The 57,671-nt window shown below is 69.7% G+C and carries 40 protein-coding genes and 2 pseudogenes (2 of these 42 running past the window's edge); 21 read left to right on the top strand and 21 right to left on the bottom strand.

Going from position 1 to position 57,671, the window contains the following annotated elements:
• The 4 genes and pseudogenes from V8Z80_RS02315 to V8Z80_RS20885 form a co-directional block, all read left to right on the top strand.
• Positions 1–681: the 3' end of a PqiB family protein gene (locus V8Z80_RS02315; protein WP_336060863.1), read on the top strand. Its footprint begins 990 nt before the window's first position; only the last 681 of its 1,671 coding nucleotides appear in the window; its start codon lies beyond the left edge, outside the window; its stop codon occupies positions 679–681.
• Complete coding sequence (locus V8Z80_RS02320; protein ID WP_336060864.1) at positions 678–1,292, top strand: PqiC family protein; 615 nt, start codon at positions 678–680, stop codon at positions 1,290–1,292. The genes V8Z80_RS02315 and V8Z80_RS02320 overlap by 4 nt, the downstream gene beginning before the upstream one ends.
• A gap of 202 nt (positions 1,293–1,494) precedes the next feature.
• A pseudogene (putA, locus tag V8Z80_RS02325) lies at positions 1,495–5,005 on the top strand (trifunctional transcriptional regulator/proline dehydrogenase/L-glutamate gamma-semialdehyde dehydrogenase); the annotation flags it as partial.
• An 83-nt stretch (positions 5,006–5,088) separates the two neighbouring features.
• Positions 5,089–5,307: pseudogene (locus V8Z80_RS20885) on the top strand (hypothetical protein); the annotation flags it as partial.
• Here V8Z80_RS20885 and V8Z80_RS02330 read toward each other — a convergent pair.
• From V8Z80_RS02330 to V8Z80_RS02340, 3 genes are read right to left on the bottom strand one after another with little or no spacing between them, the layout of a single operon-like run.
• Positions 5,304–6,446, bottom strand: coding sequence for a CaiB/BaiF CoA transferase family protein (locus V8Z80_RS02330; RefSeq protein WP_155196499.1), 1,143 nt, complete (start codon positions 6,444–6,446; stop codon positions 5,304–5,306). The pseudogene V8Z80_RS20885 and the gene V8Z80_RS02330 sit on opposite strands and share 4 nt — an antisense overlap.
• A gap of 17 nt (positions 6,447–6,463) precedes the next feature.
• A complete protein-coding gene (locus V8Z80_RS02335; protein WP_155196500.1) occupies positions 6,464–7,438 on the bottom strand; it encodes a Bug family tripartite tricarboxylate transporter substrate binding protein in 975 nt (324 codons plus the stop codon).
• Between the two features lie 30 nt (positions 7,439–7,468).
• Positions 7,469–8,422 carry a hydroxymethylglutaryl-CoA lyase gene (locus V8Z80_RS02340; protein ID WP_155196501.1) on the bottom strand — a complete coding sequence of 318 codons (954 nt, stop codon included), beginning with the start codon at positions 8,420–8,422 and terminating at the stop codon, positions 7,469–7,471.
• Between the two features lie 132 nt (positions 8,423–8,554).
• Between V8Z80_RS02340 and V8Z80_RS02345 the strand changes: the two genes are divergently transcribed.
• Entirely contained in the window at positions 8,555–9,298 is a 744-nt protein-coding gene (locus tag V8Z80_RS02345) for a GntR family transcriptional regulator (RefSeq protein ID WP_336060866.1), read from the top strand.
• Between the two features lie 65 nt (positions 9,299–9,363).
• Here V8Z80_RS02345 and V8Z80_RS02350 read toward each other — a convergent pair whose 3' ends face one another.
• Positions 9,364–9,789: an OsmC family protein gene (locus V8Z80_RS02350; RefSeq protein WP_336060867.1), complete on the bottom strand. Its 426-nt coding sequence runs from the start codon at positions 9,787–9,789 to the stop codon at positions 9,364–9,366.
• A 222-nt stretch (positions 9,790–10,011) separates the two neighbouring features.
• Here V8Z80_RS02350 and V8Z80_RS02355 point away from each other — a divergent pair, with 222 nt between their 5' ends.
• From V8Z80_RS02355 to ehuA, 5 genes are all read left to right on the top strand, one after another.
• Positions 10,012–11,172: an ABC transporter substrate-binding protein gene (locus V8Z80_RS02355; protein ID WP_336060868.1), complete on the top strand. Its 1,161-nt coding sequence runs from the start codon at positions 10,012–10,014 to the stop codon at positions 11,170–11,172.
• 262 nt (positions 11,173–11,434) lie between these two features.
• Positions 11,435–12,349 carry an ectoine/hydroxyectoine ABC transporter substrate-binding protein EhuB gene (gene ehuB, locus V8Z80_RS02360; RefSeq protein WP_336060869.1) on the top strand — a complete coding sequence of 305 codons (915 nt, stop codon included), beginning with the start codon at positions 11,435–11,437 and terminating at the stop codon, positions 12,347–12,349.
• A gap of 19 nt (positions 12,350–12,368) precedes the next feature.
• The gene (ehuC, locus tag V8Z80_RS02365) at positions 12,369–13,013 is read left to right on the top strand and encodes an ectoine/hydroxyectoine ABC transporter permease subunit EhuC (RefSeq protein WP_155196506.1); all 645 of its coding nucleotides are present in this window, start codon (positions 12,369–12,371) and stop codon (positions 13,011–13,013) included.
• The gene (gene ehuD / locus V8Z80_RS02370; RefSeq protein WP_155196507.1) at positions 13,010–13,687 is read left to right on the top strand and encodes an ectoine/hydroxyectoine ABC transporter permease subunit EhuD; all 678 of its coding nucleotides are present in this window, start codon (positions 13,010–13,012) and stop codon (positions 13,685–13,687) included. The genes ehuC and ehuD overlap by 4 nt, the downstream gene beginning before the upstream one ends.
• A gap of 61 nt (positions 13,688–13,748) precedes the next feature.
• Positions 13,749–14,513, top strand: coding sequence for an ectoine/hydroxyectoine ABC transporter ATP-binding protein EhuA (gene ehuA, locus V8Z80_RS02375; RefSeq protein WP_155196508.1), 765 nt, complete (start codon positions 13,749–13,751; stop codon positions 14,511–14,513).
• 51 nt (positions 14,514–14,564) lie between these two features.
• On the opposite strand, the gene dut is transcribed toward ehuA, so the two are convergent.
• The 3 genes from dut to V8Z80_RS02390 are packed head-to-tail and all read right to left on the bottom strand — an operon-like array spanning position 14,565 to position 16,322.
• Positions 14,565–15,014: a dUTP diphosphatase gene (gene dut, locus V8Z80_RS02380; RefSeq protein ID WP_336060870.1), complete on the bottom strand. Its 450-nt coding sequence runs from the start codon at positions 15,012–15,014 to the stop codon at positions 14,565–14,567.
• Positions 15,015–15,036: 22 nt separating this feature from the next.
• Positions 15,037–15,660 carry a hypothetical protein gene (locus tag V8Z80_RS02385; RefSeq protein ID WP_336060871.1) on the bottom strand — a complete coding sequence of 208 codons (624 nt, stop codon included), beginning with the start codon at positions 15,658–15,660 and terminating at the stop codon, positions 15,037–15,039.
• Positions 15,661–15,680: 20 nt separating this feature from the next.
• Positions 15,681–16,322, bottom strand: a complete 642-nt coding sequence (locus V8Z80_RS02390) for a DedA family protein (protein WP_155196511.1) — start codon at positions 16,320–16,322, stop codon at positions 15,681–15,683.
• Positions 16,323–16,450: 128 nt separating this feature from the next.
• On the opposite strand from V8Z80_RS02390, the gene V8Z80_RS02395 reads away from it, so the two are divergent.
• Positions 16,451–17,521 (top strand): metal-dependent hydrolase, encoded by a 1,071-nt coding sequence (locus tag V8Z80_RS02395; protein WP_336060872.1) that lies wholly within the window; start codon positions 16,451–16,453, stop codon positions 17,519–17,521.
• Here V8Z80_RS02395 and coaBC read toward each other — a convergent pair.
• Entirely contained in the window at positions 17,518–18,720 is a 1,203-nt protein-coding gene (gene coaBC, locus V8Z80_RS02400; protein ID WP_155196513.1) for a bifunctional phosphopantothenoylcysteine decarboxylase/phosphopantothenate--cysteine ligase CoaBC, read from the bottom strand. The genes V8Z80_RS02395 and coaBC overlap by 4 nt on opposite strands.
• Before the next feature lie 207 nt (positions 18,721–18,927).
• Between coaBC and V8Z80_RS02405 the strand changes: the two genes are divergently transcribed.
• From V8Z80_RS02405 to V8Z80_RS02420, 4 genes are all read left to right on the top strand, one after another.
• Positions 18,928–19,590 (top strand): STN domain-containing protein, encoded by a 663-nt coding sequence (locus tag V8Z80_RS02405; RefSeq protein ID WP_155196514.1) that lies wholly within the window; start codon positions 18,928–18,930, stop codon positions 19,588–19,590.
• 13 nt (positions 19,591–19,603) lie between these two features.
• Positions 19,604–20,119 carry an RNA polymerase sigma factor gene (locus tag V8Z80_RS02410; protein WP_336060873.1) on the top strand — a complete coding sequence of 172 codons (516 nt, stop codon included), beginning with the start codon at positions 19,604–19,606 and terminating at the stop codon, positions 20,117–20,119.
• Positions 20,106–21,107: a FecR family protein gene (locus tag V8Z80_RS02415; protein WP_336060874.1), complete on the top strand. Its 1,002-nt coding sequence runs from the start codon at positions 20,106–20,108 to the stop codon at positions 21,105–21,107. Before V8Z80_RS02410 ends, V8Z80_RS02415 begins: the two co-directional genes overlap by 14 nt.
• 296 nt (positions 21,108–21,403) lie before the next feature.
• Positions 21,404–33,955 (top strand): filamentous haemagglutinin family protein, encoded by a 12,552-nt coding sequence (locus tag V8Z80_RS02420; RefSeq protein ID WP_336060875.1) that lies wholly within the window; start codon positions 21,404–21,406, stop codon positions 33,953–33,955.
• A 34-nt stretch (positions 33,956–33,989) separates the two neighbouring features.
• On the opposite strand, the gene V8Z80_RS02425 is transcribed toward V8Z80_RS02420, so the two are convergent.
• The 5 genes from V8Z80_RS02425 to V8Z80_RS02445 are packed head-to-tail and all read right to left on the bottom strand — an operon-like array spanning position 33,990 to position 39,143.
• Positions 33,990–35,072: a mandelate racemase/muconate lactonizing enzyme family protein gene (locus V8Z80_RS02425; RefSeq protein ID WP_336060876.1), complete on the bottom strand. Its 1,083-nt coding sequence runs from the start codon at positions 35,070–35,072 to the stop codon at positions 33,990–33,992.
• A 56-nt stretch (positions 35,073–35,128) separates the two neighbouring features.
• Complete coding sequence (locus V8Z80_RS02430; protein WP_336060877.1) at positions 35,129–36,097, bottom strand: hydroxyacid dehydrogenase; 969 nt, start codon at positions 36,095–36,097, stop codon at positions 35,129–35,131.
• The gene (locus V8Z80_RS02435) at positions 36,094–37,008 is read right to left on the bottom strand and encodes a fumarylacetoacetate hydrolase family protein (protein ID WP_336060878.1); all 915 of its coding nucleotides are present in this window, start codon (positions 37,006–37,008) and stop codon (positions 36,094–36,096) included. The genes V8Z80_RS02430 and V8Z80_RS02435 overlap by 4 nt, the downstream gene beginning before the upstream one ends.
• A 2-nt stretch (positions 37,009–37,010) precedes the next feature.
• The gene (locus V8Z80_RS02440; protein ID WP_336060879.1) at positions 37,011–38,153 is read right to left on the bottom strand and encodes a mandelate racemase/muconate lactonizing enzyme family protein; all 1,143 of its coding nucleotides are present in this window, start codon (positions 38,151–38,153) and stop codon (positions 37,011–37,013) included.
• A gap of 18 nt (positions 38,154–38,171) precedes the next feature.
• Positions 38,172–39,143, bottom strand: coding sequence for a Bug family tripartite tricarboxylate transporter substrate binding protein (locus V8Z80_RS02445; protein WP_336060880.1), 972 nt, complete (start codon positions 39,141–39,143; stop codon positions 38,172–38,174).
• A 146-nt stretch (positions 39,144–39,289) separates the two neighbouring features.
• Here V8Z80_RS02445 and V8Z80_RS02450 point away from each other — a divergent pair, with 146 nt between their 5' ends.
• Positions 39,290–39,979, top strand: a complete 690-nt coding sequence (locus V8Z80_RS02450) for a GntR family transcriptional regulator (protein ID WP_336060881.1) — start codon at positions 39,290–39,292, stop codon at positions 39,977–39,979.
• On the opposite strand, the gene lspA is transcribed toward V8Z80_RS02450, so the two are convergent.
• From lspA to V8Z80_RS02465, 3 genes are read right to left on the bottom strand one after another with little or no spacing between them, the layout of a single operon-like run.
• Positions 39,976–40,494, bottom strand: a complete 519-nt coding sequence (lspA, locus tag V8Z80_RS02455) for a signal peptidase II (RefSeq protein WP_336060882.1) — start codon at positions 40,492–40,494, stop codon at positions 39,976–39,978. The genes V8Z80_RS02450 and lspA overlap by 4 nt on opposite strands.
• Positions 40,491–43,415, bottom strand: a complete 2,925-nt coding sequence (gene ileS / locus V8Z80_RS02460) for an isoleucine--tRNA ligase (RefSeq protein WP_336060883.1) — start codon at positions 43,413–43,415, stop codon at positions 40,491–40,493. Before ileS ends, lspA begins: the two co-directional genes overlap by 4 nt.
• On the bottom strand, positions 43,405–44,370 hold the full coding sequence (locus V8Z80_RS02465) for a bifunctional riboflavin kinase/FAD synthetase (protein WP_336060884.1): 966 nt from the start codon (positions 44,368–44,370) through the stop codon (positions 43,405–43,407). Before V8Z80_RS02465 ends, ileS begins: the two co-directional genes overlap by 11 nt.
• A gap of 107 nt (positions 44,371–44,477) precedes the next feature.
• Here V8Z80_RS02465 and purN point away from each other — a divergent pair, with 107 nt between their 5' ends.
• The 4 genes from purN to V8Z80_RS02485 all read left to right on the top strand — a co-directional run bounded on the left by purN (position 44,478) and on the right by V8Z80_RS02485 (position 50,712).
• A complete protein-coding gene (gene purN / locus V8Z80_RS02470) occupies positions 44,478–45,083 on the top strand; it encodes a phosphoribosylglycinamide formyltransferase (protein WP_336060999.1) in 606 nt (201 codons plus the stop codon).
• Positions 45,080–46,651: an RsmB/NOP family class I SAM-dependent RNA methyltransferase gene (locus tag V8Z80_RS02475; RefSeq protein ID WP_336060885.1), complete on the top strand. Its 1,572-nt coding sequence runs from the start codon at positions 45,080–45,082 to the stop codon at positions 46,649–46,651. Before purN ends, V8Z80_RS02475 begins: the two co-directional genes overlap by 4 nt.
• Before the next feature lie 537 nt (positions 46,652–47,188).
• A complete protein-coding gene (locus tag V8Z80_RS02480; RefSeq protein WP_336061000.1) occupies positions 47,189–48,418 on the top strand; it encodes a DesA family fatty acid desaturase in 1,230 nt (409 codons plus the stop codon).
• Complete coding sequence (locus V8Z80_RS02485; protein ID WP_155196132.1) at positions 48,415–50,712, top strand: UvrD-helicase domain-containing protein; 2,298 nt, start codon at positions 48,415–48,417, stop codon at positions 50,710–50,712. Before V8Z80_RS02480 ends, V8Z80_RS02485 begins: the two co-directional genes overlap by 4 nt.
• A gap of 79 nt (positions 50,713–50,791) precedes the next feature.
• On the opposite strand, the gene V8Z80_RS02490 is transcribed toward V8Z80_RS02485, so the two are convergent.
• Genes V8Z80_RS02490 through dapC form a run of 5 tightly spaced genes read right to left on the bottom strand, consistent with a single transcriptional unit; the run spans position 50,792 to position 56,813 of the window.
• The gene (locus V8Z80_RS02490) at positions 50,792–52,717 is read right to left on the bottom strand and encodes an ATP-binding cassette domain-containing protein (RefSeq protein ID WP_336060887.1); all 1,926 of its coding nucleotides are present in this window, start codon (positions 52,715–52,717) and stop codon (positions 50,792–50,794) included.
• Entirely contained in the window at positions 52,714–53,610 is an 897-nt protein-coding gene (prmB, locus tag V8Z80_RS02495; RefSeq protein WP_336060888.1) for a 50S ribosomal protein L3 N(5)-glutamine methyltransferase, read from the bottom strand. Before prmB ends, V8Z80_RS02490 begins: the two co-directional genes overlap by 4 nt.
• Positions 53,611–53,616: 6 nt before the next feature.
• A complete protein-coding gene (dapE, locus tag V8Z80_RS02500) occupies positions 53,617–54,756 on the bottom strand; it encodes a succinyl-diaminopimelate desuccinylase (protein ID WP_336060889.1) in 1,140 nt (379 codons plus the stop codon).
• Entirely contained in the window at positions 54,756–55,577 is an 822-nt protein-coding gene (gene dapD, locus V8Z80_RS02505) for a 2,3,4,5-tetrahydropyridine-2,6-dicarboxylate N-succinyltransferase (protein ID WP_155196126.1), read from the bottom strand. The genes dapE and dapD overlap by 1 nt, the downstream gene beginning before the upstream one ends.
• A gap of 39 nt (positions 55,578–55,616) precedes the next feature.
• Entirely contained in the window at positions 55,617–56,813 is a 1,197-nt protein-coding gene (gene dapC / locus V8Z80_RS02510) for a succinyldiaminopimelate transaminase (protein ID WP_336060890.1), read from the bottom strand.
• 115 nt (positions 56,814–56,928) lie between these two features.
• On the opposite strand from dapC, the gene V8Z80_RS02515 reads away from it, so the two are divergent.
• On the top strand, positions 56,929–57,671 hold the 5' end (the start) of the coding sequence (locus V8Z80_RS02515; protein WP_336060891.1) for an alkaline phosphatase D family protein. The gene runs 1,087 nt beyond the window's last position; only the first 743 of its 1,830 coding nucleotides appear in the window; its start codon is at positions 56,929–56,931; its stop codon lies beyond the right edge, outside the window.

The following is a 57,671-nucleotide window of genomic DNA, read 5'->3' on the forward strand; positions in this document are numbered from 1 at the left end:
GGCATAGACATCGGCCATGTGACGGCGGTCCGCCTGGGCTTCGATGCGCAGGCCAAGCGTTTCTACGCGCAGGTCGACGCCGACCTCTATCCCCAGCGGCTGGGGCCGGTGTACGAGGAAATGCGCCAGCGCGACCCGGGACGCTCGCCCGGGCAGGTGCTGGCGCCGATGGTGCGCAACGGCTTGCGCGCTCAGCTGCGCACGGGCAACCTGCTGACCGGGCAGCTTTACGTGGCGCTGGACTTCTTTCCCCGCGCCGCGCCGCATGAGGACTTCGATCCCACCACCGAGCCGCTGGCCCTGCCCACCATGCGCGGCAATTTCGACCAGTTGCAGCAACAGCTGAGCAACATCGTCGAGAAGATCGAGCAGGTGCCTTTCGACAAGATCGGCCAGGACCTGCGCGCCACCCTGCAGAACACCAACCGCCTGCTGGCGCGCCTGGACAAGGAGCTGGCCCCCGAGATGAAGGCCACGCTCAGGCAGGCGCGCGAGTCCCTGGCCGAGGTCGACAACCTGCTGTCGGCCGACTCGTCCATGCCGGTCAACCTGGACCGCGCCCTGCAGGAGCTCACGCGCGCGGCCCGGTCGCTGCGGATCCTGAGCGACAGCCTGCAGGCCAATCCCGAGATGCTTATACGCGGACGCGCATTCGACAACCTGCCTGGAGGCGGACCTTGAAGAACACCACCCGTATCCTGCGCCTGCTGCCCGGCGCGGCCGTGCTGGCCCTGGCCGCCTGCGCCTCGGACCCCGTGAGCTACTACACGCTGACGCCGGCCCAGGGCGAGGCCGCCGGCGCCCAGCCGTTCGCCGGCCAGCCGCTGATCGAGGTGCTGGCCGTCAACGTGCCGCCGCAGATCGACCTGCCGCAGCTGGTGGTGCGGACCGGGGCGGGCCAGGTCCGCTCGCTGGACGGCCACCGCTGGGTCGGGCCGCTGCCCGACGAGTTCCGGGGCGCCCTGTCGCAGGCCCTGTCGGCGCGCCTGGGCGTGCCCGCGGTCCAGGGCCTGCGGGCGCAGGCCGACGCCCCGGTGTGGCGGATACTGGTGGATGTGCAGCGTTTCGAGACGGTGGCCGGCGAATCCGTCGAGCTCGATGCCGTCTGGCGCGCCCGGCTGGCGCCGGACGGGCTGGCGACCCCGGTGTGCCGCAGCCGCCTGCGGCACGGGGTGGGCCCGGGCACCGCGGCCGCTGTGCAGGGGCATCAGCAAAACATCCAGGCGCTGGCCGGCGCCATTGCGCAGATCCTGGCCGGGCCGCCGGGCAGCCGGCCGCGCTGCCCCGACTGAGCTTCCGTCGTAAAGGTGCAACCGTTATTAAATTTAGGGTAAACCCCTATCATTGTCGGTAGCACCGCCTGTCATAATCCGTAAAGGATACGGGGGCGCCAGCCCCTTTTTGCCACCGGGCTGCCCGGGCGCAACCGGCCCCGTTCGGGGCCGGCAAGCCGAAGGCGCGGCGCGGGAACATTTTTTCAAGGCGGAACATGACATGGCCAGTACCACGCTGGGAGTGAAGGTCGACGAGGCATTGCGCGCCAGGCTGCGCGCGGCGGCGGAGCAGCTGGGGCGCACGCCCCACTGGTTCATCAAGCAGGCGGTGCTGGCCTACCTGGAACAGGTCGAGCAGGGCCGCGTGCCGGCCGAGCTGGCGCACCTGTCCCGCACCGAGGTGCAACCCGATGAGCCGCCCACCGAAGCGGAAGCGCCGGCCCAGCCGCAGCCCTTCCTGGAGTTCGCCCAGAGCGTGGCGCCGCAGTCGGTGCTGCGCGCGGCCATCACCGCGGCCTATCGCCGTCCCGAGCAGGAGTGCGTGCCGCTGCTGATCGGCCAGGCGCGGGCCGCCCAGAGCGAGCGCGCCCAGGCCCTGGCGGCCAAGCTGGTGCACGCCCTGCGCGGCAAGCGCTGCGGCGGCGGGGTCGAGGCCCTGATCCAGGAGTTCTCGCTCTCCAGCCAGGAGGGCGTGGCGCTGATGTGCCTGGCCGAAGCCCTGTTGCGCATCCCCGACCGCGCCACGCGCGATGCGCTGATCCGCGACAAGATCAGCCGGGGCGACTGGCATGCCCATGTGGGCCATTCCTCGTCGATGTTCGTCAATGCGGCGGCCTGGGGCCTGCTGCTGACGGGCAAGCTGGTCTCGACCAGCAGCGAGCAGTCGCTCTCGCGCGCCATCACCCGCCTGATCGGCAAGGGCGGCGAGCCGCTGATCCGCAAGGGCGTGGACATGGCCATGCGCATGATGGGCGAGCAGTTCGTCACCGGCGAGACCATTTCCGAGGCGCTGGCCAACAGCCGCAAGTACGAAGCCAAGGGGTTCCGTTATTCCTACGACATGCTGGGCGAGGCGGCCACCACCGCCGAGGACGCCCAGCGCTATTACGACGCCTACGTGCAGGCCATCCATGCCATCGGCAAGGCCTCGCACGGGCGCGGCATCTACGAAGGGCCTGGCATCTCGATCAAGCTCAGCGCGCTGCATCCGCGCTACAGCCGCGCCCAGCACGAGCGCGTCATGACCGAGCTGTTGCCGCGCGTGGCCGCGCTGGCGCGCCTGGCCCGGCGCTACGATATCGGCCTGAACATCGACGCCGAGGAGGCCGACCGGCTCGAGATTTCGCTGGACCTGCTCGAGGCCCTGTGCAGCGACGCCGAACTGGAGGGCTGGAACGGCATCGGCTTTGTCATCCAGGCCTACCAGAAGCGCGCGCCCTATGTCATCGACTACGTGATCGACCTGGCGCGCCGCACCCGGCACCGGCTGATGGTGCGCCTGGTCAAGGGCGCCTATTGGGACAGCGAGATCAAGCGGGCCCAGCAGGAGGGCCTGGAAGGCTATCCGGTATACACCCGCAAGATCTACACCGACGTCTCGTACCTGGCCTGCGCGCGCAAGCTGCTGGCCGCGCCCGAGGCCGTGTTCCCGCAGTTCGCCACCCATAACGCGCAGACGCTGGCGGCCATCTATGTGATGGCCGGGCAGAACTACTACCCCGGCCAGTACGAGTTCCAATGCCTGCACGGCATGGGCGAGCCCTTGTACGAGGAAGTGACCGGCCCGGTTTCGCAGGGCAAGCTCAACCGGCCCTGCCGCGTCTATGCGCCGGTGGGCACGCACGAGACGCTGCTGGCCTACCTGGTGCGGCGCCTGCTGGAGAACGGCGCCAACACCTCCTTCGTCAACCTGATCGGCGACGAGGACGTCAAGGTCGAGGACCTGGTGGCCGATCCGGTCGAGCGGGCCGCGCGCGTGCAGCCGCTGGGCGCGCCCCACGAGAAGATCCCGCTGCCGCGCGATCTCTACGAATCGGCCGGCGAGAAGCGCGCCAATTCGGCGGGGCTGGACTTGTCCAACGAACAGCGGCTGGCCTCGCTGTCCTCGGCGCTCTTGGCCAGCGCGGCCACCCAATGGCGCGCCGAGCCCATGCTCGATGAGGACGGCCGGACATATCCCGCCGAGCGCGCGCAGCCGGTGCGCAATCCGGCCGACCATCGCGACGTGGTGGGACAGGTGGTCCAGGCCGACGCCCAGGACGTGGAGCAAGCCTTGCGGGCGGCCAGCCGCGCCGCGCCGATCTGGCAATCCACGCCGGTGGCCGAGCGGGCGCTTTGCCTGCGCCGCGCCGCGCAGATGCTCGAGGAGCAGATGCAGCCGCTGCTGGGGCTGATCGTGCGCGAGGCCGGCAAGTCCCTGCCCAACGCCATCGCCGAAGTGCGCGAAGCGGTCGATTTCCTGCGCTATTACGCCCTGCAGATCGAGCGCGATTTCTCCAACGACACCCATCGCCCGCTGGGACCGGTGCTGTGCATCAGCCCCTGGAATTTCCCGCTGGCCATTTTCACCGGCCAGGTCGCGGCCGCGCTGGCCGCCGGCAACACGGTGCTGGCCAAGCCGGCCGAGCAGACGCCGCTGATCGCGGCGCAAGCCGTGGCCATCCTGCACGCCTGCGGCGTGCCGCGCGGGGCGGTGCAATTGCTGCCCGGCCGCGGCGAGACCGTCGGCGCGCAGCTGGTCGCCGATGTGCGGGTGCGCGCCGTGATGTTCACCGGTTCCACCGAAGTGGCGCGCCTGATCGCGCGCCAGCTGGCCGAGCGGCTGGACGACGAGGGCCATCCCATTCCGCTGATCGCCGAGACCGGCGGACAGAACGCCATGGTGGTCGACTCCTCGGCCCTGGCCGAGCAGGTGGTGTTCGACGTGCTGGCCTCGGCCTTCGATTCGGCCGGCCAGCGCTGCTCGGCGCTGCGCGTGCTGTGCCTGCAGGAAGAGGCGGCCGAGCGCACGCTGCAGATGCTGCGCGGCGCGCTGCGCGAGCTGTCGGTCGGCAATCCCGACCGGCTTTCCACGGACGTGGGGCCGGTGATCGACGCCGAAGCCAAGGAAACCATCGAGCGGCATGTCCAGCGCCTGCACGGCGCCGGCTGCAAGGTCGAGCAGGTCGAGCTGCCGGCCGAATGCCGGCTGGGCACCTTCGTGGCGCCCACGCTTATCGAGCTGGACAGCCTGCAGGCGCTCGAACGCGAGGTCTTCGGCCCCGTGCTGCACGTGATCCGCTACAAGCGCGAGGAACTGGACGGCCTGATCGACCAGATCAACGCCACCGGCTATGGCCTGACCTTCGGCGTGCATACGCGCATCGACGAGACCATCGCGCAGGTCACCAGCCGGGTGCATGCCGGCAACCTCTACGTCAACCGCAACGTCATCGGCGCGGTGGTGGGCGTGCAGCCCTTCGGCGGCGAAGGCTTGTCGGGCACCGGCCCCAAGGCAGGCGGCCCGCTGTATCTGTTGCGCCTGCTGGCCAAGCGCCCGGCCGGGCTGCCGCCCATCAAGGGCCTGGGCACGCAGCCGCCCTGGACCGTGGCGCTGCCCGGGCCTACCGGCGAGGCCAACACCTGGACGCTGCTGCCGCGCGGCACGGTGCTGTGCGTGGCAGGCACGCCGCTGGGCGCGCAAGCCCAGATGCAGGCCGTCCAGGCCAGCGGCAACCGCGCGCTGTTCCTGGATACGCCGGCGGCCCGCCAGTTCGCGCAGGGGCTGGGCGAGCCGCCCGCGTTCATCGGCGATGCGCAGATCGAGACGGCGCAATACCATGCGGTGCTGTTCGAGGGCGATGGCGATGCCTTGCTCGCGCTCAATCGCCGGGTGGCCGCCCGCGAGGGCGCGGTGGTCTCGGTGCAGGGGCTCAGCGCCGCGGCGCTGGAGGCCGGCGAGCGCTATGTCATGGAGCGCCTGCTGGCCGAGCGCTCGCTCAGCGTCAACACGGCGGCCGCGGGCGGCAATGCCAGCCTGATGACCATCGGCTAGCGGCAGCCCAGCGCCTGCCCGGTGTCGGCGCCGGCCGCCGGGCAGGGCGATTGCGCCAGGCGCTGGCCGTTGATCTTGATGGGGTTGGCCAAAAGGCGCAGCCCCGGGCGCGCGGGATGGTCCATCGTGCCGATCATGGCGCTTTCCTGCAGGAAGGGATTGTCCAGCGCCTGGCCGATGTCCAGCACCGGTGCGATGGGCAGGACCCCGCCCAGCGTGCGCATCCAGTAGTCCGTATCGTGCCGGCGGAAGTCGGCATCGAGCAGCTCGGTCAGCGCCGCCCGGTGGGCGGTGCGCGAGGCCGCTTCGGCAAAGCGCGGGTCGCGGCCGATGTCCGGGTTGTCCAGCCGCTGGACCAGCGCCTGCCAGAACCGGTCGGTCATGCACATGATGAATATCCAGCCGTCCCGGGTCGGGAAGGTCTGCACCGGCGTGACGGCGAAATGCGAGCTGCGCGTCTGGCGCGTGGCCTTGTGCCCTTCGTTCAGGTACCAGGTGGCCGAATAGCCGAGCTGGTGCAGCGCCACGTCGAACAGGCAGGTGTCCACGTCGCAGCCGATGCCTGTGCTGCGGGCCTGGATGATGCCCGATAGCAGCCCCACCATGGCCGTCAGTCCCGTGGCATGGTCGATGATGGAGGGCGCGCCCATGCGGGCGGGCGCGCGGTCCGGATCCCCGGTCAGGTCCATCAGGCCCGATTCGGCCTGCATCAGGTAGTCGTAGCCAGGCCAGGAAGCGCGCGAATTGTCGCGCCCGTACGCCGACAGGTGCAGGCATACGATGGACGGCTTGATGCGCGACAGGCTCGCATAGTCCAGGCCCGCCGGCGCGGCCTTGTCCCCGCGCAGGTTGTTCATCACAGCGTCGGCCCCGGCCACCAGGCGCTCCAGGCCCGCGCGGCCCTCGGGCGATTTCAGGTCCAGCGCGACGCTGCGCTTGTTGCTGTTCCACGTCTGGAAGTACTGGCTGTCGTTCTCGCCCAGGAAGTAGGGGCCGAGGTGGCGGGCCGGGTCGCCGCCCGCGGCCAGGTTCTCGATCTTGAGCACTTCGGCGCCCAGGTCGGCCAGGAACATCGAGCCATAGGGGGCCGCGCCGAACTGCTCGATCGAAACGATGCGAATGCCATTCAGGGGTTTCATCTTCGTCGCGCCTTGCGTCATTGGGGTTGTATGCCGGCGCGGCGCGCGACCTCGGCCCATTTCGCGGCCTCCTTGCGCACGTGCTCGGCCCAGGCCTGTCGGTCGGCGTCGTAGGTGATCATGCCGACCTCCTGGAACTTCCTTTCCACGGCATCGTCGGTGAGCACGGCGCGCACGTCGGCGGCGATTTTCTCGACGATCGCTTCGGGCGTGTTGCGCGGCACGATGATGCCGCCAAAGCCTTCGCCTTCGAAGCCCGGATAGCCGAGCTCGGCCACCGTCGGCACGTCCGGCAGCTGGGGCGCGCGCGAGGCGCCGGTCAAGGCCAGCGGCCGGATTTTTCCCGCCTGGATGTTGGGCAGGCTCGAAGCGATGCTGTCGATGCCCACGGTCACCTGTTTGCCCAGCAGGTTGGTCACCATCTGGGCGCTGCCCTGGAAAATGATGTTGAAAAGATCGATGCCAGCGGTGGTCTTGAACAGCTCGCCGGTCAGGTGCTGCGTGTTGCCCATGCCGGGCACGCCCCAGTTGATCTCGCCCGGCGCCTTGCGGGCGGCTTGCACCAGGTCATCCAGCGTCTTGTAGGGCGTGTCGGCGTTGGCCACGATCAGCAGCGGATTGCGAAACAGCGGCGTCACCAGCACGAAATCCTCGGTGGGTGAATACGAAAGTTTCTTGAACAGGGTGGGATTGACCACCAGCGCCGCGCTGGTGCCCAGGATGAGCGTGTAGCCGTCCGGCGCGGCGTCGCGTCCGGCCACCATGCCCGGGATGGCCGCGCCGCCCGGGCGGTTTTCCACGAAGACCGGCACGTTCCATTTTTTTGCCAGCCCGTCGGCGACGATGCGCGCGGCGATGTCGGTGGCCTGGCCGGCCGGCACGGGTACCAGCACGCGCACGGGCTTGTCGGGATAGGCGGCCTGGGCGCCGGCCGCGCCCAGGGCGAGCAGGCAGGCGCCCAGCAGGCGCGAAAGGGTGGTGGCGATACGCATGGCTTGTCTCCTGATGTCTGGTTTTATGTTCTAGGGATGTACGTGGGGGTTGTCCTTGCCCATCTTCAGCACGTTGGCGCGTGTGGCGCCATTGGCGCGGTGGCTGCGCACGTCGATATCCAGGCGCTGGCCGATCTCTTGCGCCGCGGCGATCACCGCCTCGGGGTCCAGCCCGGTGGCCACGCCCATTTCGTCGAGCAGCATCACCATGTCTTCCAGCGGGAAGTTGCCTACCGAGCCGATCGTGGTGGGCATGGCCATGCCCCCGCCGATGCCGCAGATGGCGCCTTCGAGCCAGTGCGCGCCCGCGTCCAGCGCGGCCACGATGTTGCCCGTGGCCATGCCCGAAAGGTTGTGCACGTGAAAGCCCAGCTCCAGGTCGGGATGCGCCTGGTAGAGCTTGGCGAAGAGGCGGCCGACGTGCGCGGGGTCTTCCATGCCGATCGAGCCGGCCAGGTAGATATGCCGCATGCCGGCCGCATGGAAGCGTCCGACCAGCTCGATCACTGCCTGGTCCGGCACGATGCCTTCGTAGGGGCACCAGAACGCCATGCCGATGGCCATGACGAACGCGATGCCGTTGGCCTGGGCGATCTCGAACGAGCGGATGTTGGCCGCCACGGCTTCGTCCACGCTCATGTTCTGGTTCTTGCGGGTATAGGTTTCGGTGGCGCAGATCAGGCCCAGCATTTCATCCACGCCCGCGTCCACCGCGCGCATCGCGCCGCGCACATTGGGGGCCTGGCCCCGGTAGACCGTGCCGGGGCGGCGCTGGATGCGGGCGAAGACCTCTTCGGCATCGCGCATGTTGGGCACGACCTTCGGGTGCGCGAAGCTGGCTACCTCGATGACCGGCAGCCCCAGCGCCGACAGGCGGTCGACCATCCAGACCTTGGTGTCGGTGTCTATCCATTTGGGCAGGCTTTGCAGTCCGTCGCGCGGGCCGACTTCGACGACTTTGATGCTTTGGGGGAGCTTAAGCATGGCTTTCCAGTGTGCGGATTGATTTGTTCGAACATTCGATTGTTTGAATAATAGGGAGGCGCCATGGGCATGTCAAACATTCGACTGTCCGTATAATCCCTAGCATCCCGCACAGCGTCCGCTTCGATCGCCATGAAGACTTATCGCCACGATGTGCTCGCCAGCGTGCTCGCAGCCGAAATCCAGGAAGGCAAGTACGCCGTGGGCGAAAAGATCCCCACCGAGCAGGCCTTGCAGCGCCGTTTCGATGCCGGGCGCCATACGGTGCGCGAGGCCTTGCGCACCCTCAAGGAGCGGGGCGTGCTGGTCTCGCGCGCGGGTATCGGCACGGTGGTGCGGGCCCGGCCGGCCAGCCGCCCGCAGATGCAAGGCACGGGCACCTTGCGCGAACTGATCCAGTTCGCCGAGGCGCGCCGCATGCGGCTGCTCGATAGCCAGGAGTGCATCGCCGACCAGGCCATGCAGCAGGAGCTGGGCGTGCCGGCGGGGCAGCAGTGCGTGCAGATCCGTTTCCTGCGCGCCGTGCCGGAAGAGGACAGGCCGGTGGCCTATGTGTCGATGCTGTTGCGGCCCGAGCATCGCGGCATCGTCGCGCGGATCGACCAGTCGTCGGACCCGGTGCACCGGATGATCGAACGTGAATACGATGTGCGCATCGCGGAGGTGCGCCAGAGCATCGTGCCCGCCTTGCTGCAGGCCGAGGTGGCCGGTCTGCTTGCCGCGCCGGCGGGTATGCCGTGCCTGCGCATTACCCGCCAGTTCCTGGATGCGCAGGACCGCCTGGTATGTGTAAGCGTGGGGATTTATCCGCAGGACCGTTTCAGCCACGACACGGTGTTCCGTGTGCAGCACGACGGCGCAGGCGGCACGCCATAGCCCGCAAGCCCGCGAGGGCGGGGCGGGCCTGGCTGTGCCGCCGCCGGCGGCCCGTCCTTATTGCTTTATTGCTGCAAGGTGGCTTCGAGCGTGATCCTGGCGTTAAGCACCTTGGATACCGGGCAGCCGGTCTTGGCTTCGTTGGCGGCCGCCTCGAAATCCGCCTGCGACAGGCCCGGCACCTTGGCGCTCAGGACCAGGTGCACCGCGGTGATGGCAAAGCCGCCCTCGGCCTTCTCCAGCGTCACCTCGGCACGGGTGTCGATGCGTTCGGCCTTGGCGTTCTTCTGGCCCAGGATGTTCGAGAGCGCCATGGAGAAGCAGCCGGCGTGCGCCGCGCCGATCAGCTCTTCCGGATTGGTCCCGGGCTGGTCCTCGAAGCGGGTATTGAAGCCGTAGGGCTGTTCCTTGAGCGCGCCGCTCTCGGTCGAGATGGTGCCCTGGCCGGTCTTCAGGTCGCCTTGCCAGACGGCGGATGCGGTTTTTTTCATGCCTTGCTCCTGGGGTGTGGGGGAAGGGTGCGCGAAGAAGAAAATGGTAGTTGCCGGATCCGCCCGCCGGCCATGCCCGCCTGTTTTTGTTGGCTACAAAACGTTTTTGCCGCCGGTCCGGCCCAGGCGCAGGGGTGGCTCTCGTTCTTGGCTGCGCGGGCTTCAGGCAAAATGGCGGATTGCGCCATCGTCCTGTCATTTCCGTTCATTCCGAGGTTTCCCATGTCTTCCTTTGCCACCCGCCTGCTGGCCGGTGCCGCGCTTGGCGCGGGCCTGGCCTTCGGCGCCCACGCCCAGATCACGGTGGGCGTGGCCTTGTCCACCACCGGGCCGGCCGCGGCCATCGGCATCCAGTCGCAAAACGCCATACGGCTGTGGCCGGACACCCTGGGCGGCCAGCCGGCGCGCTACGTGATCCTGGACGACGGCACCGATGTCAGCCGGGCGGTGCGCAATTTCCGCAAGCTCACCTCCGAGGACAAGGTGGACGCCATCGTCGGCCCCAACATCACCGCCTCGGCGCTGGCCGCGCTGGACGTGCTGGCCGAGACCGGCACGCCCATGGTGGCGCTGGCGGCCTCGGGCGTCATCGTCGAGCCGCAATCCGATCCCAAGCGCCGCTGGGCGTTCAAGATGCCGCAGAACGACATGCTGATGGCTTCGGCCCTGGTCCAGCACATGCGCGCGCACGGCGTCAAGACAGTCGGCTTCATCGGCTTTGCCGACTCCTACGGCGACAGCTGGTGGAAGGAGTTCGAGGCCGCCGCCGGCGGCGATCCCAAGGTCGTGGCGCAAGAGCGCTTCCAGCGCACCGATGCATCGGTGGTGGGACAGGTGCTCAAGCTGATGGCGGCCAGGCCCGACGCCGTCCTGGTGGCCGGCTCGGGCACGCCGGCGGCCCTGCCGCAAAAGACCCTGGTCGAGCGCGGCTACCGCCAGCCCATCTACCAGACCCACGGCATCGGCACGCTCGAATTCCTGCAGGTCGGCGGCAAGGATGTCGAGGGCACGCTGTTTCCCACCGGGCCTGGCGTGGTGGCGCGCGAGCTGCCCGAGGACAACCCGGTCAAGCCGGTGGCGGTGGCCTTTGCCGACAAGTACGAGCAGCGCTATGGCGCCAACACGCTGACCCAGTTCGCCGGCGACGCCTATGGCGCCTGGATGCTGCTGGACGACGCGGCCCGCCGGGCCCTGCAGACCGGCGCCAGGCCCGGCACGCCCGAGTTCCGCGAGGCGCTGCGCAGCGCCATCGAGCAGACGCGCGACCTGACCGTGCCCAACGGCGTGCTCAATCTCTCGCCCGAGAATCACCAGGGCTTTGACGAGCGCGCGCGCGTCATGGGCACGATCAAGGACGGCCGGTTTGCCTACGCGGGGGACTGAAAAGGCCGCCGGGCCGCCTGCGATTGTGTTTAAAAACGTATCAAAATGATTCGACGCGTCCGGCAAGCGTGCAGCGCCTGCCGGCGCTCGGATACGCCCCTTTTTTCGTGGCGCATGCGGGCGGCCGGTTTTCCTGAAAATGTAAGCAGAAGCCGGCTGTTGCCCGCGTCTTGTGACGCTTTGATTTGAAAGCCCCAAAGACGCTGACGTACCATTTTCCCCACTACGCGTCATTCAACGACAACGGAAAGAGGGGGTTTTCATGGCTCACGTCATGCGCGGTGCCGGCTTTGCGGCGCTGGCTTTGTCGGTTGCCCTGTTCGCGGGCTGCTCCGACTCTTCGTCCGACCAGGCCGCTTCGGCACAGCCCCAGGGCGGCGGCGCGCCGCAATCCACGCTAGAGCGCGTCAAGGTCTCGGGCACCGTGCGCATCGGCTATGCCAACGAAGCGCCCTATGCGTACCTGGACAGCGCCACCAACGAGGTGACCGGCGAAGCGGTGGAGATCGCCCGCGTGGTGCTCAAGCGCATGGGCGTGGAAAAAATCGAGGGCGTGCTGACCGAATTCGGCTCGCTGATTCCGGGCCTGCAGGCCAACCGTTTCGATATCGTCGCCGCGGGCATGTACGTGACGCCCGAGCGCTGCAAGCAGGTGCTCTTCTCCAATCCGACCTACGGCGTGGGCGAAGGCTTCCTGGTGCAGAAGGGCAATCCCAAGGGACTGCACAGCTACGACGACGTCAAGAACGATGCCTCCGCCCGGCTGGGCGTGGTGGTCGGCGCCATCGAAGCCGAGTATGCGCAGAAGGTGGGCATCCCGTCCTCGCAGGTGGTGGTGTTTCCCGACGCGGTCAGCGCGCTGGCCGGCGTCGAAGGCGGGCGGGCCGACGCCTACGCGGCCACGGCGCTGACCATCAACGACCTGATGACCAAGGTCACCAACCAGAACCTGGAGAAGGCCGAGCCGTTTACCGATCCGGTGATCGACGGCCAGGACGTGCGCGGCTACGGGGCCTTCGCCTTTCGCCAGAGCGATACCGATTTTGCCCAGGCCTTCGACCGCGAACTGGCCGAGTTCATCGGCTCTCCCGAGCATGCCAAGCTGGTCGAGCCTTTCGGCTTTACCAAGAGCGAGCTGCCTGGCGACGTGACCGCCAGCCAGCTGTGCGGCGGCTGAGCGCTACCGGGGTCCGCGCATGGACAAAGGCGAAATCAATCTCCTGCCTCCGCTGCTCGAGGGCCTGATGGTCACCTTGCAGGTGACGGCCGGCGCCATTGCGCTGGCCGTGCCGCTGGCCGTGCTGGCCGGGCTGGGCAGGCTTTCGCGCCTGCGCCTGCTGCGCTGGCCCGCTTCGGTGTATGTCGAGGTGTTCCGCGGTACCTCCGCGCTGGTGCAGCTGTTCTGGTTCTTCTACGTGCTGCCCCTGTTCGGCCTGCGGCTGCCGGCCATCGTGGTGGGCATCGTGGTGCTGGCGCTGAACGCCGGCGCCTACGGCGCCGAGGTCGTGCGCGGGGCGGTGCTGGCCGTGCCGCGGGGCCAGCGCGAGGCGGCGCTGGCGCTGAACATGACGCGCTGGCAGATCACGCGGCGCATCGTGGTGCCGCAGGCCATTCCCGCCATGCTGCCGCCGGCCACCAACCTGATGATCGAGCTGCTCAAGAACACGGCGCTGGTCTCGCTGGTGACCATTGGCGACCTGACCTTCCGCGGCCAGCTGCTGCGCAACGACACCTTGCGCACGGTGGAGATCTTCGGCCTGATCCTGTTCCTGTATTTCGGCGTGGCGCTGCTCATTACCGCGGGCATGCGCCTGCTCGAAAGAAGGTTCCGCGCACGATGAACAACGACGTGATCTTCGATTGGGACTATGCGCTGGGCATCCTGCCCACGCTGGGTTCGGCGCTGGTGGTGACCATCCAGGCAACCGTGCTGGGCATGCTGCTGGCGGTGGTCCTGGGGCTGGTGCTGGCCATGGGCCGGCGCGCGCCCTGGCCGGTGCTGTCCTATCCCGTGGCGTTCTTCATCGAATTCGTGCGCAGCACGCCCTTGCTGGTGCAGATCTATTTCCTGTTCTACGTGCTGCCCGGCACGGGCCTGCAGCTCTCGCCGCTGACCACCGGCATCCTGGCCCTGGGCATCCACTATGCGGCCTATTGCGCCGAGGTCTATCGGGCCGGCATCGAGGCGGTGCCGCGCGGGCAGTACGAGGCGGCGCGCGCGCTGAACCTGTCGTCCTGGCGCACATTCTGGGGCGTGGTGCTGCCCCAGGCCATCCCGCCGGTCGTGCCGGCGCTGGGCAACTACCTGGTGGCGATGTTCAAGGACACCCCGCTGCTGTCGGCCATCACGGTGGTCGAGCTGCTGCAGCAAAGCAAGATCCTGAGCTCGACCAGCTTTCGCTACACCGAGCCCATCACGCTGGTGGGCCTGATGTTCCTGGTCCTGAGCCTGATCGCCGCCTATGGCGTGCGCCGGGTCGAATCCAGGCTGCAATCCGTGGGAGCCAAGGCATGAGCGCAATTTGTACGAGCGCCCGCAGGGCGGGGATGTCGCGTTGCGACAGGAGGGTAAATCGATGAGCGCGAGCATACGACTGCAGGACCTGCGCAAGCGCTACGGCGAGCTGGAGGTGCTGCGCGGCATCAGCCTGGAGATCCCGGCGGGCCAGACGGTCTCGGTGATCGGACCTTCGGGCTCGGGCAAGTCCACGCTGCTGCGCCTGCTGATGACGCTGGACAGGCCCGATGGCGGCACCATCGAGATCGATGGCGAGTCGATGTGGACCACGCCGGACGGCAAGCCCGCGCCAGCCTCGCACGTGCGCAAGGTGCGGGGCAAGATCGGCATGGTCTTCCAGCACTTCAACCTGTTCCCGCACATGACCGCGCTGGGCAACGTGATGGAGGCGCCGGTGCACGTCGAGGGTCTGTCCAAGGACGAGGCGGCCGAGCGCGGCAGGCACTACCTGGACCTGGTGGGGCTGGGCGACAAGTTCGACGCCTATCCCGCCCAGCTGTCGGGCGGCCAGAAACAGCGCGTGGGCATTGCGCGCGCGCTGGCCATGCGTCCGGAGATCATGCTCTTTGACGAGGTGACCTCGGCGCTGGATCCCGAACTGGTGGGCGGCGTGCTGCAGATCATGAAAGACCTGGCCGACAAGCGCGAGATGACGATGATCATCGTCACGCACCAGATGAAGTTCGCCGAGCGCTCGTCCGACCGCACGCTGTTCTTCGACCAGGGCAACATCGTGGAGGACGCACCCTCCGAACAGCTGTTCGCCCGGCCCCAGGAGGAGCGCACCAAGCAGTTCCTGCAGGCCGTGATCGAGGCGGAGTAAGGCCCGGGCCGGACCTGCGGGCGCGGGACGGGAGCGTGCGCGCCGGCCGGCTCAGCCGCGGCCGGTGCTGCCGAAGCCGCCCGTGCCCCGGTGGCTGGCGGCGAACTCCTCGACGACGTTGAAGGCGGCCTGCACCACCGGCACGAAGACCAGCTGCGCCAGGCGCTCCATCGGTTCGAGCTTGAAGGGCTGGCTGCCGCGGTTCCAGACCGAGACCATCAGCGGGCCCTGGTAGTCGGAATCGATCAGCCCGACCAGGTTGCCCAGCACGATGCCGTGCTTGTGCCCCAGCCCCGAGCGGGGCAGGATGACGGCGGCCAGGCCCGGATCGGCGATGTGGATGGCCAGGCCGGTGGGCACCAGGTGCGTGCTGCCGGGAGCCAGCTCGCTCGCCTCGTCCAGGCAGGCGCGCAGGTCCAGGCCGGCCGAGCCGGGCGTGGCGTATTGGGGCAGGTGTTCGCGCATCCGCGCGTCCAGGATCTTCAGGTCTATGGATTTCATGTTGAGCTTGTGAAGGCGCGGTTCAGCCGTGCCGGTCCCGCTGGGAAATCGTCGAGAGCGGCGGCAGCTTGGCCAGCTGGCCGCCGGATTTGCGGCGCTGCTTCAGGCCTGCGCGCGTGAAGATGAAGGCCATCAGCAGCAGGAAGGCGCCGCCCATGCGGTCGCCATAGGGATCGAGCAGCATGTTCACGGCCAGCGCGGCCAGCACCGCGCCGATGGCCAGCAGGCCCAGGCCTTGTCGGCGCCGGCCGCTTTGCCCGGCAAGGGTCTGCGAGCCGTCCTGTGCCTGCCCGGCGGCCTGGGCCCGGGCATGGCGCGGGCGGGCCGGCTGCTCGCCGGGCGCGCCGCGCGGGGCCGCCGGGGCAGGAGGGGCAGGAGGGGTATACGGGGTACGAGCCGCCGTGCCGGCCTGGCCGTCCGGCGCGGCCGGGGGCAGGCCTGGCATGTCGCCCCAGCCGGTGGCCGCGCCGGGCGGGACGATGGCGGTGTCGGCCGGCTTGCGCGCATCGGGCCCCAGGGCGCGCCGCCAGCTCGAGTCCGACTCCAGCTCGCGCAGCGTCTGGCTGGGGATGGCGGCGCCGCGCCGGGCCAGTTCCTCGACGTAGGCGACGTAGTCGCCGTTCCTGGGTTCGTCGTTTCTCAGCATGGTGGCTCCTTTGTGCGCAGTCAGGCGCGCGGGCGCTTGCGGGCGGCCGGCGCGCGGCGCTTGCGCAGGACGACGTAGGCGATGGCAATGGCCGCCACCACCGACAGCGCCGAGCCGGCGATCAGGCCGGCTTGCTGGTGGCTGCCGATGGCGCCGGCGCTGCGCACGGCCAGGTAGCCGGGAGCCAGCAGCATGGGCACCCACACGATGGCCGACAGGATGTTGGCGATCTGGAAGCGCACGTGGCCCATCTTCATGATGCCGGCGATGGTCGGGATGGTGCTGCGGATGGGCCCGAGGAAACGGCCCACCAGGATGGACAGGAAACCATAGCGGTAGAAGAACAGGCGCGCCCGCGCCACCGCCTTGCGTTGCTGGCGCAGCGGCCAGCGCCGCATCATGGGCGGCCCGATCCAGCGGCCGATCCAGTAGGACAAGGCGTCGCCGATGACCGCGCCCAGGATGCCCCACAGCAGGATGGGCGTCATGGGCAGCGTGCCGGCGCCCACCAGCCCGCCGGTCATCAGCAGCAGCGCGGTGGCGGGAATGAGCAGCCCGATCACCAGCATCGACTCGCCCATCGTGATCAATGCCAGCACGGGCCCGGCCCAGAACTGGTTGGCCTTCAGGAAGGCTTCGATGGCGGCGATGTATTCATCCATGGCGTGCGGAACCTCTTTTGCGATGCGGTATCTTAACGTGCCTGGCCGGCCGCCCGCCGTCCGGCCGGGCATCTATCAGCATCACGGCATGCCTGCCGCCTCCGCATTCTTTCAAGCCACTTTCAAACATGGATTCTCTGACTCAGGCCGTGCTGGGCGCCGGCTTGCAAGGCGCCGTGCTCGGGCGCTTCCAGGGCCGCAAGGCGCTGGCCTACGGCGCCTTGCTCGCCACCTTGCCGGACATGGACGTGGTCATGTCCTACGCCGATCCGGTATCGAGCATGACCTACCATCGGGGTTTTTCGCATTCGGTCTTCGTGCTCAGCGGCCTGGCCGCCACGATGACCTGGCTGATCCGCAAGCGCTGGCCCGATGCCGGCTACAGCAGCGCCCGGCTGTTCATGGCCCTTTGGCTGGTGCTGGTCACCCATCCCATCCTCGATGCCTTCACCAGCTACGGCACGCAGCTGTTCTGGCCGCTGGCCGTGACGCCAGCGAGCTGGTCCAGCCTGTTCATCATCGATCCGGGGTTTACCGTGCCCCTGCTGCTGGCCGTGGTCCTGGCCGCCATCGGCGGGCCGCGCTCGCGGCTGTGGCAAACGCTGTGGTGGGCGCTGGCCTGGTGCGTGCTGTACCTGTGCCTGAGCCTGGCGGGCAAGGGCCTGGCCGAGCACCGGGTGCGCCAGGCGCTGCGCGAGCGGGGCGTGCCGGTGCAGCAGGTGTTTTCCGCGCCCATGCCTTTCAACATCCTGCTCTGGCGCGTGGTCGCGCGCGAGGGCGACGGCTACTACGAAGCCGTCAGCGGCTGGTTCGACCGCGCGCCGCCCGAGATGGTGCGCCAGCCGCTGCATCCCGAGCTGGCGGTGCCGCTGCTCGATAGCCCGCAGTATGTCCGCCTGGACTGGTTCTCCGGCGGCTGGCTGCGGCGCGACGCCATCGGCGACGAACTGGTGGTCAGCGACCTGCGCATGGGCATGACGGGCTACTACACCTTCCGCTTCGTCATGGCCCGCCGCGTCGACGGGCAGTGGCAGCCGGTGCTGCCCGAGCGCTGGCCCAGCTCGCGCGGCGGCGAGCAGGAGCTGCGCGCCGTGGGCCGGCGCATCCTGGCACAGGAGCCGCCCTTGCCGCTGCCGCAGTGGTCCTTGCGCAACGCCGCGCCGCGCACCGCGCCCACCCGGCCCGGCCTGGCCGATTAGCGCCGGCCCGGCAGCCTTGCGGCGATCTCGGCCACCAGCCGGCGCGCCGCGCTGAGCTTGTCGGCCGGGGGCAGGGGATGGGCGCCCTGGGCGTCGAACAGCACCAGGGCGGTGTCGTCCGCGTCCATCACGTCCTGCGCGAGGTTGCCCACCAGCAGCGCGATGCCCTTGCGGCGGCGCTTGTCCTCGGCGTGGGCGGCCAGGTTTTCCGTCTCGGCGGCAAAGCCCACGCACCAGGGGCCGCCGGGCAGGGCGGCCACCTCGGCCAGGATGTCGGGATTGACCGCGAATTCCAGCGCCGGCAGGCCGCCCGGATGGGCGTTCTTCTTGACCTTCTGGCCGCTGGCGTTGCTGACGTGCCAGTCGGCCACCGCCGCCACCGCGATGAACAGGTCCGATTGCGCCGCCAGCGGCATGACCGCCGCGTGCATCTGGCGCGCGGTCTGCACGTCGATGCGCCGCACGCCCAGCGGCGCGGGCAGGGCGGTGGGGCCGGAAACCAGCGTGACCTGCGCGCCGGCCTCGCGCGCGGCGCGCGCCAGGGCATAGCCGGTCTTGCCCGAGGAGCGGTTGCTCAGCACGCGCACCGGGTCGATGGGCTCGCAGGTCGGGCCGGCGGTGATCAGCACGCGGCGCCCGGCCAGCACCTTGGGCTGGAAATAGGCCGCCAGTTCGGTGCGCAGGTCCAGCGGCTCCATCATGCGGCCGTCGCCCACCTCGCCGCAGGCCTGGTCGCCCGCGGCCGGCCCCAGCAGCACGATGCCGTCCTGGCGCAGCTGCGCCGCATTGCGCTGGGTGGCCGGGTTGCCCCACATCTCGCGGTTCATGGCAGGCGCCAGCAGCAGCGGACAGGCGCGCGCCAGGCACAGCGTGGACAGCAGGTCGTCGGCCATTCCGTGGGCCAGCTTGGCCATGAAGTCGGCCGAGGCCGGCGCCACCAGGATGGCGTCGGCCCCGCGCGTCAGGTCGATATGGGCCATGTTGTTGGCCGGCCGCGCATCCCAGGCGTCCAGCCAGACGTGCCGGCCCGACAGGGCCTGCATCGTGACCGGGGTGATGAAGCGGGTGGCGGCCTCGGTCATGACCACGTCGACGGCGGCGCCGTGTTCGACCAGCCGGCGGACCAGCTCGGCGCTCTTGTAGCAGGCGATGCCGCCGGTCAGGCCCAGGACGATGCGTTTGTTGGCGAAGTCTTGCATGGGGAAAAGAAGGGGTGGCAGGCCCCAATTATGCGCCAAATGCAATACGAGAGGGCTTGTCACGTATCGGTCACGCGGCGCCCGTACGATGCCCCGGCTCCTCTCCTCCCCGTACCCGAACGGGTCCTTTACCGTTTACTCCGTGTGCCAGCCGACTCGATACTTCGCAGCGCCCCGGTGTTGCTACGCGTGCATGCTTGGTGCGCCATGGCCCTGATGCTTGCGCTGGTGCAGCCTGCCCGGGCCGTTCACGCGGCGCCGGCCGTGCCGGTCCGCTCGGAGATGCCGGCCGGCCAGGGCCCCTGGGATTTCGACATTCCTTCCTTGCCTTTGCACCAGGCGCTGCAGCGCTATGCCGCCTACACGGGACGGTCGGTGCTTTATACCGCCGCGTCCGCGCAAGGGCGGCGCTCGGCGCCCGTGGTAGGCCGCTACGGTGCCGATCAGGCCTTGCTGCAACTGCTGAAGGGATCGGGCCTGACAGTGCGGCACGCTACCCCGCACGCGGTCTCGCTGGCGCCTGTGCGTGCCGGCCAGGCCAGCCTGACGCCCGGGGCCACCCCGCCTTCGGCCCCGCCGGCGCAGCGTGCCGCCTATTACGGCCGCCTGCGCCTGAGCGTGCTGCAGATGCTGTGCGCCGACGAACGCATCGACGTGGGCAGCTACCGCCTGGTGCTGCAGTTCCGCATCACGCAAGCCCGTGCCATCGACGTGCAGTCCGTGGTGGCGGTCGATGCGCTCGCGCAAGAGCCTTATGTACGCGCGGCCCTGACGGGTCAATTGCTGCCGGCGCCGCCGGCGGGACTGGGCCAGCCTGTCACGATGCTGCTGACGCCGCAGGCCGGCGGGCGGCGGGCGCTGTGCGCATGAGCGGGAGAGACGGGTGAGCAACGAAGGCATTGCGGCCTTGCGCGAGCTGTTCTCCAGCCGCTATCGCGCCTTGCGGTATAGCGTGGCCAGGCGGCTGGGCGGCGCGGCCGAGGCTGCCGAGGATGCCTTGCACGAGGCTTATGTCCGGTTGGCAGACAAAGGCGGCCTGCAAAACGTGCGCCATCCCGTGAGCTACCTGGTCAATACGGCGGTGCACGTGGGTATCGACCGCATGCGCGGCGAATCGCGCGAGTTGTCCGAGGGGGAAATCGCGCATTTCCTGGACGTGCCCGATTCCGCCCCCACGCCGCCGCAGGTCGCGGCGGACCGCCAGCGCATGGCGCTGCTGCAGGACGTCATGCAGCAATTGCCGGCCAGGCAGCTGGATATCCTGCTGGCCTTGCGGGTCCACGGCACGACACGGGCCGACGTGGCGCGCCGCTGGGGCATTTCGGAGCGCCAGGTCGCCCGCGAACTGCTGGCGGCGCACAAATTCTGCGCGAGCGCCTTGAACGATGAAAACGACTGAGGCCGACACCGGGGGGCGAGGCGCCGCGCCGGGCCGCCAGGGCGTACCGGCCTTGCTGCTGGAGCAGGCGCGCGCCCTGGTGTGCGAGTTCGGCAGTGGCAAGCCCGGCACGGCCGACAGGGACCGTATCCTCGCCTGGCGCGCACGCAGCCATGCGCACGAAGCGGCCTGGCGGCAGGCTTGCACGGAATGGCGCGAGATCGGCACGGCTGCGGCGGGCGTGCCGGTCCCGGGTATCCAGGGTGCCGCCGCGCCGCGCCCTCCCGTCCTGGGACGGCGCCTGTTTCTGGCGGGCACCGCGGCCGCTGCCGCCGGCCTGGCGGGCGTTGCCGTCATGCGGCCGCCCTGGGGCTTGTGGCCTTCCTGGGCCGAAATGGGCGCGGACTACCGCACCCGGGTCGGTGAGCGGCGCGACATATCCATAGAACCCGGCGTGACGGTCGCGCTGAATACGCGCTCCAGCCTGCGCACCCAATCCGCGACGCAGGGCGTTGCGCTGCGTCTGGTGTCCGGCGACGCAGTGCTGTCCACGCAGGGCCGGCCCTGTGTCCTGCAGGCCGGGCGCGGCCGCATATCGACGCGCGACGGCGAAATAGAAGTCAGCAGCCTGGACGGCGAGCAGGTCCATGTGCGTTGCGGGCTGGGGCAGGCAATGGTCTGGCATCCGGGCGGCGAGATGCCGCTGAGGCCTGGCGAGCGCCTGCGCTACGACGCCCAGCGGATCGAGCGGCTGCCCGGTACGCAGCGCGAAAGCGCCGCGTGGCGGCGCGGCATGCTGGAGTTCGAGAACGCGCCGCTGTCGGAGGTGGTCGAACAGATCAACCGCTACCGGCCGGGGCATGTCTTTCTGCAAAACGGCAGCTTGGCCGGCCAGCGGCTGAGCGCCCACTTTTCGACCGATGCCCTGGATGAGGCCATCGCGCATATCGGCCATTTGTTCGGCGCGTCGATCCGGCGGTTGACGGACGGCATCGTCATCATTGCCTAGCGATCCTGGGCTGTCATGAAAAATTCATGGCCCCTCATGTCCTGATAGGGATGGGCAGATCGACTGAACTACTGAGCAGCCTGCCGCGCATCGGACGCGGCGCATGGCTGGACAGCAGATAGGATCGACTCGGCATGCACCCCACCCCAGAACGCTCAGCCCCTTCCTTGCACCGCCTGCGCCGTCCCCAGCGGCGACCCGTGGTTGTCCCGGGGGGCACGTCCGTCCCGCGCTGGCGGCGCACGCCCGCAGCCGCGGCGGTATCCGCGGCCTTGCTGGCGATCGGCGGTTGGTCGTTGCTCTGGTCGCCAGGCAGCGTCCACGCCGCCGCGCCGGGCGCCAACTGGTTCGCCGCCGGCGCGGGCGCGGGCGGCCAGGCGCGCGCGGCGCAGCGCGCGCCCGCGCCTGGGGCGACCCTGCCCACTTCGGCGCGCCAGCAGGCGCAGGCGCGCGAGCAGCTCTCGCGCTCGATCGCCAACCTGAACCGCACGGCCAACGCCATTGCCGCGCAGCAGGCCGCGCAGGAGCAGGTCCGCAGTCATGCGCAGAATGCCGCCTGGGTGCGCGACGGCCTGGGCGCGGACGGCCTGGATCGGCTGGCCGGCGGGCGCTGGGACGCGGCCGCGCCCGAAACCGGCGTCAAGGACGGGCGCCAGCAGGTCACGATTACGCAGGACAGGCCGCGCGCGATCCTGGAGTGGAACAGCTTTCACGTGGGGCGCAATACGGACCTGACCTTCAGGCAGGCGTCTACGGATGCCGTGCTGAACAAGGTGATGGGCGATGCGCGCCCCAGCCAGATCCAGGGCAGCATCCACGCCGACGGCACGGTGATGATCGCCAACCAGAACGGCGTGGTGTTCACCGGCAGCAGCCAGGTCAATGTGCGCAACCTGGTGGCCGCGGCGGCCGCCACCACCGGCAGCCAGGGGCAGGCCCTGGACGCGCAGTTTCTGGCCCGCGGGCTGTATTCCGAAGGCGGCACGCCCACGTTCCAGGATGCCTTGGGCAACATCGAAGTCCAGGCGGGCGCGCGCCTGGCCACGCACGCGCCCGGCTCGGTCACCGAGGGCGGGGGCTACGTGCTGCTGCTGGGCCGCGAGGCGCACAACGCGGGCCAGATCAGCACGCCGCGCGGGCAGACGCTGCTGGCCGCGGGCGACGAGTTTTTCATCCGCAAGGGCTACGGCACCGAAGCCAACAGCTTCTCGACCACGCGGGGCAACGAGGTGGCTCCGGGCCGGGTCGAGCGCTACGACGACCAAGGCAACCCGATGCCCAGCGTGGCGGGCCTGGTGACCAACACGGGGCTGATCACCGCGCGCGAGGGCGACATCACGCTTACCGGCCACGACGTGCGCCAGGCAGGGGTGGTGGTAGCCACCACCTCGGTGAACACGCGCGGCACCATCCACCTGCTCAATTCGGCCAGCGATGCCCAGGGGCGCGTGACGCTGGGCGAGCAGGCCACCACGGCGATCCTGCTGCAGGACGACGGCCAGACGGCGCTGGACAGCCAGCGCCAGGCGCTGATAGAGGAGTCGGCCCGGCGCGACCTCGAGCGCGTGGCCGGGGCCATCGCGCCCTTCGACAACCTGTCGACCCTGCCTGACCGGCGCGAGCAGTCGCGCATCGAGATCGTCTCGGGCCAGCACGTGGACTTCGCGCCGGGCAGCCTGACCTTGGCCACGGGCGGGCAGGTGGCCGTGAGCGCGCAGGGCCGCGCGCAGGTGCAGGGCGGGGCCACGCTGGACGTGTCGGGAGCGGTGGGCGTGCGCGTGGCCATGGAGGGCAACAACCTGCGGGTCAACATCCAGGGCAACGAGCAGCGCGATGCGCCGGTGAACCGCGACAGCGGCCAGCTGAACAACCTGGACGTGTGGGTGGACCGGCGCAGCCTGGTCTTCGTGCCGGCGGGCACCGGGGGTTACGAGAGCGACCGGTGGTACACGGCTGGCGGCCTGCTGGAAGTGGGCGGCTACCTGGGCAACCAGGCGCACACGATAGGCGAGTGGGCCGCACAGGGCGGCACGGTGACGCTGGGAGCCACGGAGGTGGTGACGCAGCGCGGCGCGATGGTGAACATCGCAGGCGGCACGCTGGACGTGCAGGATGGCTACATCAACCAGAGCTGGCTGCGCGGGGCCGACGGGCGCCTGTACACGGTGTCGGATGCGCCGGCGGACATGCTGTACGAGGGGCTGTACCGGGGATATGCGCGCCACAGCGAGCGCTGGGGCCGCACCGACACCTGGTACAACCCGCTGGTGGCGCCGCGGCGGCGCTGGGAAGCAGGCTACACGGTAGGGCGCGATGCGGGCCGCCTGGTCATCTCGGCGCCGGGCGTGATGGGCTCGGGCGAGGGCGACACCCGGGTGGTGACGGCGGTGCTCGAAGGCGACATCGACGCCAGCGTCTACCAGGGTTCACTGCAGGACACCCGCGCCAATGCGGCGCTGGCCGATGCCTATCTGCAGTCGCAGCGCGCGGTGGCGCGCCGCGGCGAAGTCGCGCTGGTCTCGCAGCGCTACAACAACTCGGACTCGCCCTTGCGCGAGTGGGAGGCCGCGCGCCACGTTCGCATCGCCAACGGCGAGCACGCGCCGCTGACTTTCGAAGACGCTTTCGACGAGGCCTTCGCCGGCACGGTGCACCTGGATGCCGGCCGGCTCAACGATGCGCAGCTGGGCAGCCTGCTGCTGCGTGCGACCGAGTCGGCCAGCCTCGCGGCCCCGCTCGTGTTGGCGGCCGGCGGCGAGCTGGCGGTTCATGCGGCCAGCATCGACGTGGCGGCCGACGTGACTGCGCGCGCCGGCGCCATCCTGCTGACCAACGTGCGGGGCGAGAACCTGGGCGTGCTTGCGCCGGCCCAGGGCCGGCCTGCCATCACCGTGCAGCCGGGCGTAACGCTGGACACGCGCGGGCTTTGGACCAACTATCGCCTGGATGCGCAAGCCGGCGAACAGGATGCCGCGCCCGGCGCCGACGTTGCCGGGCCGGACGAAGCTGGGTCGGCCCAAGCGTGGCGCCTGGCCTACATCGACGGCGGCTCGGTCACCTTGCGCAGTTCGGGCGACGTGACGCTGTCGGCCGGCTCGGTCATCGACGCCTCGGCCGGCGGCGCCATCCTGGCCAATGGCGGCATGCGGGGCGGGGCCGGCGGCGATATCGCCCTGGTGGCCAGCCATGCCTGGAATCCGAGTGCTGACCGGGGCAACCACGGCGACCTCACGCTTGACGGCACGGTGGTGTCGCGCGGTTTCACGCGCGGCGGCCGGCTCACGCTGCAGACCGGTGGCATGCTGTCCATCGGCGGTCAGGTCGGCGGCGTGGGCGGCACGCTGGCGGCCGGCACGCCGGCGCCCTACGAGCTGGTGCTGGCGGCCGATACGCCTATCCCGGCGGGCACTGTTTTGCCGGTGGACGCGACGATCAAGCTGGATACCGTGCCGCCGGGCGGCACGCTGCCATCGGGCTATTGGTCTTTTGCCAACTATGGCATGCGCGACTACAAGGACTTCAACGGCAACGGCGATACCGAAGAGTATCTGGTAACGCAGGCGGACTGGGCCGATATTCCGGTGCAGATGAACATCATCGACAGGGACGGCCTGTACCGCACCATCGGCCAGGGGCAAGTCCTGCCTGCCGGTTCGCAGATCACCGGCATCTTCGGCAATCACATCGGCATGTATGCCATCACCTTTCCGGCGGACGTGTTCCCGCAAGGGGTGCCGATCCGCCAGGACCCCTGGACGGCGGAGCAGTTCCTGAGCGTTCCGCTACCGCTGACCGCGGGTTCGCCCGCTCCCATGGACGTGTCGCTGCCGGCCGGGACGGTCCTGCCGCAAGGCACGGTCGCGGCGCTGGACATGCCGGTTCGGCCGCTGCGCGAACTGAGCCTGGCGCCTTCGTTCTTCCAGTCGGGCTTTTCCGGATACGCCGTCAACGGCCAGAGCGCGCTCGTCGTCACGGCCGGCACGCAGGTCCGCGCCAGCATGCCGGTCTACCATTTCGACGACACGGTGCGGCTCACGCCGACCGGCGCCGACCTGGCGCATGCCGCCAGCTTCTCGCTGGACCCGGTCTATATCGAGAACCCGGACACCGCCACGCTGACGCAACGCGGCGGCACGGAGGTCGGCCTGTACTCCGTGTCGGCGATAGGCAGCAAGGACGCCACGCGCAGCGGCACGGCGATCGTGCAAGAGGGCGCAGCCGTCGAGGTCGATCCCGGCAGCCGGATCGCCATCGCCAGCGGCGGCCAGATCGAGATCCATGGTGTCATCGCCGCGCCGGGCGGCGACATCGCCATCGTCAACGAATCCGGTTTCGGCGAAAGCCCCGTTCCGGCCAGCATGCATCCGGGCGGGCTGTCCCTATGGATCGGCGAACGGGCCGTGCTGGACGCGGCCGGCCGCGTCCACGTGGCGCGCGACCGCTACGGGCGCCGCTATGGCGTGGCGCCCGGCGGCGGGCGCATCACACTGGGCAGCGAAGGCGGTCAGTACCGGCTCGTCGACAGCACCGGCGACGCGATCGAGCCGGGCAATGAACAATCGACGCATGCCTACGTGGTGCTGCGCCCGGGCTCGGTACTGGACGTTTCAGGGGCCTCGGCGACGTTGGATTTGCCTGTCGGCAATGCCTTGCATCGTGCCAGCATGCCGGCCGCGATTTACGGGGATGGCGGATCCATCGCGTTGCGCAGTTACTCAGGCATACACGCGAATGGCGTATTGCGCGCGTTCGGCGGCGGCCCGGGCGCAGCGGGCGGGGAGCTGGTTCTTACCCTGGAATCCCCGATATTGCCCACCATCGGCGGCCAGAGTCCCGACACGCCGGCGTTCATGCTGCTGCGGGCCCCGCGCGTGCTGACCGTCGGCCAGGCCGGCGGCGGATATTCCTTGCCGGAGGACGCGGCACCGGGCCAGGCGGCCGCCGGCCTGGCGCTGGGCCAGGCCACTATCGGCGCGGACCAGGTCGCCGCGGGCGGCTTCGATGCGCTGACCCTGCGTGCGCGTGATGCCATCGTGTTCGACGGCGACGTGAGCCTGTCGATGGGCCGCAGCCTTGCCTTGAAGTCCGGCCAGTACGCCAACCGGTCGGCCGGCACAGTCGCGCTGGCCGCGCCCCACGTGCTGCTGCAGGGGCAGACCGGCATGGTGGCGACCAACGTTTTCACGCTGCCTGACCAAGTGCCGCACTACACCCAGGATGGCACGGCCACGGGCGCACCCCGCGGCGCGGCCTTCTCCGTCAGCGGCAAGCTGGTCGACATCAGCAATGCAGTACAGATCGTATACGCCGATACGCGGATCGCCAGCAGCGGCGATTTGCGTCTGCTGAGCGGCGGCAGTTCCATCACGTACAACCCGGCCAATTGGGAGAATCCTTACAGCACCGTCGTCACGCCCACCTTCCTGACATCCGTGGGCGCGCTCACGCTCGTGGGCGAGCGCATCTATGCGGCAAGCGGGGCCCGGGTCACCGTGCAGGCCGGCTACAGCGCCGGGCAGAACCGTCCCTCGGACGCTGCCAGTCCGTCCGTGACGCGCGTCGCCGATGTCGTGCTGACACTGGGCCGGCCCGAAGGCGCCGCCGCGGCGCCGGCCACGCCGTATTCGGCTTTCGCCGACATGACGTTCAGCGCGGGCGACATCGTTCAGGGCGGAATGCTGTACGCGCCTCACGGCGTTATCCGCCTGTCTGCTAGCAAGATGGGCGCCAACCAGCCGGCCGCCGTGCGCTTGCTGTCCGGCAGCATTACCTCGGCCAGCGGGCAAGGCCTGGTGATGCCTTACGGCGGCACCACCGACGGCACGACCTGGATGGTGGATGGCGCCGCGCCGGTCGAAGTTGATCTGGTCACGGGCGAGATATCCCAAAGCGGGTTCGCGGGCCAATCGACACAGGGCGTGAGCATCACCGCAACCCACATCCAGAGCGAAAGCGGGGCCTTCCTGGACCTGTCCGGTGGTGGCGAGTTGACCGGCGCGGCCTTCGTGCCCGGCCGGGGAGGATCGGTGGACCGCCTGCTGCATCCTTTCAACGAGGGCGGGCAGGTCTACGCCATCGTGCCGGGCAGCCAGGGCGCGGCGCCGGTGGCCGGCGGCTACGCCGGTGTGTGGTCGGGCGACGTGCCCGGCGTGGGCCAGCAGATCACGATCCCCGAGGGCGTGCCGGGCCTGCCTGCCGGCACCTACACACTCATGCCGGCCAACTACGCGCTGGTGCCCGGGGCCTATCGGGTGGAACTGGGCGGCGCCATGACCACGGGCCTGTCGCGGGCGGTGGCCTTGCGTAACGGCACCTGGCTGGCGTCGGGCTACCAGGGCGTGGCCGGCACCGCGATCCGGGATGCCCTGCCCACACGCGTGACCTTCATGCCGGGCCAGACCGTGCGCCGGTACTCGCGGTACAACGAAACCTCCTACGCCGAGTTCCTGCGCTCCCGGGCCGATTCCTTCAGTACCGTCCGACCGGGGCTCGAGGCCGACGGCAAGTCGCTGGTGTTCACCTTCTCCGCACTGGATACTGCCTTGGCCGATGCGGCCGCCGCGCAGGCGCCCGCGCTGCAATGGGAAGGGCAGGCCGACCTGGGCGCGGATCGTGGAGGCTATGGCGGTGCGCTGGCCCTGAGGCTGGATGGTCCGCAGGGGCTGGTCATCACCGGCGACACCGGCAGCAACAGCTTCCGATCGCTCACGCAGACCGTGTTGAAAGCCTCGGACATCAACGCCATCGGCGCGCCTAGCGTATTCATCGGCGGTACGCCTTCCGTCGCCAATGGCGATCCCTTGCAGATCATGTTCAACGGCGTGCAGCTACAGTCTCTCGTGCTCGAAGCGGGCGCAACCTTGACCGGCGGGCAGGTGTTCCTGAACGCCACGCAGGGGGGAACCATCCGGCTCGAATCCGGATCCGGCATCGACACGCGGGGCTATGCAGACGTGGCGCTACGGGATTCCTCCTTGGGCTATTTCTTCGGCGGCGGCCTGCCGATGGTGGCGGTGTCCAACGGCCAGATCGATCTTTCCCTCAATTCGCTGCAATACGCGGCCGGAACGATACACGTCAGCGACGGGGCAGCCATTCGTTCGCGCGGCGGCATCAGCTTCCTGTCGCGCGACGGCGTGTCGCTCGAAGGCAGTCCCAAGCTCGCGGCGCCCAGCCTCGACATTGCTGCCGCCTCGATCAACCTGGGCAGCGCCGGCGACCTGGCGGCTGCACAGGCGGCCGGCGTGCTCCCGGCCGGCTTCAACCTGGACCAGCAGTTGGTGGAGCGGCTGGTCGCTGGCGATCCCGGTGCAGGGCTGCCAGGCGTGCGCCATCTGAAGCTCACCACCAACACCTCGTTCAACGTGTACGGCTCGGTGAATCTGGCGTTGACGGATGGCGCGGGCCGGCCGCTATTGGATTCGCTCACCTTCACCACGCCGGCAATCTATGGCGCTGGCGGCGAGGGGGACCGGGCGCGCCTGTCGCTGGATACCTTCATATGGAATACCCCCCAACGTGTTGCGTCGACCACGGGCGACGGCAGGCAGATCTATGACAGCGCGCTGCCCGGCGCCACGATCGCCGGCGGCCCGGGCCAGGGGCAAGGCGCGCTGGAGATCGATGCCCGTGTCATCGAGGTGGGTCATCTGCCCCGGATGAGCGGCGGCCAATCCGTGACCTTCGACCACTTGATGCTGGGCTTCTCGGATGTGACGCTGCGCGCCTCGGAGCAGATCACCAGCCGCGACAGGAACACGCTCTCGCTGTGGCAGTCCGGCCCGGACCCCAGCGCCGCCTTCGACCCGGCGGCCTATGCGGGTGCCGGCGGCAACCTGACGCTGGTCACGCCCTTGCTGACGGCCGGCGCGGGCGGCGACACCGCTTACCGGGCCGGCGGCACGCTCACGCTGCGCGCGCCCGAGGGTGTCGCGCCGGCCTCGCCGGCGCATGCCGCCGATACCCTGGGCGGGCGCATCGCCTTGTTCAGCGGCGGCAACCTGCTGCTGGACACGGCCATCGTGCTGCCCAGCGGCCGGCTCGCCGCCACGGCCGAAGGCGGCATCACGCTGGGCGCCAACAGCCGCCTGGACCTGGCCGGGCGCGCCATCGGCTTCTTCGACGTGGTCAAGCACACCTGGGGCGGCGACGTGCTGCTCGAAAGCGCCGCCGGCGACATCGTGCAGCAGGCCGGCTCGCTCATCGACGTCTCGGCCGCGCACAATGCCGCCGGCACGGTGCAGTTGACCGCCACCGGCGAAGGCGCGGGGCGGGTGGTGCTCGATGGCGCCTTGATGGGCGCAGGCGTTTCGAGCCGCGACGGCGGGCGCCTGGACGTGCGCGCGCAGGTGCTGGGCAACGACGCGGCAGCTCTCTCGGCCAGTTTCGCCACGTTGAACAATGCCTTGAATGAAGGCGGCTTCACCGGCGCGCGCAGCTTCGGCATCAAGCAGGGCAGCCTGGTGATCAGCGACGCGCTTCGTGCGCATGAGGTGGTGGTGTCCGCCGACGGCGGCAGCCTGACGGTGACGGGCAGGATCGATGCCAGCGGTCAGGTGCCCGGCATCATCCGCCTGGCCGCGCGCGACGATCTCGTGCTGGCCGGCACCGCCGTGCTCGATGCGCGGGGCACCGAGCTGCAGGTCGACGGCTACGGCCAGGCCATCCACGCCAAGAACCGCGGCCATATCGAGCTGGCCAGCCGCGGCGGCTGGCTGCGCCTGCAGGCGGGCTCGCGCATGGACCTGTCCTCGCCCGACGGCGTGAATCGCGGTCAGGTGGAACTGAACGCCGGTCGCACCGGCGAGACCAGCGGCGACCTGCGCATCCAGACCGACAGTGGCCTGGCCATCGCCGGCGCGCGCGGCATCTTCCTGAACGCCGTGCAGCGCTACGAGCTGGCCGGCGGCAGCGTGATCGACCAGGCGCTGCTCGACGGCTACGACACGGCCAGCCAGGCCTTCATCGCGGCGGCCTATGGCGGCAACGTCGCCGGGGGCAGCCTGTCGGCGGGGCTGCAAGGCAAGCTCGCGGGCCTGACGGCCTACGGCGGAGCCTTCCACCTGCGTCCGGGCGTGGAGATTACCTCTGAAGGCGACCTGTCCACCTCGGGCGACATCGATCTGTCGGGCTACCGCTATGGACCGCAAGCCGACCGCGATCTGGCCTCGGCCCGATACGGCGCGGGCGAGGCCATGAGCCTGGTGGTGCGTGCCGGGGGCGACCTGGACATCCAGGGGAGCATTTCGGATGGGTTCAAGGCGGTGGTGGGCATGCCGCCTACCACGGAGGTTTTGGAGGGCCTCGACCTTGGAGACACGCGGTACTTCACGTTCTGGGGGGGGGTGTGGTTCTACCCGGACGGCTACCACTCCTTGGGGGCGGGTTTCCCTGCGGTCGTCACCGATCCGGCCGGCTGGACGGTGCCTTACCTGCCCGACGGCAGCCCAATCCCGTGGAATATCCTGCCGGCCAATAGCGCCGACGAGTGGACCGCGCTCAAGTGGGAGTCCGGCACCCACATTCCCTATGGCACCCTCGTATACAGTCTCTCCATCCCTGTCGGCATGGGCCCGGCATTCGCCGGCCTGAGCGTCCAGACCGATCCCGGACGGCCGAGCTATCAGGCGACGCACCCGCTGGCGACGATGCTGGCGCCCGGCTCCCAGTCCGCCACGCTACGTCTTGTCGCCGGCGCGGATTTGCAGGCCACCTTCTCGCGTACCTTGCGAGCTGCCAGCGTGCTGGACGGCCGCGGCAGCCTGCGTCTGAGCGATCCGCATGCCAATGCAAGCGGCGTGCCGATTCCCAGCGTCGTACGCACCGGAACGGGCGCCCTGGATCTGCTGGCCGGGGGGGACATCGAGCAGCAGTCGTTGTACGGCATTTATACGGCAGGCGCCGATACGGGCGCCGTCGGCCTTCCCGAAGGCGCCTACCTGCCCGATTATGGCGGCGACCTGACCCTCGCAGCCCAGGGCGACGTCAGCGGCTACAACTATGTCGATACGAGCGGCGTGAACTTCCAGTCCTTGTCGAACTGGCTGATACGCCAAGGCGGCGCGGGCGCCAATGCGGCCTGGGCAATCCGTTTCGGAGCGACCTTGCTCACCACCGGATGGAGCGCCAGCCCATACGTGGGCGGGTTCGCCGGCATCGGCACGCTGGGCGGAGGCAACGTGACCCTGCTTGCCGGTGGCAACGCTGGTGCGATGAGCACGACCCGCGACGGCGGCGGGATGTCGGAATACGAGTCCCTGATGCTGGTGGTGGGCGCAAGCGGGCAGGTGACTTCCGTCACACGGGACGGGGACATCGTCACCGGAGGCACGCTGAACCAAGCCGGCGGCGGAGATCTGCGCGTGAAGGTCGGCGGGGTGTTCAACGGCGGCGACAACCGGGGCAACTGGGGCACGCAATCCGAAGACGGCTCCATGAGCATTCTCGCCAATATGCGCGGTGCGATCGACGTCGGCGCCGGCAGCATCGGCGGCATCCAGCCGCTATATACCGCCGCGCATGCGGGCGATCCGCGCGGGCTGACGTCCACCTCGGCCTACGCCGCCGATCCCGTGGGCGGCATCAGCCTGCTCATGGGCGACTCGGCGGCTACGGTGCGCACGGCCGGCGACCTGGTCCTGGGCAGCGTGGCCGATGCGGGCCACCTCTACATGCCGGACAGCACGTCCTATTTCGCGCTCTGGCAGCCGCAGTCCACCTCGCTGACGCTGTTTGCCGCGGGCGGCAACCTCGTGCCCCATACGGGCAGCGGGTTGGGCGGCAACGGCACGGACATGCTGCCGGGCAGCTTTGCGGCGGTGGCCGCCAGCGGCAGCCTGTACTACGGCGGCTACTACACGAGCGGCAGTACGTTGACCGTGGCGCCTTCGCCCAGGGGCAACCTGGAGCTGCTGGCACGCGACTCCATCTACGGTGCGGGCCTGGCCTGGGGGAACAGCTATACCAGCGCGGGGACCATACGCATCAATGTGTCGGGCGCGGGCTGGGGGCCGAACGACATCCCCAATCCGTTCCGACCCGTGCACACGACGTCGGCCAACTACCATCAGGCGCCCTACTTCATCGGCCAGACGCCGGTGCGCTACGAGCACGCCGGGGATCCCGCGCCGATCCGCATCTATGCCGTCACCGGCGACATCCAGAGCGTGTCGCTGGGCGAGACCGCGCAGATCCTGGACACCACGACGTACACCTACTCGACGCAGTACATCGCGGCCAAGTCGGCGCGCATCCTGGCCGGGCGCGACATCGTCAACTTCGGCGCGGGTACCGGAACGGGCGGCGGCAACGCGGCCCCCGGATTGATCATGAACGTGCACGACACCGACGTGTCGCTGATCCAGGCCGGACGCGATATCTTCCATCTCAACGTGGATGTCGCCGGTCCCGGTTCGCTCGATGTCATCGCCGCAGGCAATATCTACCAGGGTGACCGCGGCAGCATCAACAGCATCGGCCCGGTGGTGCCCGGCGACACGCGCCCCGGCGCCTCCATCGCCGTGATGGCCGGCGCGGGAGCGGCGGGGGCGGACTACGCCGCCTTCGCCGCGCGGTACCTGGATCCGGCCAACCAGGCCGACACGCGCCCGGGCTATCCGCTGGCCGACCAGCCCGGCAAGGTGGCGTACGTGTACGACGAGGAGCTCATCGCCTGGCTCACCGAGCGCTATGGCTCGGATACCGGGCTGCGCTTTGCCGACGACGGCGCGCCGGTGGTCTTCGACCCCGACACGGCGGATCCGCTGGCCTTCTTCCAGCGCCTGGCCCCCGAGCAGCAGCGCATCTTCCTGCGCCAGGTGTACTTCGCCGAGCTGCGTGCGGGCGGACGCGAGTACAACGACGCCGACGGCCCGCGCTTTGGCAGCTACCTGCGCGGCAGGCAGGCCATCGCCGCGCTGTTCCCCGAGGAAGCGCCGGTGCCCGATGCGCAAGGCCAGCCCGTGCTCGATGCGGACGGCCTGCCGCTGACGCAAGCCATTGCGCGCGGTGGGAATTTCACCATGTTCGGCGGCTCGGGCATCCGCACACTGTACGGCGGGGACATCCACATGCTGGTGCCGGCCGGCCAGACGCTGGTGGGCGTCGAAGGCCTGGTGCCGCCGGCCAGCGCCGGGGTGGTCACGCAAGGCAAGGGCGAGATCGGCATGTACTCGCAAGGCAGCATCTTGCTGGGCTTGTCGCGCATCATGACGACCTTCGGCGGGGGCATCACGGCGTGGTCGGCCCAGGGCGACATCAACGCGGGCCGCGGCGCCAAGACCACCATCGTCTACACCCCGCCGCGGCGCGTGTACGACGCTTTTGGCAACGTGACCTTGTCGCCGGACGTGCCCAGCACGGGCGCGGGCATCGCCACGCTCAACCCCATCCCCGAGGTGCCGCCGGGCGACGTGGACCTGATCGCGCCCCTGGGCACGATCGACGCGGGCGAGGCGGGCATCCGGGTCTCGGGCAACGTGAACATCGCGGCCTTGCAGGTGGTCAACGCGGCCAACATCCAGGTGCAGGGCGAGGCGGCGGGCATCCCGGTGGTGGCGGCGGTCAACGTCGGGGCGCTGACCAGCGCCAGCGCAGCCTCCACGGCGGCGGCCGACGCGGCGCAGGAGTCGGTGGCGCGCAGCCGCGCGGCGGCGCGCCAGAACCTGCCGTCGATCATCAGCGTGCAGATCCTGGGCTTTGGCGACGAGCCGGCCGCGGGCGGGCCGGCGGGTTCGGGCCGGGCCGATCCCCAGGCCGGGAATGCGCTGCAGGTCCTGGGCGATGGACCGCTGGCGCCGGCGCAGGCCGCCAGACTGACCGTTGCGGAGCGTCAAAGGCTGGGCCGTTGAGGGCGAAGCAGGCGGCCGGCCTGGCCGCCTGGCTTCACACGTAGCAAGGCCCCTCGATCAGCGGATGCTCGGCCAGGAAGTGCGGGTCCGGCGACAGGCCGATGCCCGGGCCGTCCAGCGGCGCCACGCAGCCCTGGGCATCCAAGGCATAGGGCTGCTTGCCGGCCAGATGGTCGCGGAAGGGATTCAGGCCCGTTACGTCGCCCTCGAAATAGCCGGGATTGTCCACCGCGCACAGGTAGTGGATGGAGGTGGCCATGTTGATGGCGGTGGCCGAGGTGTGCGGGTTCACCGTCATCTTGCGCGCGCTGCACATCGCCGCGATGCGCATGGCCTCCGTGATGCCGCCGGTTTTGGATAGGTCGGGCTGCGCGTAGCGCACCGCGCCGTCCTGCAGCAGCGTGTCGAACTCGTAGCGGGTGTAGTGGTTCTCGCCCGCGGCCAGCGGCGTGCGGCCCAGTTGCGCGGCCGCCTGGTAGGCGTGCCTGTCGCAGGCGGGGAAGGGCTCTTCCAGCCAGCCCACGTCTAGCTCGTCGTAGGCCGGCATGACGCGCCGCACGTCTTCCAGCGTGTAGCCGGTGTTGGCGTCGACCAGCAGTTCTATCTCCTCGCCCAGCGCCTCGCGCACCGCGCGCACCCGTGCGATGTCGCGCCGGGGCGTATCGCCCACGCGCAGCTTCAGGGCGCGGTAGCCTTGCCGCACCAGCGCGCGCGCCTCCTCGACCAGGTCGGCGGGGTCCTGCCAGCCCAGGGCGATGCCGCCGGCATAGGCCTTGACCGGCTTGGCGCTGCCGCCCAGCAGCCGGTACAGCGGCCAGCCGGTGGCCTGGCTGCGCAGGTCCCACAGCGCCAGGTCCAGGCCGCTCAAGGCCAGCGCCGCGGCCGCGCCCATGCCGTGGCTGGCCAGCTGCATGCGGTATACCTTGTGCCAGACGCCGGCCACGTCCAGCGCGTCCATGCCCAGCACCAGCTCGCGCAGCGTGGTGTCCACCAGCCGCGCGATGGCGCCGGGGCAGCGGCCGTGATGGCCCTCGCCCCAGCCCACGTGGCCCTGGTCGGTTTCCACCCGCACCAGCACGGCGTCGCGCTTGACGCTGCGGCCTATGCCCAGGCGCACGGATTTTTCCGGCGGGACGGGAAAGGAGATGGGGACGGCACGTATGTCTGCAATCTTCATCGGGCGGCCTCGGCAAGGATCTCGGGGTTGACCAGGTGGGCGGGGCGTTCGCCGCGCAAGATGGCGGCCATCTGCTGCGCCGCGCCCATGCTCATGTTGCGCATGCTGGTGGCGGTGATGCCGGCCACGTGCGGCGTAAGCAGCAGGTTGGGGCAGTCCAGCAGCGGGCTGTCGGCCGGCAGCGGCTGCACCGCGTGCACGTCCAGCGCCGCGCCGCCCAGCCTGCCTTCGTGCAGCGCCTGGCCCACGGCCTGCGCATCGACCACCGGGCCGCGCGCCACGTTGATGAGCAGCGCGCCAGGCTTCATGCGCGCCAGCGCCTGGGCGTCGATCAGGCCGCGGGTCGATTCGTTCAGGGGGCAGCACAGCACGACCACGTCGGCGGCCGCCAGCATTTCCGCCAGCGGCGCATGGCGCACGCCTTGCGGCACCGACCTGGGGTCGGGCGTGACGCCCAGCACCGTCATGCCCAGGGCCGCGGCCTTGCGCGCCATCTGGCTGCCGATGGCGCCCAGGCCCACGATGCCGCAGGCCGCGCCGTCGATCTCCTGCGTGGCGTCGGCCAGCGCCCGGGCGCTCGCCCAGCCCTGGCTGCGCAGCAGCGCGTCCATGCGCTGCAGCGGCCGGCGCAGGTTCAGCATGGCGCTGATCGCATACTCCACCACGGCGCAAGTGTTCGAGCCGGGCACGTTGGCCACGGGAATGCGGCGCGCGGTAGCCGCCTGCACCGGGATCATGTCCAGGCCCACGCCGTGGCGCACCACGCCGCGCAGCGCGGGCGCCGCCTCGAAGATGTCCGGCGGCAGCTGGGCGCGCACGATGATGCCCTGCGCCTGCGCGGCCAGGCGCTTGAGGGTGTCGGGCGCGGTGTCCGGCGCCAGCACCAGCTCGGCCAGGGGTTCGAGCAGCGCGCGCGCATCGGGATGGATGGGGTTGGTCAGCAATACCTGGGGTTTGTCGTTCATTGCGTGTCCTGTGCAGCCCCGCCTGCGACGACGGGATTGGAAAGCCGGCCCAGGCCCTGGACGGCCAGCGTGACGGTGGAACCGGCAGCCAGCCAGCGCGGCGGCGTGTGCGCGCCGGCCACGCCGGCCGGGGTGCCGGTGGCGATCACGTCGCCCGGGTCCAGCGGCATGCGTGCCGAGACGTACTCGATCAGGGTGGCGATGTCGAACAGCATGCGGGCGGTGGACGATTGCTGCAGCACCTGGCCGTCCACCTCCAGGCCGATGTCCAGCGCCATCGGGTCGCCGATCTCCTCGGGCGTGGCCAGCCACGGGCCCAGCGGGCCGGAGGTGGGCTGGTTCTTGCCGCGCACGAAACCGCCGTCGGCCTTGACCATGGCCGTCACGCTCACGTCGTTGAATATCGTGTAGGCGCACACGTGCGAGAGCGCAGCCTGGCGCGAAACCCTCAGCGCCGGCGTGCCGATGACCGCGGCCAGCTCGGCTTCATAGGTGACGTGTTCGAGCGCCGGGCCCAGCACGATGGGCTCGCCCGGCCCGATCACCGTGCGCCCCGACTTGACGAATACCACGGGCTCGGCCGGATGCGGCATGTTGCGCTCGGCCAGCGCATCCACGTAGTTGAAGGCCGCGCCCACCACCTTGCCGGGCCGGGGCAGCGGGGCGGCCAGGCGCAGTCCCGCCAGCGGGCGCAGGGCGTCGGCGGGCGGCCCGCCGGCCAGCAGGCGCTGCCCGACGTCCTGCAGGCCCTGCTCGATCCAGTGCAGCATGGCCGGCGCCAGCTGGCCGAGCCGCGCCAGGCAGTGCGGATGGCTGCCGTCCAGCACCCGCGCGCGCGCATCGTCCGGTTCGCCCAGCAGCAGGCCGGGCACGATGCGCGCCTGCGCATCGTAGAAGGAAACGAAGCGCATGGTCAGGCCACCCGATAGCGGTCCAGCACGTCGCGCTTGATCTCGATGCCCAGGCCCGCGCCTGTCGGGATGGCAACCACGCCCTTGCGCTGCACGATGGGCTCGACCGAGAGCAGGTCGCGAAAGGGGTTTTCGCATTGCTCGAATTCCAGCATGGGCGGCACGGGCCGGTAGCTGGGCGGCTGGTCCGGCAGCGCGGCCAGAAAGTGCAGCGTGGCGGCCAGGCCGATCACCGAGCCCCAGGCGTGCGGCACGCATTCGACGCCATGCGCGGTGGCCAGCGCGGCGATCTTGCGGCATTCGCTGATGCCGCCGGCGGCGCACACGTCCGGCTGGATGATGTCCATGGCCTTGCGCGCTACCAGGTCGCGAAAGCCCCAGCGGGTGAACTCGTTCTCGCCGCCGGCCACGGCCATGTCCAGCGCGCGCGTCACCTCGATGTAGCCGTCCACGTCTTCGGGCGAGATGGGCTCCTCGAACCATTCCACGTTCAGCTGCTCCAGCTCGCGGCCCAGGCGGATGGCCGCCGGCACGGTAAAGCAATGGTTGGCGTCGACCATCAGCCGCACGTCCTCGCCGATGGCGCGCCGCACCGCCGCCACGCGCTCGATGTCCAGCTTGGGCGAGCCCAGGCCGATCTTCATCTTGATGGCGGTAAAACCCTCGGCCGCATAGCCTTGGGCTTCCTCCACCGCTTCCTCGATCAGGCGGTCCATGTCGATGAAGTACAGCCCCGTGGCATAGGCCGTGACCTCGCTGCGGAAGGCCCCGCCGATCAGCTTGTGCACCGGCTTGCCGCAGGACTTGCCGACGATGTCCCACAGCGCGATGTCGATGCCGCTGAGCGCCGAGATCGACATGCCCTTGTTGCCGTAGTCCTTGATGCGGTTGTAGAGGTCTTCCCAGATGACTTCCACGTCGAAGGCGTCGCGCCCGACGATGCGCGGGGCATACTGGCTTTCGATGAAGGCGCGCGCCACCTGGGCCGGGCCGTAGCACTCGCCCCAGCCCACGATGCCGTCCTGGGTCTCGATCTCGACGATGCACGAGCCGCGCGTCTTGTACAGCCAGCCGCGCGAGGAGGTGAAGGGCCGTTCGACCGGCGCGCTGACCACATGGCAGGTCACTTTCTTGATGATGCTCACGAATGCCTCTCTTTGGGTTTACTGCTTTGCCTGGGTAAAGACCTTGCTGCCGACCTCGTTGAGCGTGCGCTGCACGGCCTGGACTTCCGTATCGAGCGCCTCGCCCGTCTTGTCGTCGACCACGAAGCCGTTCTTGGCCGCGAAGTCCTTGAACTTCTCGCTCTGGATGGCCTTGCCGAAGGCCTGCACCAGGCGCTGGCGCACCGGCTCGGGCAGGCCGGCCGGACCGACCACATAGGCCATCTGCACCAGCGGGCCATAGGGGAAGGCGTCATGGCCCGCCTCGTTGAAGGTCGGCACCTGCGGCAGCACGTCCAGCCGCTGCCTGTCGAACACGGCGATGGGCACCACGTAGCCGGCGTCGATCTGCGCGCGGCTCTCCGAGGGCTTGAGCACCGCCGCGTCGATCTGCTTGCCCGCCAGGTCGGCGATCACGCGCGAGCCGCCGGGGTAGGGCACGTTGACGTAGCCCACGCCGGCCGCGCGGGCGGTCATCTCGGCGAAGATGTGGTTCAGGTTGTTGGTGCCCGGCGTGCCGATCGAGACCTTGCCGGGGTTGTCCTTCATGTATTGCAGGAACTCCTCCAGGTTGGCGGCCGGGCCGCCCTTGGGCACCAGCAGCATCAACGGATCGATGGACACGCGCGCGATGTGGGTGAATTGCTCGTTGCGCAGCGGCGTCATGTTCTGCGCGATCTGCGCCAGCGTCGAGCTGGTGCCCATGCCCAGCACGTAGCCGTCGGGCGCCGCGTTGGCTACCCGGGTCAGGCCGATGGCGCCGGTGGCCCCGGGCGCGTTCTCCACGATCATCGTGATGCCGTCCTCGGCCAGGATCTGCTGCAGCGCGCGGGCGGCGATGTCGTTCGAGCCGCCGGCGTTCCAGGGCACGATGAAGCGGATCTCGCGGTTGGGGAAGTTGTCCGCCGCCTGAGGCGCGGCGACGGGCAGGACCAGGCAGGCGGCCAGAAAGGCCTTTTTCATCAAGGACATGGTGCGGTCTCCGTTATGAGCCCCGGGGCACGGGGCGTGCTTGTTTTGCGCTCATTATATTATTCGTTATAACAAACAACAATAGAAACCGTGTTCAAATCGCAGGCACGGAAAGCGCCGCCTTGCGGCACAGGAGAAAAAGCGACGTGGATGCCTGCCGGCTAAAGCCGATCGATCGGCAGACCCTCTGGGACCGCGCCTATGCGGAACTGCGCAACGCCTTGCTGGCGGGGCGCTTTGCGCCCGGCGAGCGCATCGTGCTGCGCGAGATCGCGGGCGAGCTGGGCATCAGCCTGACGCCGGTACGCGACGCGGTGAACCACCTGATCGCCGAGCGCGTGCTCGAGCGCGGCACCGGGGGGCAGGGCGGCGGGGCCACGGTGCCGTTCCTGGATGCGGAACAGTTCCGCCAGCTGACCATCATGCGCGCCGACATCGAGGCGCGCGCCGCGCTGGAGGCGGCCGCCCACGCCGGCGACGCCGACCTGGCGCGCCTGCAGGACTGCCTGGCCGCGATGCGGCGCTCCATCGACAACGAGCGCCAGCGCTATCTCGACCTGCACCGGCAGTTCCATTTCGGCATCTATGCGCTGGCCGACATGCCGGTGGTGCACGACGTGATCGAGAACCTGTGGCTGCGCTGCGGACCGGTGCTGACGGCCGTGCTGCCCGAATACGTGCCCTACATCAAGCGCGCCGACCACCACGAGGCGGCGCTGCGGGCGCTGGCGCGCCGCGACGGCCAGGCGGTGGCCGACGCCATCCGGCGCGACATCACCGAGGCCGGCGCCTACATCCACCGATTGCTCAAGGAGCCGGCCGCGGCCGGCGGCTAGGTCTTGCCGGCCGCCTGGCGCGCGGCCTTGCGCCCGCGCAGCAATTCGTCCAGGACCACCAGGATGGCGCCGCAGACGATGCCGATGTCGGCGACGTTGAAGGCCGGGTAATACCAGTCGCGCCAGTAGAACAGCAGGAAATCGATCACGTGCCCGTGCTGGGTGCGGTCGATGACGTTGCCCAGGGCGCCGCCCAGGATCATGGACAGCGCCAGCGAAAAGCGCCTCTGGCCGCGATGCCGGTGCAGCAGCCAGACGATGAAGACCGCCGCGCCCAGCCCCAGCGCGGTGAAGGCCCAGCGCTGCCAGCCGCCGGCGCCGGCCAGGAAGCTGAAGGCCGCGCCGCGGTTATACAGCAGCGTGAAATCGAAGATGGGCAGCACGTTGACGCGTTGGCCGTATCCCAGGGCCGTATCGAAATAGGCCTTGGTCAGCTGGTCCAGCACGATGATGGCGCTGGCCAGCAGCAGCCAGGGCCAGACCGGCGCGCGCCGGGCGGGCGCCTGCGGCGTCATGCCGCGCTGCGCGGCTCGCCCGCGCCGAACAGGTTGCTGACGCAGCGTCCGCATATCTGCGGGTGGTCCGGATCCTGGCCCACATCGGCGCGCCAATGCCAGCAGCGCTCGCACTTGGCGTGGCCCGAGGGATGGATCTCGATGCGCAGGCCTTCCTCGGCCGGGTGCACGGTGGCGCGCGAGACGATCAGCACGAAGCGCAGGTCATCGCCCAGCGATTGCAGGTCGGCCAGCGCCTGGCCGCCCGCGTACAGGTCCACTTCGGCCTGCAGCGAGGCGCCGATGCCGCCCTGGGTACGCACGTCCTCGAGCTGGCGGGTCACCTCGGCGCGCAGCGCGCGCAGGCGCGCCCACTTTTCCAGCAGGTCGCCGTGGCCGGCCTGGCCTTGCGCGCGCGCGGCCGCGTCCAGCACCGCCCAGCCGCTGCCGGGCAGGCCGCCCGGGCGGTCGTGCACCTGGTGGTAGAGCTCGGTGAAAATGGTGGTGCTGCCCGGCTGCACCAGCGCCCAGGCCTCCTCGGCGGTAAACGAGAGGATGGGCGCGATCAGCTTGAGCAGCGTCTGCGTGATGTGCCAGAGGGCCGTCTGCGCCGAACGGCGCGCGCGGCTGTCCTCGCCCGTGGTGTACAGGCGGTCCTTGAGCACGTCCAGGTAGAAGGCGCCCAGGTCTTCCGAACAGAACACCTGCAGCTTGGCCACCACGGGGTGGAACTCGTAGGCCTCGAAATGCGCCAGCGTCTCGTCCTGGAATTGCTGCACGCGAGCCAGCGCCCAGCGGTCGATCTCGAACAGCTCGCTCAGCGGCACCGCGTTGCGCGCGATGTCGAAGTCGCTGGTGTTGGCCAGCAGGAAGCGCAGGGTGTTGCGGATGCGCCGATAGGCGTCCACCACGCGCGCCAGGATCTTGTCGTCGCCGGCGATGTCGCCCGAATAGTCGCTGGCGGCCACCCACAGGCGGATGATTTCGGCGCCCAGCTTCTCGCTGGTCTTTTGCGGATCGACGCCGTTGCCCAGCGACTTGCTCATCTTGCGGCCCTGGCTGTCCACCGTGAAGCCGTGGGTCAGCAGCTGCCTGTAGGGCGCGCGGCCATGCATGGCGCAGGCCGTCAGCAGCGAGGAATGGAACCAGCCGCGGTGCTGGTCGTGGCCTTCCAGGTAAAGGTCGGCCTCGGGGCCGCACAGGTGGTGGCCCTGGTCGCGCGGGCCGCCGCCGGCGGCCTGGTCGTCGCTGTGCGAGCCGCGCAGCACGTGAAAGTGCGTGGTGCCCGAATCGAACCACACGTCCAGGATGTCGTTGCTCTTGGTGTAGTGCTGCGCATCCTCGGCCCCGATCAGCTCCTCGGCGCTGGCGCGGCTCCAGGCCTCGATGCCGCCTTGCTCGACCATCTCGGCCGCCTTGTCCATGATCTCCATGGTGCGCGGATGCAGTTCGCCCGTGGCGTTGTGCAGGAAGAAGGGCAGCGGCACGCCCCAGGAGCGCTGGCGCGAGATGCACCAGTCGGGCCGGCCGGCGATCATGTCGTGCAGGCGCTGCTTGCCGTTGCGCGGATAGAACTGGGTCTGCTCGATGGCTTGCAGCGCCATCTGGCGCAGCGTCCTGGGCGCCTTGTCCTGGGTGAAGACGCCTTCGCCCTCGTCCATGCGCACGAACCACTGCGCCGCGGCGCGGTAGATCACCGGCGTCTTGTGGCGCCAGCAGTGCGGATAGCTGTGGCGGATGGTCTCGGTGGCCAGCAGGCGGCCGGCCTGGCGCAAGGTCTCGATGATGTGCGGGGCGGCCTTCCAGATGAACTGCCCGCCGAACAGCGGCAGCGTGTCGGCGTAGACGCCGTTGCCTTGCACCGGGTTCAGGATGTCATCGTGCGTAAAGCCGTTGGCCAGGCAGCTGTTGAAGTCGTCCACGCCGTAGGCCGGCGCCGAATGCACGATGCCGGTGCCTTCGTCGGCGGTGGCGTAGTCGGCCAGCAAGACCGGGCTGGTGCGCCGGTAGCCCGGATCGACGTCGTGCAGCGGATGCTTGAAGGCGATGCGGTCCAGCGCGGCGCCAGGCGCGGTGGCCAGCACCTGGCCGGCCAGCGCGTAGCGCGCCAGCGCCTTCTCGACCAGGTCCTGCGCCAGCAGCAGCAGGCCGCGCTCGGTCTGCACCAGCGCGTATTGCAGTTCGGGATTGAGGTTCAGCGCCTGGTTGGCCGGAATGGTCCAGGCGGTGGTGGTCCAGATCACGGCATAGGCCGGGGCCGGCAGCTCGGCCAGGCCGAAGGCGGCGGCCAGCCTGGCCGGCTCGGCGCATTCGAAGGCCACGTCCAGCGTCTGCGAGGTCTTGTCGGCGTATTCGATCTCGAACTCGGCCAGCGAACTGCGGCAGTCGAAGCACCAGTAGACGGGCTTCAGGCCGCGATAGACGAAGCCGCGCTGCATGATGCGCTTGAGCGCGCGGATCTCGTCGGCCTCGTTGCCGGGGTTCATGGTCAGGTAGGGGCGCTCCCAGTCGGCCAGCACGCCCAGGCGCTTGAAGTCCTTTTTCTGCAGGGCGATCTGCTCGGTGGCGTAGGCGCGGCTCCTGGCCTGCACCTCGTCGCGGCTCAGGTTGCGGCCGTACTGCTTTTCGATCTGGTTCTCGATGGGCAGGCCGTGGCAGTCCCAGCCGGGCACATAGACGGCGTCCATGCCCTTGAGCTGGCGCGCCTTGACGATGATGTCCTTGAGGATCTTGTTGACCGCGTGGCCCATGTGGATCTGGCCGTTGGCATAGGGCGGCCCGTCGTGCAGCACGAAGCGCGGCCGGCCGGCGCTGGCCTGGCGGATCGCCTGGTAAATGCGCTTTTCTTCCCATTGCGCCACCCAGCCGGGTTCGCGTTTGGCCAGGTCCGCGCGCATCGGGAACGCGGTGTCGGGAAGATTGAGGGTGGTCTTATAGTCCATGAACGGCAAAATAGGCACGCGCATTGCGCGCATCGGCATCGATGGCGGCAACCAGGGCGGGGAGGTCGGGGAATTTTTCTTCTTCCCGCAGCAGCTGCAGGAATTCGATGCGCACGAGTTTACCGTAAGCATCGACGCGGGTATCGAGCAGGTGGGCCTCCAGCAGCACGCGCCCGCCGTCCTCGACGGTGGGCCGCACGCCCAGGCTGGCCACGGCGGGCAGGGGGCCGGCCGCGAGGCCATGCACGCGCACCACGTAGATGCCCGAGCGCGCCGCGCAGCGCGGCGGCACGCGCAGGTTCAGGGTGGGAAAGCCCAGCTGCCGGCCCAGTTTCTGCCCATGCAGCACGTGGCCGCTGATGGCATAGGGCCGGCCCAGCAGCAGGCGGGCGCGTTGCATGTCGCCCACGGCCAGCGCCGTGCGCACTTCCGAGCTGGAGATCCGGTGGCCGTCGCTGTCGGTCACGTCGGCCAGCGTGGCCACTTCGAAGCCGTGGCGCCGGCCGGCCGCCTGCAGCATCGCCAGGTCGCCCTGGCGATGGTTGCCGAAGCGAAAATCGGCGCCCACCAGCAGCCAGCGCGTGTGCAGGCCCTGCACCAGCAGCCGTTCGATGAAATCGGCCGCGCTCATCTCGGCCAGCCGCGCATCGAAGGCCTGCAGCAGCACCTGGCGGATGCCGCTGTGCGCCAGGCCCCAGAGCTTGTCGCGCAGGGTGGAGATGCGCGTGGGCGCCAGCTCGGGCCGCTGGGCCTTCAGGGCGAAGAATTCGCGCGGGTGCGGCTCGAAGGTCATGACCGCGGGCGTCAGGCCGCGGTCGGCGGCCGCGGCGCGCACCCGCTCGAGTATGGCCTGGTGGCCGCGGTGCACGCCGTCGAAATTGCCGATCGTCAGCGCGCAGGCGTTTTGCGGGCCGGGCGCGGGAAGGGAGCGATGAATGCGCAGCAGGGAGTTCACGGGCGACAGTTTACAATTTGCGGTTGCCCGCCATTGGAACAACCATCTTGTCAGAATCGTCATCATCCCGCCGGATCGTCATCCTGATCTCCGGCCGGGGCAGCAATATGCAGGCCCTGGTGCAGGCCTGCCGGCGCGAGCAGTGGCCGGCCCGCATCGTGGCGGTCATCGCCAACCGGCCGCAGGCCGAGGGACTGGCGTGGGCGACCGCCCAGGGCATCGCCACCGCCGTGGTGCCGCATCGCGACCATCCCAGCCGCGAGGCCTTCGACGCCGCGCTGGCCAGGGAGATAGACCGCCACCAGGCCGACCTGGTGGTGCTGGCCGGCTTCATGCGCGTGCTCACCCCCGGTTTCGTCAGCCGCTACGCCGGCCGCCTGGTCAACATCCATCCCTCGCTGCTGCCGGCCTTCCCCGGGCTGCATACGCATGCCCAGGCGCTGGCCACCGGCGCGCAGGCGCACGGCTGCACCGTGCATTTCGTCACGCCCGTGCTCGATCACGGGCCCATCATCGCGCAGGGCGTCGTGCCGGTCCGGCAGGGCGACACCCCCGAAGGGCTGGCCGAGCGGGTCCTGCAGGTGGAGCATCGCGTCTATCCGATGGCGGTGCGCTGGCTGGCCGAGGGCCGGGTCAGCCTGGCCGACGACCGGCGCGTGCAGGTGCGGGGCGTGGCCGAGCGGCTCGTCGTCTGGCAAGGAGAAACGGCATGAACGAGCGTCGCAAACCGCAGCCGCCGGGCAAGCGGCCCACGGGCGGTCCGTCCGGCGCGCGCGCCCCGGGCGCGCCCTCGCCGTCCGCCCGCGCGGGCGCGCGTGCGGTGCCGGCGCGCCCGCGCCTGGAGCCGGCGGCCTGGCGCATCGAACAGGTCGAGTCCGCCCTGGCGTCCATTCTTACCTGGGAGTATCCCGCCGACGCCAGCCTGTCGCATTGGCTGCGCAGCCATCCCAAGCTGGGCGCGCGCGACCGCGCCGAGGTTTCCGAAGCGGTCTACGACGTGCTGCGGCACTTGCGCCGCTATCGGCAGTACGCCGAGACCGGCGGCGGACGCAGCACGCGCCGGCTGGCCATCCTGGGCCTGGCGGGCACGCGCGGCCAGGCCGTGCTCGAACCCGTGCTGGCGCCCGAGGAGCGGCAATGGCTCGAACGCGTGCTGGCCATCGATACCGCCACGCTGCCGCGCGCGGTCCGCGCCAGCCTGCCCGACTGGCTGGACGAGCGCCTGGGCCGGCTGCCCGGCCCCGAGCCGCTGCTGCAGGCGCTGAACCAGTCCGCCGACCTGGACCTGCGCGTCAATCCCATGAAGGCCGACCGCGACGAGATGCTGGCGGCCCTGCGCAAGGGGCTGGCGCCGCAGCACGATCCCCGGCCCACGCCGTATTCGCCCTGGGGCATCCGCGTCTCGGGGCGTCCCACCCTGAGCCGCTGGCCGCAGTTCGAGCACGGCCTGATCGAGGTCCAGGACGAAGGCAGCCAGCTGCTGGCGGCCCTGGTCGCGCCCAAGCGCGGCGAGATGGTCATCGACTTTTGCGCCGGGGCGGGCGGCAAGACCCTGCTGCTGGGCGCGCTGATGCGTTCGAGCGGGCGGCTTTATGCCTTCGACGTCTCGGCCGCGCGGCTGGCCCGCGCCAAGCCGCGCCTGGCGCGCAGCGGGCTGTCCAACGTGGTGCCGGTGGCCATCGACAGCGAGAACGACGTGCGCGTCAAGCGCCTGGCCGGCAAGGCCCAGCGCGTGCTGGTCGATGCGCCGTGCAGCGGCGTGGGCACGCTGCGCCGCAATCCCGACCTGAAATGGCGCCAGAGCGTGCAGTCCGTCTACGAGCTGTGCGCGCTGCAGCGCCGCATCCTGGACAGCGCGGCGCGCTGCGTGGCCCCGGGCGGGCGCCTGGTCTACGCCACCTGCAGCCTGCTGGCCGAGGAGAACGAGGAGCAGGTGCAGGCCTTCCTGGCGCGCAACAAGGCCTTCCGGCTGCTGGACGCGCGCGAGATCCTGGCCGCGCGCTGCGAGACGCCGGCCATCGAAGGGCCCTATCTGCAGCTGCGCCCCGACGTGCACGGCACCGACGGCTTTTTTGCCGCCGTATTCGAGCGCCTCAAGGATGCCGGCGTGCAGGATCCCCCGGCCCGGGCGGACGAGACGGGCGCGGCCCAGGCGTTGGCGCCGGCGCCTGCAGCGCACGCCGCACCTGCAGGGCCGCGCGCCCCGGCGTCTGATAGCGCACTTCCCACGCCGCCTGTCCCAGCGGCCCCGGACGCAGCGCCTGGAACCACACCTCGGTAACTGGCGCCGGCATGGCCGGGCAGCCTGGCGCCCGGACGCTGGCGCGGCCCCGGGCGGTCCAGAGCCGGCCGTGCTCGGGGGGTTGCCGCAGCAGCACCACCGGCGCCATGAGCGCCTGGCAGGTCCCGGGCTGGATCTCGGCATAGCGCGCCAGCATCCGGGGCTGGCCCGGCGCCTCGGCAGGCTGGGCCGCGCCGGCCGGTGCCAGGATCAACGCCAGCGCCGCGCCGGTCCATCGGCCCCAAGGTCTTTTTGCCCGGGGCTTAAGGGCCCAGGAAGGCCGGACCGCGCCGCTCCAGTGGTGCAAAAAGAACAGCCCCGCGCCCGGCCCCCGGGGGGCGGGGGGACGCAAGGGTATTTCCCGCTGTGATTGTCGCCGTTTTGTAGGAAAATAACTGTTCATCGGTACAGGCCTGGCTCCAGGCTGCAAAAGCGACCGGCCTTTGACGCTTCGCAAAAACTTTTCTGCGCAGCCGCTGTCCCAGCAATACCGGCGGGCTACACTGCCCACCACTTTAGTGAGACTACATGACTTCCATGGACACCGTGATTTCCCACCTGCTTGGTTTCGTCGCCGGCGGTCTTCTGCAGGCCAGCTGGTGGCAGGTCGTGCTCGTCACGCTGGTGCTGACCCACATCACCATCGTCTCGGTCACGATCTTCCTGCACCGCAGCCAGGCACACCGGGGGTTGGATCTGCATCCTGCGGTCTCTCACTTCTTCCGTTTCTGGCTGTGGCTCACCACCGGCATGGTCACCAAGGAGTGGGTGGCCATCCACCGCAAGCATCACGCCAAGTGCGAACGCGACGGCGACCCGCACTCGCCCATGATCTTCGGCATCAACCGCGTCCTGTTCCGCGGCGCCGAACTCTACCGCCAGGAAGCCAAGAACGAGGAAACCATGGCCAAGTTCGGCCACGGCACGCCCGACGACTGGCTCGAGCGCAATGTCTATTCCCGCCACAGCGCCAAGGGCATCCTCATCATGCTGGCCATCGACCTGGCCCTGTTCGGCGCGCTGGGCCTGACCGTCTGGGCCGTCCAGATGGCCTGGATCCCCTTCTGGGCCGCCGGCGTGGTCAACGGCGTGGGTCATTATTTCGGCTACCGCAACTTCGCCAGCCCCGACACCAGCACCAACCTGGTGCCCTGGGGCGTCATCATCGGCGGCGAAGAGCTGCACAACAACCACCACGCGCACGGCACCTCGGCCAAGTTCTCCAGCAAGTGGTACGAGTTCGACATCGGCTGGATGTACATCTCCATCCTGCGCGTGCTGGGCCTGGCCAAGGTCAAGAAGGTCGCGCCCAAGCTCAAGCTCGAGGACAAGCCCGCCGTCGACCTGCAGACCCTGCAGGGCGTGATCACGCACCGCTATGAAGTCATGGCGCGCTATGCCGACCTCATGAAAAAGGCCTGCCGCCAGGAGCTGGCGCGCCTCAAGCCCATGCGCCGCGCCAAGAGCGAATCCAGCCAGTGCTCGTGGTGGAGCCTCAAGCGCGTGCGCGGCTGGCTGCCCCTGACCGACGACACCCTGCAGCCCGAGCAGCTGGCCCAGATCGAGCAGGCCGTCCAAAAGAGCCAAAGCCATTCGCTGGCCACGCTGGTGCAGATGCGCCGCGAACTGGGCCGCCTGTGGGAAAGCTCCAGCGCCAGCAGCGAGCAGTTGCTGCACGAACTGCAAGCCTGGTGCCAGCGGGCCCAGCAAAGCGGCATCGACGGCCTTGAGCAGTTCGCCAACCGGCTGCGCCGCTACGCGGCATGATCGACAAGCTCAACCCTGAGCAACGCGCCGCCGTAACGCTGGAACCGCAACACGCCCTGGTGCTCGCCGGGGCGGGCAGTGGCAAGACCCGGGTGCTTACCACCCGCATGGCCTGGCTGATCCAAACCGGCCAGGCCAGTCCATTCGGACTGCTCGCCGTTACCTTCACCAACAAGGCGGCGCGCGAGATGCTCGCGCGCATTTCGGCCCTGCTGCCGATCGAGACGCGCGGCTTGTGGATAGGCACCTTCCACGGGCTATGCAACCGCCTGCTGCGCGCGCACCACCGCGATGCCGGCCTGCCCCAGACCTTCCAGATCCTGGACACCGCCGACCAGCTGGCGGCGATCAAGCGCCTGATCAAGGGCGCCAACATCGACGACGAAAAGTATCCGCCGCGCGACGTGCAGCGCTTCGTCAACAACGCCAAGGAAAACGGCGAGCGTCCTGGCGCCATGCAGGCCTACGACAGCCACCAGCGGCGCATGATCGAGATCTACGAGCTCTACGAGGCCCAGTGCCAGCGCGAGGGCGTGGTCGATTTTCCCGAGCTGCTGCTGCGCGCCTACGAGCTGCTGTCGCGCAACGCGCCCATCCGCGAGCATTACCAGCGCCGCTTCCGGCACATCCTGGTCGACGAGTTCCAGGACACCAACGTGCTGCAGTACAAGTGGCTCACCCTGCTGGCCGGCGGGGGGGCGCACCTGTTCGCCGTCGGCGACGACGACCAGTCCATCTATGCGTTTCGCGGCGCCAACGTGGGCAATATGGCCGACTTCGAGCGCGACTATGCCCGCGGCACGGTCATCCGCCTCGAACAGAACTACCGCTCCTACGGCCACATCCTCGATGCGGCCAATGCCCTGATCAGCCATAACAGCGGCCGCCTGGGCAAGAATCTCTGGACCAGCCAGGGCGAGGGCGAGCCGGTGCGGGTCATCGAGCAGCCCACCGACGGCATGGAAGCCCAGTGGGTCGTCGACGAGATACGCGCATTGATCGCCGAGGGCCGCCAGCGCAGCGAGATCGCGGTGCTCTATCGCAGCAATGCGCAATCGCGCGTGATCGAGCACGTGCTGTTCTCCAGCGGCATTCCCTACAAGGTCTATGGGGGCCTGCGCTTTTTCGAGCGCCAGGAGATCAAGCACGCGCTGGCCTATCTGCGGCTGATCGCCAACCCCGACGACGACACCTCGCTGCTGCGCGTGGTCAATTTTCCCGCGCGCGGCATCGGCGCGCGCACGCTCGAGACGCTGGCCGACCAGGCCCGGGCGCACGACACCAGCCTGTTCGGGGCCATCGCGCGCGTGCCGGGCAAGGGCGGCGCCAACCTGGCGCAATTCGCCGCGCTGATCGCGCGCCTGGCCGAGGAAACCCGCAGCCTGCCGCTGCCCGATGCGGTCGAGCACGTGATCGAGCACAGCGGCCTGCTGGCCCATTACCGGGGCGAGCGCGAGGGCGCCGAACGCATCGAGAACCTGGGCGAACTGGTCACGGCCGCGGCGGTGTTCGCGGGCGAGGAAAACCTGGAAGGGCTGCCCTCGGGCGAGCCCGTCGCCCTGGCCGACGCGCCGGGCGTCGATGCGCCGGGCATCGAGGGCCTGCCCGGGCCGCAAGGCATGTCGCCGTTGTCGGCTTTCCTGGCCCATGCCTCGCTCGAAGCGGGCGATAACCAGGCCCAGGCCGGCCAGGATGCCGTGCAGCTGATGACCGTGCACGCGGCCAAGGGGCTGGAGTTCGACGCCGTTTTCATCACCGGGCTGGAAGAGGGCCTGTTCCCGCACGAGAACAGCATCCTGGAGCAGTCCGGGCTGGAAGAAGAGCGCCGCCTGATGTATGTGGCGATCACCCGCGCGCGCGAACGGCTTTACATCACCCTGGCGCAAAGCCGGATGCTGCACGGCCAGACGCGCTATGCCATGCGTTCGCGCTTTCTTCAGGAAATCCCCGAGCAGCACCTGAAATGGCTCTCGCCCAAGGTGGCGGCCCGCCACGATGCGTATGGGGACGCCTACATCCAGCTGGGCGGCCAGCGCCACGGCGCCGATGCCTTCGGCCGTGCGCCCACCCACCGCATCGCGCCGCGCGCGCCGCGCGGCGTCACCAGCGGCGTGACGGTGGGCGACAAGCAGTTCCGCATCGGGCAGGGGGTGCGCCACGCGCGTTTTGGCGAAGGCACCATCATCGGCCTGTCGGGCAGCGGCCAGGACGCCCAGGCGCAGATCCAGTTCCGCGATGCCGGCGCCAAGACCCTGGCCTTGGGCATCGCCAAGCTCGACATCGTGCAGGGCTGACAGGGTTTGCCAAGAAGGGGCTTGCTCCTTGCGCGCCGCGGCGCGGGGGCGGCCCGCTGCCCGGGCCTTGCTTCGGGCCCTACTTCATCGATTCGAGCTCTTCCTGCAGCAGCAGCCACTGCTCTTCCTGCTCGCCCAGGCGCTTGCCCAGTTCGCCGTGCTCGGCCAGCACCTTGACCCGTTCGTCGCGGCGCGCGTCGGTGTACAGCTGCGGATCGGCCACCAGCGCGTCCAGCTCGGCCAGCCGGCTGCGGCAGCGCTCCATCTCGTCCTCGACCTGGGCCAGCTTCCTTTCCACCGGCTTGCGCAGGGCCGACAGGCGCTGGCGCTCTTCGGCCTGCTGGCGCTTCTGGGCCTTGCGGTCCACGCTCGGGGCCTGCTCGGCGCCCGGCTGGGCCGCGTTCCTTTCCCGGCGGTCGGCCGCCAGCCGCTGGGCCAGCCAGTCGCGGTAGTCTTCCAGGTCGCCGTCGAATTCGCGCACGGTGCCGTCGGCCACGATCCAGAACGAATCGACCGTGGTGCGCAGCAGATGGCGGTCGTGCGAGACCATCAGCATGCTGCCGCCGAATTCGGCCAGCGCGGCGGCCAGCGCCTCGCGCGTCTCCACGTCCAGGTGGTTGCTCGGCTCGTCCAGCAGCAGCAGGTTGGGCTTTTGCCAGACGATCAGCGCAAGGGCCAGCCGGGCTTTCTCGCCCCCGGACATCGGGCCCACCGGATCGAGCACCGTATTGCCCGAGAAACCGAAGCCGCCCAGGTAGTTGCGCAGCTCCTGCTCGCGGGCCTGCGGCGCGATCCGCATCAGGTGCGCCAGGGGCGTGGCCTCCAGGTCCAGCACGTCCAGCTGCTGCTGCGCGAAATAGCCGATCTGCAGGCCCTTGGAGGCCTGCACCGTGCCGCCTTGCGGCGCCATTTCGCCGGCCAGCACCTTGACCAGCGTGCTTTTGCCCGCGCCGTTGGCCCCCAGGATGCCGATGCGGCTGCCGCCGCGCACCATCAGGTCCACGCCGTCCAGGATGCGCACCTGGCCGCCGTCGGCAAGGCGGTAGCCCGCCTGCATCTTGTCCAGCACCAGCAGCGGGTCGGGCATGCTCTCGGGCGAGGGAATGCGGATGTCGATGCCGGCCTCGGCGTGCAGGGGCGCCAGCGTTTGCATGCGCGCCAGGGCCTTGACCCGGCTTTGCGCCTGCTTGGCCTTGGAAGCCTTGGCCTTGAAGCGGTCGATGAAGCCTTGCAGCCGCGCCGTCTCGCGCGCCTGGCGTTCCCAGGCGATGCGTCCCTGGCGCAGGCGTTCGGCGCGCTGCACGACAAAATCCTGGTAGCCGCCGCGATAGCGCACCAGCTTGCCCTGGTCGAAATGCAGGATGGTGCGGGCCACCGCGTCCAGGAACTCGGTATCGTGGGAGATCAGCAGCACGGTGCCGGGATAGGCGGCCAGCCAGCGTTCCAGCCACAGCATGGCGTCCAGGTCCAGGTGGTTGGTCGGTTCGTCCAGCAGCAGCAGTTCGGAAGGCGCCATCAGGGCGCGGGCCAGGGCGATGCGCACGCGCCAGCCGCCGGAAAAGCTGGAGACCGGCTGCATCCACTGCTCAGGCTTGAAACCCAGGCCGGCCAGCAGCTGTTCGGCCCGCGAGGCCGCGCTCCAGGCGCCGGCCTCGTCCAGCGAAGCTTCCAGCTCGGCGATGCGCGTGCCCTCGTGCTCGCCCACGGCGGCGCGCGCGGCCTGCAGCTCGCGCAGGCGGGTGTCGCCGTCGATCACGAATTCGCGCGCCGGGCGCCCGGTGGCGGCGAACTCCTGCAGCACGCTGGCGATGCGCCAGCCGGGCGGGAACTCCAGCGTGCCGGCGTCCTGGTCCATTTCGCCCTTGAGCAAGGCGAACAGCGTGGACTTGCCCGCGCCGTTCTTGCCGACCACGCCCACGCGTTCGCCGGGATGCACGACGAATTCGGCGCCATCGAGCAGCACCTTGGTGCCGCGGCGCAGGGTCAGTCCGAAGGCGCGGATCACGAGGCCAGCTGCTCGCGCGTCAGGAGCAGGATGGGCTCGCCTTGCGCCTGGGTTTCGAGCCAGACCGGCTCGAGCGCGGGAAAGGCCCGGGAGAAGTGCTCGTGCTCGTGGCCGATCTCCAGCACCAGCACGCCGTCCTCGCTCAGGTAGCGGGGCGCCGCGCGCAGGATCTCGCGCACCAGGTCCATGCCGTCGGCGCCGCCGGCCAGCGCCATCGCCGGCTCATGGCGATATTCGCGCGGCAGCGCCTGCATCGAGGCCTGGTTGACGTAAGGCGGGTTGCACACGATCACCTGGTAGGGGCGCTCGGGCAGGGGCTGGAACAGATTGCCCTGGTGCAGCCGCAGCCGATCCTGCAGGCCGTATTCCTGCACGTTGCGCCGCGCCACTGCCAGGGCATCGGCCGACAGGTCCACCGCATCGACCTGCGCCTGCGGGAAGGCCAGCGCGGCCAGGATGGCCAGGCAGCCCGAGCCGGTGCACATGTCCAGCACCGCCTGCACGGCCATCGGATCGGCGACCCAGGGCGAGAGCCCCGTCTCGAGCAGTTCGGCGATGGGCGAGCGCGGCACGATGACGCGCGCGTCCACATAGAAGCGGTGGCCGCGCAGCCAGGCTTCCTGGGTCAGGTAGGCGGCCGGCACGCGTTCGGCGACGCGCCGCTCGATCAGGCCCAGCACGCGCTCGCGCTCGGTGGGCAGCACGCGCGCATCCAGGAAGGGATCCAGCGTATCGGGCGGCAGGTGCAGCGCGTGCAGCGTCAGGTACACCGCCTCGTCCCAGGCGTTGTCGCTGCCGTGGCCGAAATGCAGCCGGGCTTGGTTAAAGCGGGACACGGCATAGCGCAGCAGGTCGCGCACGGTCAGCAGGTCGGTCTGGGCGGAGGCGTGCATGGGGCGTCAGCGGGGCAGCAGCAGGTTTTCCAGCGTGCGCCGGTAGATGTTCTTGAGCGGTTCGAGATCGGCCAGCAGGATGTTCTCGTCCACCTGGTGGATGGAGGCGTTGCCCGGGCCGAACTCCATCACCTGCGGACAGACCTTGGCGATGAAGCGCCCGTCCGAGGTGCCGCCGGTGGTCGAGAGCTCGGCCTGCACGCCCGTCTCGGCCGCGATGGCCTCGGTCAGGGCCATGCTCAGTTCGCCGCGCGGGGTCAGGAAGGGCTCGCCGCCCAGCGTCCAGGCGATGTCGAAATCCAGGCCGTGGCGGGCCAGGATCTCCTGCACCTGGGCCTTTAAGCCCTCGGGCGTGCTGGCCGTGGAAAAGCGGAAGTTGAAATCCACCGCCACCTCGGCCGGGATGACGTTGGTCGCGCCGGTGCCGCCGTGGATGTTGGAGATCTGGAAGGTGGTGGGCGGGAAGTATTCGTTGCCTTCGTCCCAGCGCCGGGCGGCCAGCTCGGCCAGCGCGGGGGCGGCCTGGTGCACCGGATTGCGCGCCAGGTGGGGATAGGCGACATGGCCTTGCACGCCGCGCACGGTCAGCCGGCCCGACAGCGAACCGCGCCGGCCGTTCTTGACGGTATCGCCCAGGCGCTGCACCGAGGTGGGCTCGCCGACGATGCAGTAGTCCAGCGCCACGCCTTCGGCCTGCAGGGCCTGGCAGACCTTGACGGTGCCGTGCACCGCCGGGCCTTCCTCGTCCGAGGTGATCAAGAGCGCGATCGAGCCGGCATGGTCCGGATGGGCGGCCACGAACTCCTCGGCGGCCACCGCGAAGGCGGCGATCGAGCTTTTCATGTCGGCCGCGCCGCGGCCGTACAGGCGGCCTTCGCGCTCGGCCGGGACGAAAGGAGGGCTGGTCCATTTTTCCAGCGGACCGGGCGGGACCACGTCGGTATGGCCGGCAAACACCAGCAGCGGCCGGGCCTGCCCGCGCCGCAGCCAGAGGTTGCTCACGCCGCCTTCGGCGATGGTGCGCGCGGCAAAGCCAGAGCCGGCCAGCCGCTCGGCCAGCGCCTGCTGGCAGCCGGCGTCCTCGGGGGTGACGGAAGGCCGGGCGATCAGGTCCTTGACCAGCCCGAGCACAGCGGAATGCGCCATCAGGCCCTCAGCAGTTCGTTGATGCTGGTCTTGGCGCGCGTCTGCGCGTCCACCCGCTTGACGATGACGGCGCAGGCCAGGCTGTGGCTGCCATCCTCGGCGGGCAGCGAGCCGGGCACCACCACCGAGCCGGCCGGCACGCGGCCATAGCTGATCTTGCCAGTGGCGCGGTCGTAGATCTTGGTGCTTTGCGACAGGAACACGCCCATGGCCAGCACCGAGTTCTCCTCGACGATGACGCCTTCGACGACTTCCGAGCGCGCGCCGATGAAGCAGTTGTCCTCGATGATGGTGGGGTTGGCCTGCAGCGGCTCGAGCACGCCGCCGATGCCCACGCCGCCGGACAGGTGCACGTTCTTGCCGATCTGCGCGCAGGAGCCGACCGTGGCCCAGGTATCGACCATGGTGCCTTCGTCGACGTAGGCGCCGATGTTCACGTAGGAGGGCATCAGCACCACGTTGCGGCCGATGAACGAGCCGTAGCGCGCCGTGGCGGGCGGCACCACGCGGTAGCCGCCGGTCTTGAACGCGGTTTCGCCGTAGTCGGAGAACTTCAGGGCCACCTTGTCGTAGAACTGCAGCGGCGCCTGGCCCATCACCTGGTTGTCCTGGATGCGGAAGGACAGCAGCACGGCCTTCTTGATCCACTGGTGCACGACCCATTGCCCGCTTTGCTTGTCGGCCACGCGCAGGCGGCCCTCGTCCAGCGCGTGCAGCGTGTATTCGACGGCCTCGCGCACGGCGGCGTCGCAGCCGGCGGCCGAGATCTCGGCGCGGTTTTCCCAGGCTTGTTCGATGGTCGATTGCAGATCTAGCGTCATGGTGGCAGGTATAGGCTTGAAGGATGGAAAGGGAAGGGCTCAGGCGCGGCTGCGCGCAAAGCCCGCGATGCGGTGGGCCGCCTCGACGCAGTCGGCCAGCGGCGCGACCAGGGCGATGCGGATCCGGCCCGCGCCGGGGTTGGCGCCGTGCGCCTCGCGCGCCAGCAGGCTGCCCGGCAGCACGGTCACGCCGGTGGCCGCGTGCAGGTCGCGCGCGAAGAAGGTGTCCGGTCCGTGCGTGCCGGCCCACAAGTAGAAGGAAGCCTGGGGCGCGCGCACGTCCAGCACCGGCTCGAGTATGGGCAGCACGGCCTCGAACTTGGCGCGGTACTGGGCGCGGTTGGCCTTGACATGATCCTCGTCGGTCCAGGCGGCGATGCTGGCGGCCGAGACCAGCGGGCTCATGGCGCTGCCATGATAGGTGCGGTACAGCAGGAAACGCTGGATCAGCGCGGCGTCGCCGGCCACGAAGCCCGAGCGCAGGCCCGGCACGTTCGAGCGCTTGGACAGGCTGGAGAAGCAGACCAGGTTGCGGTAGTCGCTGCGGCCCAGGCGCTGCGCGGCCTGCATCGCGCCCAGCGGCGGAGCGGTCTCGTCCAGGTAGATTTCCGAATAGCACTCGTCGGCCGCGATCGCAAAGCCGTGGCGGTCCGACAGCGCGAACAGCGTGCGCCATTGCTCCAGGTCCATCACGTTGCCGGCCGGATTGCCCGGCGAGCAGACGAACAGCAGCTGGGTCTGGCACCAGATCTCGTCGGGCACCGACAGCCAGTCGCAGCCGAAGTCGCGCGCCGGGTCGGCATTGACGAACCAGGGCTGGGCGCCGGCCAGCAGCGCCGCGCCCTCGTAGATCTGGTAGAAGGGATTGGGGCACACCACCTTGGCCGGGACGCTGGCGTCGATCACCACCTGGGCGAAGGCGAACAAGGCCTCGCGCGAGCCCAGCACCGGCAGCACCTGGGTCTCGGGATCGGGCTCGGGGATGTCGTAGCGGCGGCTCAGCCATTGCGAGACGGTCTGGCGCAGGGCCGCATCGCCCTTGGTCGGCGGATAGGCGGACAGGCCGTCCAGCGCGCCCGCCAGCGCCTGCCTGACCCGTTCGGGCGCCGCATGCTTGGGCTCGCCGATGTGCAGGCCGATGGGCTTGAGCCCTTGCGGGGCCGGCCCGCCTTCGGCCAGCAGGCGGCGCAGCTTTTCGAAGGGGTAGGGGTGCAGGGCGTCGAGGCGGGGATTCATGGGGCGCAATTTTAGCAGCGCGCCCGCGATGCGCCCGGGCGATTCACAGCCCTGTCATCCTGGCCCACGAAACTTGGCGGCCATCCCAACCACCCGCGCCCGCGCGCCGCCGACCATGTCCCATCGCATCTCCCGCCGCCGTTTCCTGCGCAATGCCGCCGGCTCCGTTACCTTGGCCTCGACCCTGCCCCTGGCTGCCTGCAGCAGCAGCGACGACGACGACGAAAACGGGCAGGGCGGGGGCGTCGACCGCCCGCAGGTCAGCTTCGCGCACGGCGTGGCCAGCGGCGATCCCCTGGCCGACCGGGTCGTGCTGTGGACCCGCGCCACGCCCTCGCGCGACGAGACCCTGGCGATCGACTGGGAAATCTCCTCCGACCAGGCCTTTGCCGACATCGTCGGCTCGGGCCAGGTCCAGACCGACGACATGCGCGACTACACCGTCAAGGTCGATGCCGACGGCCTGCAGCCGGGCACCGTCTACTGGTATCGCTTTCGCCACGGCGATACCGTCTCGCCGGTGGGCCGCACCCGCACGCTGCCCACCGGTCCGGTGGCGCAGGCCAAGCTGGCGGTGTTCTCCTGTTCCAACTACCCGGCCGGCTACTTCCATGTCTATGCCGAGGCCGCGCAGCGCGGCGACCTGGACGTTGCCGTGCACCTGGGCGACTACATCTACGAATACGGCCGCGAAGGCTACGCCTCCGAGCAGGCCGCCGCGATGGGCCGCGAGGTCGAGCCCGCGCGCGAGATCGTCTCCCTGGCCGACTACCGCCAGCGCCATGCGCAGTACCGCCGCGATCCGGACCTGCAGGCCCTGCATGCGGCCATGCCGATGATCGCGGTGTGGGACGATCA

Origin of the sequence: Orrella sp. JC864, assembly GCF_037026685.1 — a bacterium.
Taxonomy (GTDB): domain Bacteria; phylum Pseudomonadota; class Gammaproteobacteria; order Burkholderiales; family Burkholderiaceae_B; genus Orrella.

Bases quoted from the DNA above. Each gene is read 5' to 3' on its own strand.
- dut (WP_336060870.1), bottom strand. From the start codon at position 15,014: ATGAAATCCATAGACCTGAAGATCCTGGACGCGCGGATGCGCGAACAC.
- V8Z80_RS02430 (WP_336060877.1), bottom strand. From the start codon at position 36,097: ATGAACGACAAACCCCAGGTATTGCTGACCAACCCCATCCATCCCGAT.
- purN (WP_336060999.1), top strand. From the start codon at position 44,478: ATGCAGGCCCTGGTGCAGGCCTGCCGGCGCGAGCAGTGGCCGGCCCGC.
- dapE (WP_336060889.1), bottom strand. From the start codon at position 54,756: ATGGCGCATTCCGCTGTGCTCGGGCTGGTCAAGGACCTGATCGCCCGG.
- V8Z80_RS02395 (WP_336060872.1), top strand. From the start codon at position 16,451: ATGGATTCTCTGACTCAGGCCGTGCTGGGCGCCGGCTTGCAAGGCGCC.
- ehuA (WP_155196508.1), top strand. From the start codon at position 13,749: ATGAGCGCGAGCATACGACTGCAGGACCTGCGCAAGCGCTACGGCGAG.
- dapD (WP_155196126.1), bottom strand. From the start codon at position 55,577: ATGACGCTAGATCTGCAATCGACCATCGAACAAGCCTGGGAAAACCGC.
- ehuB (WP_336060869.1), top strand. From the start codon at position 11,435: ATGGCTCACGTCATGCGCGGTGCCGGCTTTGCGGCGCTGGCTTTGTCG.
- ehuD (WP_155196507.1), top strand. From the start codon at position 13,010: ATGAACAACGACGTGATCTTCGATTGGGACTATGCGCTGGGCATCCTG.
- V8Z80_RS02405 (WP_155196514.1), top strand. From the start codon at position 18,928: ATGGCCCTGATGCTTGCGCTGGTGCAGCCTGCCCGGGCCGTTCACGCG.
- V8Z80_RS02335 (WP_155196500.1), bottom strand. From the start codon at position 7,438: ATGCGTATCGCCACCACCCTTTCGCGCCTGCTGGGCGCCTGCCTGCTC.
- V8Z80_RS02480 (WP_336061000.1), top strand. From the start codon at position 47,189: ATGGACACCGTGATTTCCCACCTGCTTGGTTTCGTCGCCGGCGGTCTT.
- V8Z80_RS02385 (WP_336060871.1), bottom strand. From the start codon at position 15,660: ATGCTGAGAAACGACGAACCCAGGAACGGCGACTACGTCGCCTACGTC.
- V8Z80_RS02345 (WP_336060866.1), top strand. From the start codon at position 8,555: ATGAAGACTTATCGCCACGATGTGCTCGCCAGCGTGCTCGCAGCCGAA.
- V8Z80_RS02390 (WP_155196511.1), bottom strand. From the start codon at position 16,322: ATGGATGAATACATCGCCGCCATCGAAGCCTTCCTGAAGGCCAACCAG.
- V8Z80_RS02340 (WP_155196501.1), bottom strand. From the start codon at position 8,422: ATGCTTAAGCTCCCCCAAAGCATCAAAGTCGTCGAAGTCGGCCCGCGC.
- lspA (WP_336060882.1), bottom strand. From the start codon at position 40,494: ATGACGCCGCAGGCGCCCGCCCGGCGCGCGCCGGTCTGGCCCTGGCTG.
- V8Z80_RS02415 (WP_336060874.1), top strand. From the start codon at position 20,106: ATGAAAACGACTGAGGCCGACACCGGGGGGCGAGGCGCCGCGCCGGGC.
- V8Z80_RS02350 (WP_336060867.1), bottom strand. From the start codon at position 9,789: ATGAAAAAAACCGCATCCGCCGTCTGGCAAGGCGACCTGAAGACCGGC.
- coaBC (WP_155196513.1), bottom strand. From the start codon at position 18,720: ATGCAAGACTTCGCCAACAAACGCATCGTCCTGGGCCTGACCGGCGGC.
- dapC (WP_336060890.1), bottom strand. From the start codon at position 56,813: ATGAATCCCCGCCTCGACGCCCTGCACCCCTACCCCTTCGAAAAGCTG.
- V8Z80_RS02445 (WP_336060880.1), bottom strand. From the start codon at position 39,143: ATGTCCTTGATGAAAAAGGCCTTTCTGGCCGCCTGCCTGGTCCTGCCC.
- V8Z80_RS02330 (WP_155196499.1), bottom strand. From the start codon at position 6,446: ATGAAACCCCTGAATGGCATTCGCATCGTTTCGATCGAGCAGTTCGGC.
- V8Z80_RS02475 (WP_336060885.1), top strand. From the start codon at position 45,080: ATGAACGAGCGTCGCAAACCGCAGCCGCCGGGCAAGCGGCCCACGGGC.
- prmB (WP_336060888.1), bottom strand. From the start codon at position 53,610: ATGCACGCCTCCGCCCAGACCGACCTGCTGACCGTGCGCGACCTGCTG.
- V8Z80_RS02485 (WP_155196132.1), top strand. From the start codon at position 48,415: ATGATCGACAAGCTCAACCCTGAGCAACGCGCCGCCGTAACGCTGGAA.
- ileS (WP_336060883.1), bottom strand. From the start codon at position 43,415: ATGGACTATAAGACCACCCTCAATCTTCCCGACACCGCGTTCCCGATG.
- V8Z80_RS02435 (WP_336060878.1), bottom strand. From the start codon at position 37,008: ATGCGCTTCGTTTCCTTCTACGATGCGCAGGCGCGCATCGTGCCCGGC.
- ehuC (WP_155196506.1), top strand. From the start codon at position 12,369: ATGGACAAAGGCGAAATCAATCTCCTGCCTCCGCTGCTCGAGGGCCTG.
- V8Z80_RS02355 (WP_336060868.1), top strand. From the start codon at position 10,012: ATGTCTTCCTTTGCCACCCGCCTGCTGGCCGGTGCCGCGCTTGGCGCG.